The organism is Streptomyces sp. A1277 (assembly GCF_004795015.1).
Classification (GTDB): domain Bacteria; phylum Actinomycetota; class Actinomycetes; order Streptomycetales; family Streptomycetaceae; genus Streptomyces.
Genome location: NZ_SSBI01000049.1, coordinates 1 through 55,843 on the forward strand (window position 1 = coordinate 1; position 55,843 = coordinate 55,843).

The following is a 55,843-nucleotide window of genomic DNA, read 5'->3' on the forward strand; positions in this document are numbered from 1 at the left end:
GATCTCCCGGCCGGGCCTGCGCGGCGCCGCCGTCGCCGCCGCAGCCGGCGAGGCCCAGGCACATCAGGGCCGCCGCGGCGGCGAGCAGGACCGGGCGGCGCGGGGCGGGGGGAAGGCTCTCGTCGTGACGCACCCGGCGATGCTATCCGTCGGACCCGGCGGCGTCCGGGGTGTTCACGGACCGGCCGGGAACACCCCGCAGGGGCCCCTGGACTCAGATCCCCGGCCCCGTGCGCCGCAGGACGCGCAGCGAGTCCGTGACGGAGACCTCCGTGAACGCCCCCGACTCCAGCGCCCGCAGATACACCCGGTACGGGGCCTGACCGCCGTGCGCGGGGTCCGGGAAGACGTCGTGGATCACCAGCAGGCCGCCCTCGGCGACATGCGGCGCCCAGCCCTCGTAGTCGCCGTTCGCGTGCTCGTCGGTGTGGCCGCCGTCGATGAAGACGAGGCCGAGCCCGCCGCCCCACACCGCCGCGACCTGCGGCGAGCGCCCCACGAGCGCCACCACGTGCTCCTCCAGGCCCGCCGCGTGCAGCGTCCTGCGGAACGTGGGCAGCGTGTCCATCCGGCCGACCTCGGGGTCCACCACCGTCGGGTCGTGGTACTCCCAGCCGGGCTGCTGCTCCTCGCTGCCCCGGTGGTGGTCGACGGTGAGCGCGGTGACACCCGCCGCCCGCGCCGCGTCGGCCAGCAGGATCGTGGAACGCCCGCAGTAGGTGCCGACCTCCAGCAGCGGCAGGCCCAGCGCGGCGGCCTCGGAGGCGGCGGCGTACAGCGCCAGCCCCTCGACCACCGGCATGAAGCCCTTGGCGGCCTGGAACGCGGCGAGAATCTCCGGCTTGGGCTCGGCGGCCACGGGGTTCCTCCTGGTGGGGCGGGGACTGCGACGACGGGTGGGCGACGGCGCCATCGTGCCGTACGCCCCCGCCGAAGGTACCGGCGGGGGCGTACGGCGGGTCCGCGAAGGCTCAGCAGCTCTGCCAGAGGCGGGTCATGACGCGGACGCCGAAGCGCAGCCCCTCCAGCGGCACGCGCTCGTCCACCCCGTGGAAGAGCCGGCCGTAGTCCAGGTCGTGCGGCAGCTTCAGGCCCTTGAAACCGAAGCAGCGGATGCCCAGGTGTGTGAACGCCTTCGCGTCCGTGCCGCCCGGATTGCAGTACGGCACCGGGTGGCCGTCCGGGTCCTCGGCGCGCACCGCGTCGCACATGGCGTCCACGAGCGGGCCGTCGAACGCCGTCTCCATCGCGATGTCGTGGTTGACCCACTCACGGCTGACCGAGGGCAGCAGCAGCCGGTCGATGGTGTCGATCAGCTCCTGCTCGTGGCCGGGCAGGAAGCGGCCGTCGACGCGGGCGGTGGCCTTCCCCGGGATGACGTTGGTCTGGTAGCCGGCGTCGAACATGGTGGGGTTCGCCGAGTTGCGGAGCACCACCTGCATGAAGTCCGCGACCGGGCCGAGCTGCGCGAGGCTGCCCTCGATGTCGTCCTCGTCGAACTCGACACCGTAGAGCCGGGCGGCCTCTTCGAGCAGGGCGCGGACCGGTTCGATCAGCCGGACCGGGAAGGTCTCGCGGCCGATCCGGGTCAGCGACTCGGCGAGGTCGGTGACCGCGTTCTCGTCGTTCGGGGACGAGCCGTGGCCGGCCCGGCCGGTGGCGGTCAGCTCCATCCAGGCCATGCCGCGCTGGGCGTTCTCGATCGGGTACAGGCGGCGGGTGCCGTCGAGGGCGAAGGAGAACCCGCCGCCCTCGCCGATCGCCTCGGTGACCCCGGCGAACAGCTCCGGGCGGTGCTCGACCAGCCAGTGGGCGCCGAACTCGCCGCCCGCCTCCTCGTCGGCGAGGAAGGCGAGGACCAGATCGCGCGAGGGTGCCGTACCCGTTCGGGCGAGGTGCCGGGCGGTGGCCAGCATCACGGCCACCGTGTCCTTCATGTCGATCGCGCCCCGACCCCACAGGTAGCCGTCCCGGATCTCGCCGGAGAAGGGCGGCACCTGCCACTCGGAGGCGTCCGCCGGGACCACGTCCAGGTGGCCGTGGACCAGCAGGGCGCCGCGCTCCGGGTCGCGCCCGGCGATCCGCGCGATGACGCCGGCCCGGCCCGGCGCGGACTCGATCAGCTCCGAGGCGATGCCCACCTCCGCGAGGCGGGCCACCACCCACTCGGCGCTCGCGCGCTCGTCGCTCGTGGGGTTGGAGGTGTCGAACCTGATCAGCTCGGCGCAGAGGTCGATGACCTCCGCCTGGGCCTCGTCGGAGGCCGGGACCAGGGCGGGGGATTCGGATGCGGTGCTCATGCTGCTCCCACGGGGGTGCTGGTGCGGGCGGCGGGGGTGGTGCCGCCCTCGTCGCACGGCGTCCACGAGCACGCGGGCCCGGTCGCCGCGCTCGCCGCCGCCGACGCGGTGTTCATCGGCGGCGGCAACTCCTTCCGGCTGCTGAGCGCGCTGTACCGGACCGGGCTGCGGGACGCGGTGCGCGGGGCCGTACGGGCGGGGCTGCCGTACATGGGGGCGAGCGCCGGGACGAACATGGCGGCGCCCACCCTGCGGACGACCAACGACATGCCCATCGTGCAGCCGCCGTCCTTCGAGGCGCTGGGCCTCGTCCCGTTCCAGATCAACCCGCACTACCTCGACCCGGACCCGGACAGCACCCACAAGGGCGAGACCCGCGAGGAGCGGCTCACCGAATTCCTGGAGGAGAACGACGTGCCGGTGCTCGGCCTGCGCGAGGGCTCCTGGCTGCGGCTCGAAGGTGAGGCCGCCCGGGTCGACGGGGCCCGCCCCGCCCGGGAGCTCGCGGTGGGGACGGACGTCTCCTACCTGCTCACGACCGCAGCGCGGTTCGACGCTCCGGCACGCTGACCGTCAGCGCCAGGTCCGTGTCCACCGGGCCGCCGTCCGCCGGGCAGGCCGCCGGCCAGGCGCGCGGCGCGTAACCGGTGGCCGACGCGGCCAGCACGAAGGTGCCGGAGCCCGGGGCCGTCAGCGCCCAGCGGCCCGAGGCGTCGGTGGTGGTGAGCCCGGCCTGCCGGCCCTGCCGGTCGATCAGGGTCACGTTGGCCCCGGCCACCGGCGCCCCGTCCGCCTCCAGCACCCGGCCCCGGAAGCCGCGGGGGCCGGACAGCGGAAGCGGGGCGACTGCCCCGACGCCGGCCCCGGCCCCGACGCCGACACCGGCCCCGGCCCCGCCACGCCGGGCCGCCGCGTCGCCCTCGCTGTTCGCCAGGAGCACGGGAGCGGTGGCGGTGCGCCGTGAGGGCAGGAACGAGGCCAGGACGAGGCCGGCCACCACCGCGCCCGTCGCGATGAGGAACGAGGTGCGGAAGCCCTGCATGGTGGGCACCGCGACCGTCCCCATCCGGATCGAGGTGTGGGCCAGGACCATGCCGATCACCGCGCTCGACACGGAGGTGCCGATCGAGCGCATCAGGGTGTTCAGCCCGTTGGCCGCGCCGGTCTCGGAGGCGTCGACGGCCCCGATGATCAGGGCGGGCAGCGAGGAGTAGGCGAGCCCGATGCCGGCGCCGAGCAGGACCGCGATGACCACGGTCTGCCAGGCGGCGCTCATCAGGCCGAGCCCGGCCCCGTAACCGATCGCGATGACCAGCATGCCGAGAATCAGCGAGACCTTCGGGCCCCGGCGGGCGGAGATCCGGGCGTACAGCGGGGCGACGAACATCATCGTCAGGCCGAGCGGGGCCACGCACAGCCCGGCGACCACCATCGACTGGCCGAGGCCGTAGCCGGTGGACTTCGGCAGCTGGAGCAGCTGGGGCAGGACCAGCGAGACGGCGTAGAAGGCGACGCCGACCATGATCGAGGTCAGGTTGGTCAGCAGCACCTCGCGGCGGGCCGAGGTCCGCAGATCGACCAGCGGGGCGTCGCTGCGCAGCTCGAACAGCCCCCACAGCACCAGCACGACCAGCGACGCGGCGATCAGCCCGAGCGTGGTGGGCGAGGCCCAGCCCCAGTCACCGCCCTTCGTGACGGGCAGCAGCAGGAGGACGAGGCCGAGCGAGAGGCCGAGCGCCCCGACGACGTCGAACCGGCCGGGGGCGCGCAGCGAGGTCTCGGGCACGGCCAGCACGGTCAGCACCATGGCCAGCACGCCGAGTCCGGCGGAGCCGAAGAAGAGGGTGTGCCAGTCGGTGTGCTGGGCGACGAGCGCGGCGGCGGGCAGCGCGAGTCCGCCGCCCACCCCGATCGACGAGCTCATCAGGGCCATGGCCGAACCCAGCTTCTCGCGCGGCAGCTCGTCGCGCATGATGCCGATGCCCAGCGGGATGGCGCCCATGGCGAAGCCCTGGAGCGCGCGGCCCACGATCATGATCACGAGGTCGTCGCTGAAGGCGCATATCAGTGAGCCGACGACCATCACGGCGAGGCTGGCCAGCAGCATCCGGCGCTTGCCGTTCAGGTCCCCGAGCCGCCCCATGATCGGGGTGGAGACGGCTCCGGCGAGCAGGGTGGCGGTCATCACCCAGGTCGCGTCGGCGGGGGAGGTGTGCAGAAGGGCGGGCAGATCCTTGATGACGGGGACGAGCAGGGTCTGCATCACCGCGACGGTGATGCCCGCGAAGGCGAGCACGGGGACGATCCCCCGGCCCGCCCTCGCGCGCGGATCGGGAAGCTCCGCGGTGGGCTGTTCGTGCGTCGTCTGTGGCATGCGTGCGGCCTCCGGGCAGCGGTGCGAGCGGCAAAAGGGCGGGGCGGACGGTCGTGCGTCCCGGTCATGGACAGCGCCGACCGCCAAGTCTGTGCAGGGTGAACCTTCCTCGGCTACGGCGTATTCCGGTGAACGAGGGGCGAACAGGGCGCGCTCACCGGCCGGCGCACACAACCGCAGTGATCCAGCCTGCCCCTGACCTTCCGTCAGATTGCAACGTGTTCTACTCTTGCGCCGTTCCAATGGCTGCGACCGGCGAGGATGCGCATGGGCATCGGGATCACCGAAGAACACAGGGCGCTCGCACAGGCGGTACGAGGTTGGCTGGCCCGAGCCGTACCCCCGGGCGCGGTCCGCGCCCTGCTCGACACGGACACCCCCGCCGGCGCACGCCCCGCGCACTGGGACGGCCTCGCCGGACAGGGCCTGCTCTCCATCCATCTGCCCGAGGCGGACGGGGGCTCGGGCGGCGGCCTCCTCGACCTCGCCGTCGTCCTCGAAGAGGCCGGCCGCGCCGCGCTCCCCGGCCCGTACCTGGCGCACACCCTCACCGCCGCCGTCCTGCACGCCGCCGGCGCCGGCGCACTGCTCCGGGACCTCGCCACCGGCCGCCGCATCGGCGCCGCCGCCCTCGCCCCCGGCAGCCTCACCGCCGCCCCGCACGGCGACGGCCACCTGCTCGACGGCGCGGCGCCCCCCGTCCTGTCCGGGGCCGACGCCGGGCTGCTGCTGCTCCCCACCGCCTGCGAGGGCGCTGTCCGCTGGTTCGCCGTGGACGCCGACGCGCCGGGGCTCACCGTGCGCCCCCACCGCGGCGCCGACCCGACCCGGCCCACCGCCGAGGTCCGGGCCGCCCGCGTCCTCGTCCCCGCCGGGCGGCTGCTGCACCCCGGCCCGGACCTCGTCCACGACCTGGCCGCCGTCCTGTTCGCCGCCGAGGCGTGCGGAACCGCCGCCCGCGCCCTGGACACCGCCACCGAACACGCCAAGGTCCGCGAGCAGTTCGGCCGGCCCATCGGACAGTTCCAGGGCGTCAAGCACCTGTGCGCCGACATGCTGGTACGCCTCGAACAGGCCCGCGCCCTGACCTGGGACGCCGCCCGCGCGGCCGGCGACCCGCAGCAGCCGGACGAGGTACGCGCACTGACCGCCGCCCTCGCCGCGGCCACCGCGCTCGACGCCGCGTACACCTGCGCCAAGGACGCCGTCCAGATCCTCGGCGGCATCGGGTTCACCTGGGAGCACGACGCCCACCTGTACCTGCGCCGGGCCCTGGTCGCCCGGCAGCTGCTCGGGCCCGGCGACACCCACCGCCGGCGGGCCGTGCGGCTCGCCTCCGCCGGGGCCCGCCGCGAACTCGCCCTGGAACTCCCGCCGGAGGCCGAGGCCCACCGCGCCGCGGCCCGCGAGGCCGTCGCCGCCGCCCGGGGCCTCGACCCGAAGGCCGCCCGCCGCGCCCTCGCCCCCACCGGCTACGCCGCCCCGCACCTGCCCGCGCCCTACGGGCTCGACGCCGGACCCGTCCAACAGCTGGTCGTCCAGCAGGAGTTGCGCGCCCAGGGCGTCAAGCTGAGCGACCTCCAGATCGCCACCTGGGTGGTGCCCTCGATCCTCGCCCACGGGACGCCCGAGCAGCAGGAGCGCTACCTCCCGCCCACCCTGCGCGGCGACCTCCTGTGGTGCCAGCTCTTCTCCGAACCCGACGCCGGCTCCGACCTCGCCTCGCTGCGCACCCGCGCCGAACGCACCCCCGAGGGCTGGCGGATCAACGGCCAGAAGGTGTGGACGAGCGGCGCCCAATGGGCCGACCACGGGATTCTGCTCGCCAGGACCGACCCGGACGCGCCCAAGCACCAGGGCCTCGGCTACTTCCTGGTCGACATGAAGCACACCGAGGGCATCGACATCCGCCCGCTGCGGGAGATCACCGGCGACGCCCTCTTCAACGAGGTGTACTTCGACGACGTACTCCTGCCGCCCGACGCACTCGTCGGCGAGGCCGGCGGCGGCTGGCAGGTCGCCCGCAACACCCTGGGCAACGAACGCGTCCACATGGCCGACCAGATGACCTTCGACACCGGCCTGGAGGCGCTGATCGGCCGCGCCGCCGGACTCGACGGCGCCGAACGCGCCCGGATCGGCGCCCTCGCCGCCGAGGCCCACGCCCTGGCCTGCATCGGCCTGCGCACCACGCTCCAGCAGGTCTCCGGGCTCGAACCGGGCGCGGGCGCCTCCGTACGCAAGCTCGTCCAGACCACCCACCAGCAGAAGACCGCCGAACTCGCCCTCGAACTCCTCGGCCCGGACGGGGCGGTGTGCGAAGGGCCGGGGGAGCGGGCGGTGCACGGCTTCCTGATGTCCCGCTGCCTGACCATCGCGGGCGGCACCACGCAGGTACAGCTCAACGTCGTCGCCGAGCGCATCCTCGGCCTCCCCCGGGACTGAAGGGAATCCAAGATGAGGTCCTACATCGTCGGCGTCGGGATGACGAAGTTCGAAAAGCCCGAGACCCGCGACTGGCAGTACTGGGACATGGCGAAGGAAGCCGGAACCGCCGCGCTCGCCGACGCCGGTGTGACGTACGAGGACATCCGGCAGGCCGTCGTCGGCTACTGCTTCCAGCCCTCCACCGCCGGACAGCGCGCCGTGTACGGACTCGGGCTGACCGGGGTGCCCGTCTACAACGTCAACAACAACTGCGCCACCGGCTCGACCGCCCTGATGACGGCCCGGCAGTTCGTGGAGGGCGGCGGCAGCGACTGCGTCCTCGCGCTCGGCTTCGAGAAGATGGCGCGCGGCTCGCTCGGCGGCGGCGGGGCGGACGGTGGCGCGGGCGGTTTCAAGACGTCCCCGGTCGCCCGCCACTACGCGATCATGGCCGCCGCCCACGGCTTCGAGACGACCCCGCCCACCGCCCAGATCTTCGGCAACGCCGCCCGCGAGCACATGGCGCGCTACGGCACGACCGAGGCGCAGCTCGCCGCCGTCGCCGCCAAGAACCACCGCCACTCCGCCGACAACCCGTACGCCCAGTTCCAGGACCCGTACACCGTCGAGGACGTCCTCGCCGCCAAACCCGTCCACCTCCCCCTCACCCGGCTCCAGTGCTCCCCGACCTCCGACGGTGCGGCCGCCGCCGTCGTCGTCTCGGAGCGCTTCGTGGAGCGGCACGGGCTCGGCGCACAGGCCGTCGAGATCGCCGCCCAGACCATGACCACCGACACCGAGGCTTCCTTCGCCTCCGGGACCTGCATCGACGCGGTCGGCCTGCCCATGTCCCGGGAGGCGGCCCGGCAGGTGTACGAGGCGTCCGGTACCGGCCCCGACGACCTCGACGTCATCGAGCTGCACGACTGCTTCTCCATCAACGAACTCCTCACCTACGAGGCGCTCGGGCTGTGCGGCGAGGGCGAGTCCGGCCCGCTCGCCGAGTCCGGGGCCACCACCCACGGCGGGCGCTGGGTGGTCAACCCGTCCGGCGGCCTGATCTCCAAGGGGCACCCGCTCGGCGCAACCGGAATCGCCCAGGCCGCCGAACTCACCTGGCAGCTCAGGGGCGAGGCCGGGGCCCGCCAGGTCCCCGGCGCCCGGACCGCCCTCGCCCACAACATCGGCCTCGGCGGCGCCGCGGTGGTGACCCTGCTGCGCCGCTGAGAAAGGCCCGGGTCCTACGCCGCCGGACCGAGGCCGACCGGACCGGAAACCGATGTACGGGGCGCACGGCGGCTGCGAGTATGACACCCATGGTTGACGTCTCCACGCCCGCGCCGCCCACCGACCGGATCAAGGCCCCCACCTGGGCGGTGGTCCTCGCCGCCTGCGTGGGGCAGTTCCTGGTGGTGCTCGACGTGTCCGTCGTCAACGTCGCCCTCCCCTCCATGCGCACCGACCTGGGGCTCAGCTCCGCCGGGCTGCAATGGGTGCTCAACGCGTACTCGATCGCGTTCGCCGGGTTCATGCTGCTCGGCGGGCGGGCCGCCGACCTCTACGGCCGCAAGCGGATGTTCCTCGTCGGCCTCGGCCTGTTCACCGCCGCCTCACTGGCCGGCGGCCTCGCCCAAGAGGGCTGGCAGCTGCTCGCCGCCCGCGCCGCACAGGGGCTCGGCGCGGCCGTCCTCGCCCCCGCCACCCTCAACCTCCTCACCGCCGCCGTCCCCGAGGGCCCCGCCCGCGCCAAGGCCATCGGCACCTGGATGGCGGTCGGCGCGGGTGGCGGCGCGGCCGGCGGACTGGTCGGCGGGGTGCTCACCGACACCCTGTCCTGGCGGTGGGTCCTCCTGATCAACGTGCCCATCGGGGTGCTCGTCCTGATCGGCGCGGCACTGTGGCTCGCCGAGGGCCGCACGGGCGGCCGCAGCCGCATCGACCTCCTGGGCGCCGTCCTCGTCACGGCGGGCCTGGCCTCCACGGCGTACGGCATCGTGCAGACCGAGGAGTCCGGCTGGAGCGCCGCCGCGACCCTCGTCCCGCTGCTCGGCGGCCCCGTACTGCTCGCCCTGTTCGTCCTCGTGGAGACCCGCACGGCGAGGCCCCTGATGCCGCTGCGGGTCCTCGGGGCGCGGGCGGTGGCCTCCGCGAACGTCGCCATGGTCGTCATCGGCTCGGCCACGTTCTCCATGTGGTACTTCATGACGGTGTACGCGCAGAACGTGCTGGGCTACAGCGCGCTGCAGGCCGGACTCGCCCTGATGCCCTCCTCGTTCGCCGTGGTGCTCGGCTCCAAGGCAGCGCCCCGGCTGATGGCCCGCGTCGGCGCGAAGAACCTCGCGCTCATCGGCACCGCCGTCGCCGCGGCCGGCTTCGGCTGGCAGTCCACGATGAGCGTCCACGGCTCCTACCTCACCGCCGTCTGCCTGCCCGGGGTGCTCATGATGGCGGGCGCCGGACTCGCCTCCACCCCGCTCGCCTCCCTCGCCACCTCCGGCGCGGCCCCCGGTGAGGCCGGACTCGTCTCCGGCCTCGTCAACACCTCCCGCACCATGGGCGGCGCCCTCGGCCTCGCCGTGCTCTCCACGGTCGCCGCCGCCCGCACGGGCGACGGGGCCGACCCGGTCGAGCTGACCGCCGGCTACGCCCTGGCCTTCCGCACGGCGGGCGGGGTCCTGCTCGCCGGGCTCCTCCTGATGGCCCTCTGGCTCCCGCGCCACCGGCCGGCCGTGCGGCTCTGATCCGGTGGCGGAGCCGCGCGTACCCGCGTCACTTCCGCTCGTACCGCGTCACTTCCGCTCGTACCCGCGTCACTTCCGCTCGTACAGCGCCACCCGCCGCCCGCGCACCCGCGCGTCCGCGACCACGGTGAAGTGGTCCCTGAGCACGGCGGCCTTCACCTTCTCCCGCCGTTCCGCTTCCGGCCGGGCCGCCTCCGGCGCGTCCGTGACCAGCAGTATCCGGGGCTGCGCCAGCATCATGTCCCGTATCAGGGCCGGCTCCGCCTCCACCCCGTTCAGCGTCCCGGACTCCAGCGGGCCCCGGGCCAGCGCTATGTCCCGCAGCCCCGTGAACGCGCCGGGGGTGACCAGCTTCGCGTCCCGCCGGGCGCTCGGCAGGAACACCACCGCCGTCCCCGGCTCCTTCAGCCGCCGTATGTCCGCCGTCGTGGCCAGCACATCGTCCACCCGGCTCTCCGGGGACCGCTTGGACAGCGACTGCGGCAGCAGCGCCGCCACCGTTCCTGCGAGCAGCACCGGGACCAGCCACTTCGACGCCGTGGGGAACCGGGGCGCCGCCGCCCGCACCGCCGCCCCGAGCCCGGCCCCCGTCAGCAGCGCCAGGCCCAGCAGGCTGAACAGCACGTACCGGTCCAGGAACAGCGGTTTGACCAGCGAGAGCGCGACCAGGCCCAGCTGGGGGACCGCCAGCAGGGGCAGCCCCACCGAGGCCGGGGACAGCCGCCCCGCGCCCGGCCGGTCCGCCAGCGCCCCGAGGCCGCCGATCGCCAGCAGCACCGCGGGGCCGATCAGCATGTGCCAGGTCAGCGGCGGTATCCAGGACACCTGCTCGGCCTGGCCGGAGGTGAACAGGATCAGCGGCAGCGCACCCGCCAGGGCCGCCGCCGACGCCGCCGCCCACCGCGCCCACACCCCGCGCCCGGCCCCGCTCCACGCCAGCGTCGCCAGATGCGCGGGCAGGATCAGCAGCGAGAACCAGTTCAGCAGCGCGCCGGCCAGGACCGCGCCCGCGTACCCCGCCCAGCGGCCCCACCCGCCGCGCCCCTGGACCAGCGTCACCAGGAGCAGCGTCGAGATCCCCGCCGCCGCCGCGACCAGCGCGTACGGGCGGCCCTCCTGGAAGTAGAACTGCACGGCCGGCAGCAGCCCGAGCACCATCCCGCCGCCCAGGCCCGCCCACGGCCCGGCCAGCCGCCCCCCGATGGCCGTCACGCAGGCCGCCGCCACCGCCATGGCCAGCACGGACGGCAGCCGCAGGGTCGTGGTCGTCGCCCCGAACCAGTCGAACAGGGCGTGCATCAGCAGGTAGTAGACCCCGTGGACCGCGTCGACATGGCTCAGCAGGGCCCGTAAGCCGGAGGTGGAGCGCATGGCCGCCTGCCAGGTGGCTGCCTCGTCCCGCCAGACGCTGTCCTGCCGCGAGAGCCCCCAGAGCCCGAGGCCCAGGGTCCACAGCGCCGGTATCAGCCAGAGCGGAGGGGTGCGCCGGAGCGCGGTGGTGCGAGAAGTCATGAAGTGGCCGGGCCCCAGGGTGGTGGCGGTACGGACGGTCGCGCGCTCAGAGCCAGCCCTGCTGCCGGGCCGCACGGACCGCCTCCATCCGGTTGCGGGTGCCGGTCTTGCCGATCGCCGACGAGAGGTAGTTGCGGACCGTCGACTCCGACAGGTGCAGCTTCGCCGCGATGTCGGCGACCGTCGCCCCGTCCACCGAGGCGACCAGCGCGTCACGTTCCCGCGCGGTCAGCGGGCTCGGTCCGGAACTCAGCGCGGCGGCGGCCAGCGCCGGATCGACCACCGTCTCCCCGGCCAGCACCCGGCGGATCGCCTCCGCCAGCTCCTCGACCGGGCCGTCCTTCACCAGGAAGCCCGACGCCCCGGCCTCCATGGCGCGGCGCAGATAGCCGGGCCGGCCGAAGGTGGTGAGGATCAGCACCCGGCAGTCCGGCACCTCCTCGCGCAGATCGGCCGCCGCGTCCAGACCGCTGCGGCCCGGGAGTTCGATGTCCAGCAGCGCCACGTCGGGCCGGGACGCCAGCGCGGCGGCCACGATCTCGTCGCCCGCCCCGACCTGGGCGACCACCTCGATGTCCGGCTCCAGACCGAGCAGCAGGGCGAGCGCGCCGCGCATCATCCCCTGGTCCTCGGCGAGCAGTACGCGTACGGATGTGGCCGGCGGGTGCTCCTGTGGCATCTCGTTCACCGGCCCAGGGTAGGCGAGTTGCCCGCGCCGTCCCCCGCATCCGGCTCCGCCGCGCCGCCGTCCGTACCGCCGCTCGCGTCGGCCGGGAGTTCGGCGGTGACCACGAAACCGCCGTCCGGGCCCGGGCCGGCCTCCAGGGAGCCGCCGGCCGCGGCGAGCCGTTCGGTCAGCCCCTTCAGGCCGGTGCCGCCGATGCCCGGGGTCGGGGCGGGCCCCTCGGGCCTGCCCCGGCCGTCGTCGGTGACGGTCAGCCGGACCCGCTCCCCGCTGCCGCCGAGCTCGAACACGCAGCGGGCGGCGGTGGAGTGGCGTACGACGTTGGTGACGGCCTCCCGCACCACCCAGCCCAGCAGCGCCTCGGTCTGCGGCGCGAGCGGCGGCCCCGAGCGGCGGACGACCGGCTCGATGCCGGCGGCGGTCAGCGCGGACCTGGCCCGGTCCAGCTCGGTGGCGAGGCTCCCCTCGCGGTAACCGGTGACGGCCTCGCGGATCTCGGTGAGCGCCTGCCGCCCGACGGACTCGATGTCGGCGACCTGGGCCAGGGCCGCGTCCATGTCACGCGGGCCGAGCCTGCGCGCGGCCTCCGACTTCACGACGATGACGGAGAGCGTGTGGCCCAGCAGGTCGTGCAGGTCGCGGGAGAACCGCAGCCGCTCCCGCTCGACGGCGGTGCGGGCCAGCTCCTGCCGGGTGGCGCGCAGCTCCATCACGGTCTCCGACAGTGTGAGGATCGCCGCCGTCACGGCCCCGGAGATGAACGTCCCGTATCCCAGCGTCCACGGCGTCGAGGCGCTGTCCCCGCGCCAGACGGCGATCCAGCACGCGGTGACCGCGAGACCGAGGAGCCCGAGCGCCAGCCGGCGGCGGCGCAGGACCGTACCGCAGGCCAGCGAGAGCAGCGGGAAGAACAGCAGCCAGCTGCCGCCGTAGCCGATGGCCAGGGCGAAGGTGACCGCGGCGAGCGCGCCCAGCAGCACGTACGTCACCGGGCTCTCGCGCCGCTCCTTGACGAAGCCGCGGAACACCACGGAGACGTACAGGGAGTTGAAGGCCAGCAGGCCGGCGCCGCCGATCCACGGGCTGGGGGTCTCGCCCTGGAAGAGGTTGGAGAAGGCGCCCAGCCCCATCAGCAGCCAGGGCAGCAGGGCGTAAGGGCCCGGAGGGCCCGGGCGGCGGCCCTCCTGCCGCAGCCGGCGCCGCTCCTTGCGCGATGGTCTTGCGTTCCGCGGCATGTTCGCTCCCGTCACACGGTCCTGGCGGACCGACGGTACGAGATGCGGGCGTACGCGCCGAACAGCAGGAGCCACGCGGCGAGCACGGCCAGCGTCGTCGCGCCCGGCGCGTGTCCGTCGGTGGTCGCCCAGCCCAGGTCGGCGAACCGGTTGGCGGGCGTGAACCGGCCGACCGAGCGCAGCCACCCGGGCAGCATCTCCAGCGGGAACCACAGTCCGCCGACGACCCCGAAGCCCATCAGGCAGGCGACGTTGACGACGCCGGTGCCCTGCGGGGTGAGCCGGTAGCCGTTGCCCAGGCCGAGCAGGGTGAAGGGCAGCGCGCCGGCCCACAGCACCAGCACCAGCACGGCCCACTGCCAGCCCGCCATCCGCACCCCGTTCACCAGGGCGCCGGCCAGCAGCACGGTCAGGATCACCGGCAGGACGGTCACCGAACCGCTGACGGCCCGGCCCACCACCGCCTCGGTGGGGGAGAGCGGGGTGACCCTCAGCTGCTGGAGCCAGCCCAGCGACTTGTCGGAGGCGACACCCGTACCGATCGACATGGCCGAGCCGAGCGCCCCGTACGCGGCCATGCCGACCATGGAGGCGGTCTTCCAGCCGTCGGCGCCGTCGTCGGAACCGATGTTGGTGAAGATCAGGTACATCAGCACCGGCATTCCCGTACCGAAGACGAGGAAGGAGCCGTCGCGCAGGGTCCGGCGGATCTCCAGCAGGATGTAGCGGAACATCAGACAGTCTCCTTCTCGTCCTTGAGCGGGGTGTCCCCGGGCGCGGTGAGCGCGAGGAAGGCGGTCTCCAGCGTGGCCGGGGAGACCTGGAGGCCGCGGACCAGGCGCAGGCGGGCCAGCTCCATGACCGTGGCGTCGGAGTCGTCGGTGTGCAGCAGGGCGCGGTCCCCGGTCACCTCGACGGCGGTGACCCCGGGCAGCAGCTCCAGGCCCTCGGTGGAGCGGCCCGCGAGGTCGAAGGAGACCTGGTTGCGGCCGGCCGAGCCCTTGATGGTCTCGCCGCTGCCGTCCGCGACGATCCGGCCCCGGTCGATGACGACGATCCGGTCGGCGTTCTCGTCGGCCTCCTCCAGGTAGTGCGTGGAGAAGAGCACGGTGTTGCCGCGCCGGGCGTAGGCCCGCATCGAGTCCCAGAACGCGCGCCGCCCCTCCACGTCGAGGGCGGCGGTCGGCTCGTCGAGCACGATCAGCTCGGGGTTGCCGGCCAGCGCGACGGCGAACCGGACGCGCTGGATCTGGCCCCCGGAGAGCTTGTCGATGCGCCGGTCCGCGTACTGAGCCACCCCGGCCAGGACCAGCGCGTCGGCGACCGGCAGCGGACGCGGGTAGGTGGAGGCGACGAAGGAGACCAGCTCGCGCACGGTCACGCGGGGGATCGGGCGCCCGTCCTGGAGCATGGCGCCGACCAGTCCCGCCCGCACCGCCTGCTCGGGGGAGCGGCCCAGGACCCGCACGGTCCCGGCGTCCGGCTCGTTCAGCCCGAGCAGCAGCGAGATGGCGGTGGACTTGCCCGCCCCGTTGCGCCCGAGGAGGGCCACGGTCTCGCCGCGCCCGATCGTCAGGTCGATCCCGTCGACGGCCCGTACGCTCCGCCCGGCCCGCCCGAAGGTCTTCACCGCCCCGGTGAAGACCACCGCGGCCTCGTCTTCCCTTGTCTGCGTCATGTCTATGAGATTACGGAGCGTGAGCGCACGGCGGCAGATGCACATGTACGCAGTCCGGACTGACAAATGTCACCGCCGCCACGGACGGAACCTTCACCCGCAAGGCAACTGACGGGACGTCAGCGGTCTTCACAACTTCCGGGCGCTGCGTTATACAGGGGGGCAACCGGCTAGAACGCGTTCTAGAACAGGCGCGGTCCCCGGCCCCCGCACGACCTCGGTGCGGCCGACGGTGCGGACGGCCGTGCCGAGGTCTCCCACCGTCGAGGAGCAGTCGAGGAGCAGCTTCCCCATGCCCATTGATGCCGAGAAGGCTCTCGCCGCCGAACCCCGGACCAGCAGGATCGGCTGGGACCACAAGGACGTCCAGCTCTACCACCTCGGCATCGGCGCGGGCGCCCGCCCGGGCCTCGCCGACCCCGCCGTGGACCCCGGCGAACTGCGCTACACGCTGGAGTCCCGGCTCCAGGTGCTGCCCTCCTTCGCCACGGTCGCGGGCGCCGGTACGGGCATGGCGGGGCTCGCCTCGCCCGGCATCGACGTGGACCTCGCCGCCGTCCTGCACGGCGGGCAGAGCGTACGCGTGCACCGGCCGATCCCCGCGAAGGGCGAGGCCGTACAGACCTCGAAGGTCGCCGCCGTGTACGACAAGGGCAAGGCGGCCGTACTGGTGCTGCGGACCGAGGCGGCGGACGACGAAGGACCGCTGTGGACCAACGACTCCGAGATCTTCGTACGCGGCGAGGGCGGTTTCGGCGGCGAGCGCGGCCCGTCCGGGCGCACCGCCCGCCCGGACGCCGCCCCCCGGCAGGTGGTCGAGCGGCCCGTCCGCCCCGACCAGGCGCTGCTGTACCGGCTGTCCGGGGACTGGAACCCGCTGCACGCCGACCCCGGGTTCGCCGCACGGGCCGGCTTCGACCGGCCGATCCTGCACGGGCTGTGCACGTACGGCATCACGCTCAAGGCCGTCACCGACACCCTGCTCGACGGCGACGCGAGCCGCGTCCGCTCCTACCGCGCCCGGTTCGCCGGAGTGGTCTTCCCCGGCGAGACCCTGCGCATCCGGATGTGGACCGCCGAGAACGAGGTGCGGGTGGAGGTGAGTGCCGCGGAGCGCGACGACGCCGTGGTCCTCGGCGACACCTTCGTCGAACACTCCTGAACCCGTGAACTTCTGAGCCCACGACCCGTGAGGGGAACCGCACCATGCGCGCAGCCGTACTGCACGAGATAGGCCAGGACAAGCTCGAAGTCCTCGACGACGTCGAGGCGGTGGGCTTCGGCCCCGGCAAGGTCAGGCTCCGCATCCGGGCCACCGGCCTGTGCCACTCGGACGTGTCCGCGATGAGCGGGGTGCTGCCCCAGCCCGCCCCCTTCATCCCCGGCCACGAGGGCGCCGGCGAGGTCATCGACGTCGGGGACGGGGTGAGCGGACTGAGCGCCGGCGACCGGGTCCTGGTCTGCTGGCTGCCCGCCTGCGGCGCCTGCCCCTCCTGCAAACGCGGCCAGACCCAGCTGTGCCTGGCCGGCTTCCTGAACGCCGGCACGCCCAACTTCAAGCGCCCCGGCGGAGACGTCTTCGGCTTCGCGGGCACCGGCACCTTCACCGAGGAGGTCGTCGTCGGCGCGGGCTGCGCGGTCCCGATCCCCGACGACGTGCCGTTCGAGATCGCCGCGCTGATCGGCTGCGGGGTCACCACCGGCCTCGGCGCCGCCATCAACACCGCTCAGGTGGAGGCCGGTTCGTCGGTCGCCGTGATCGGCTGCGGCGGCGTCGGCATCTCCACCGTCCAGGGTGCCCGGGTGCAGGGCGCCGCCCAGATCGTCGCCGTGGACCCGGTCGCCTCCCGGCGCGAGGCCGCGCTGCGCTTCGGCGCGACCGAGGCCGTCTCCCCGGAGGAGTTCGCGGACGCCAAGCAGCGGATCACCGGGGGCGAGGGCTTCGACTACGTCTTCGAGGTCGTCGGCAAGTCCGCCACCGCCCGCACCGCCTACGAGAACACCCGGCGCGGCGGCACCCTCTGCATCGTCGGCGCGGGCGCCCTGGACGACCACTTCCAGGTCAACATGTTCGAGCTGTTCTTCGACGAGAAGCGCATCCTGCCCTCCATGTACGGCGGAGGGGACGTGCTGCGCTCCTACGAGCGGGCCATCGCGCTCTGGCGGGCCGGCCGCATCGACCTCGCGTCGATGATCACCCACCGGGTGCCGCTCGAAGGCATCAACGACGCCCTCGAACAGATGCGGACCGGTGCGTCGCTGCGCACCTGTGTCGAGCTCTGAACCCCGCCCGCCCCGCCGTCCGTTGTCTCCCGAGAGGAACCCGAGAACCGATGTCACTTCCCCTGGACGGACTGACCGCGATCGTCACCGGCGCCGGGCGCGGCCTCGGACGCGCCGAGGCGCTGGAACTCGCGCGGCTCGGCGCAGCCGTCGTCGTCAACGACTACGGGCAGCCGGGCCGCGACGGCTCGGGCGAGGCGTCGGCCGCCCCGGCCGAGGAGGTCGCCGATGAGATCCGGGCGTCCGGCGGCCGGGCCGTCGCCCACCTCGGCGATGTCTCCGACCACGAGCAGGCCCGCGCCCTGGTGGAGCTGGCCGTCCGGACGTACGGGCGGCTCGACGTCCTCGTCAACAACGCCGGCATCCTGCGCGACCGGATGATCTTCTCGATGACCGAGGACGAGTGGGACTCGGTGATCCGGGTCCACCTCAAGGGCCACTACAACACCACGCACTTCGCCGCCGCGCACTGGCGCGCCCGCTCCAAAGCGGTGGGCGGCCCGGTCTACGGCCGGATCGTCAACACCTCGTCCGAGGCGTTCCTCGCCGGGTCGGCGGGCCAGCCCAACTACGCGGCGGCCAAGGGCGGCATCGTCGGCCTGACCACCTCCACCGCCCTCGCCCTGGCCAAGTACGGCGTCACCGCGAACGCGATCTGCCCGCGCGCCCGGACCCGGATGACCGAGGACGTCTTCGCGGGCTTCGCAGAGCCGGAGGACGGCCGGCTCGACGCCCTGGCGCCCGAGCACGTCTCGCCGCTCGTCGGCTACCTGGCCTCACCGGCGGCCGCCCGCGTCAACGGCCAGCTGCTCGTCGTGCACGGCGGGATGGTCGCGGTCGTGGAACGCCCCCGGGTGGCCGCGAAGTTCGACGCGACGAAGGAGGCGTTCTCCTTCGAGGAGCTGGACGAGCTGCTGACCCCGTACTACGCGGACCGCCCGCCGAACGAGACCTTCGCGGCGGCCGAGGTGCTGGGCCTGAAACGCGACTGACCCCGCCCGGTGCGAACAGAGGAGCGCCCCCGCAACCGGAACCGCGTGGCCGACTGCGGGGGCACCCCTTTCCCCTCCGTTGTTCTCCCGGCGGGCGGGTCAGGCCGCCGCGCTGCCTTCCTCCGCGGGACGGCGGTGACGGCCGGCCGGCCGGGCCGCCGAGTCGTCCATCGCCACACCCCCTCGGTGCTTTCCGGAGCCGCCGGCTTCGGCCCGTTGCGCGTCCGCCCCCGGCGGGCGCGTCTGGGTCGTGTCGGTGCGGGCTTCAGACATGTGGGAAGTCACCCCGTTGTGATCGCTTACGTGTGTGTCAACCGGAGCGCCACGCCACCGCCATCCGGGAAAGGCCACGGTCGGTGACCGAGACGCACGGTTGCGTGAGCCCGGCCCAAGCTTAGTCAGGAGCCGTACGCCCCATGAGAGGCGCCTGCCCCAACGGAACCGGCGTACACACAGGAGGAGGCGCCAGAGCCGCGGAAGGTTGCGTACCGCTTTCGCCGCAGCCGGGACCGCCCGCCGGCTCCACCTCCTCCGGCATCTCCAGCAGCGCCACCGCGCAGGCCGTATCCCCGTCCGCGTAGGGCAGCTTGAGCACGCCGTCACGGGACCAGACCCCGCGGCCCGCCAGCCAGCCGCCGGGCGCGGCGAGCTGGTGCAGCCTGCGGCCCGCCGGACGCCACACCCCGACCCAGCCGCCCGCAGCGCCGTCGATGCGCAGGGCCACCGCGCAGCTCTCCGGCATCAGCATCTGACCCGGCTGCACGGCGAACGGCTCCACCGCGCAGTCCGGCAGGCGCAGGCACTCCGGAAAGCGCACCGGCAGGCAGCTGCCGAGTACGCCCCAGCCGAGCCTGTCGTGTCCGGGCGCGTCCGAGCGGATCAGCAGCAGCCCGCTGTCGGGATCGGCGAGCAGCAGCCGGTCGTTGCTGCCGGGCGCGATCTGGAGCAGCGGCGTCATCTCCGCGCCCCGCCCCAGGTCCACCGCGACCGCCTTCACCGGGCCGCCGCCGGCCGGTTCCCGGTCCAGGGCCAGCAGCCGGCCGGCCCGGTCCAGCCAGACCCCGCCGGAGCAGCGGCCCGGCAGATCCGCGACCTGCTCGGGCCCGGACACCCCGCCGGCCACCCGCCACAGAGCGGTGGAGTACGCACCGACCGACATGGCGTACGCGCTGACGCCGTCCGGCGAGGGCGGCAGCAGCGTCAGCTCGTCGCACTCGACGGCCCCCAGCATCAGCTCACCGGTGCCGGGCCCGGTCGGGTAGAGCAGCGAGAAGGTGTGCCGCTGCGCGACCCGCCGCCGGATCAGCACCCGCCCGTCGGCGAGCGGCAGCACCTGCGACTCGGCGTCCTCCGGCTGGTTCGTGGGCAACGGCACGGCGTACGGCTCGGGCCCGTCGAGCGTCCAGCGCTCGGCGAACCAGGCGGTGTCGGCGCTCGCGCCCGCTTCCACGGACTCGGGTGCGGCCGTCAGCCGGGCGCCGTACGCACCGTCGGCGGTGAGCGTGAAGGCGGGCAGGACCGTTTCGGCAGGGGCGGCCCGCATGCGGCCGGCCTCCGCACGGCCGGCCCCCTCCGCGCCGCCCGCCCCGCCGGCCGCTCCGGGATCGCTCGACTCCGGCTCCGGCTCGGGCTCCGGTTCCGCCGGCCCGCCGCTCCCGGTCGCCTCGGCGGAGCCGCCCCCCTCGGCGGGCCCCTCCGCGAGTGCGGTCCCGTCCTCGATGGCACAGGCAGTCATCGACTCATCACCTCCGGCAACCGAAGCTAGTTTTCGCACTTCCAGCCGAACAACACGAGACCCCCCACTTCACACATAAGGGTGGTGATGGCCGGATTCCGCTGTGGGGTCGCGGGCGGGTGTGCTTCGCGAGGGGCCGCTCCCGGGCCGCGGGCGGGCGGTCCGTTCCCGGGGCCCCCGGGGACGCGGCGGGCAGGTAGCCTTTCCTCCGTGCCCCGTCTGTCTGATGTCATCTCCGAGCTCGACGCCCTCTGGCCGCCCGAGCGGGCCGAAGGATGGGACGCGGTCGGCACCGTCTGCGGTGATCCGGACGCCGAGGTCCACCGGGTGCTCTTCGCCGTCGACCCCGTCCAGGAGATCGCCGACGAGGCGATCGAGCTGGGCGCGCACCTGATCGTGACGCACCACCCGCTCTACCTGCGCGGTACGACGACGGTCGCGGCGGACACGTTCAAGGGCCGGGTCGTGCACACCCTCATCCAGCAGGGCGTCGCGCTGCACGTCGCCCACACCAACGCCGACACCGCCGACCCCGGTGTCTCCGACGCCCTGGCCGCCGCCCTCGACCTGCGCGTCGAGCGTCCCCTCGTACCGGACCCGGCCGACCCGGCGGGCCGCCGGGGGCTCGGCCGGATCTGCGTGCTGGACCACCCCGAGACCCTGGGCGCGTTCGCGGCCCGCGCCGCCGCCCGGCTGCCCGCCACCGCGCAGGGCATCCGCCTCGCCGGCGACCCGGACGCGCCCGTGCGCACCGTCGCGGTGAGCGGCGGATCGGGCGACAGCCTCTTCGACGCGGTGCGCGCCGCCGGCGTGGACGCCTTCCTCACCGCCGACCTGCGCCACCACCCGGCCTCCGAGGCCACCCAGCACTCGCCGCTCGGCCTGGTCGACGCGGCACACTGGGCCACCGAGTGGCCCTGGTGCGAGCAGGCCGCCGCACAGCTCGACGCGATTTCCGACCGCCTCGGATGGGACCTGCGGGTCCACGTCTCGAAGCAGGTCACCGACCCCTGGACCGCCCACCACTCTTCTGGAGCCCCCAACTGAACGCCGCGCCCGCCGACCAGATCCGACTTCTCGACGTCCAGGCGCTCGACCAGCGCCTCTCCCAGCTCGCGCACCGGCGCAAGTCCCTGCCCGAGCACGCCGAGATCGAGTCGCTCACGGCCGACCTCTCCCAGCTCCGCGACCTGCTCGTCGCCTCGACGACCGAGGAGAGCGACACCGCCCGCGAGCAGACCAAGGCGGAGCAGGACGTCGACCAGGTGCGCCAGCGCGCCGCCCGCGACCAGCAGCGCCTGGACTCCGGCGCGGTCACCTCGCCGAAGGACCTGGAGAGCCTCCAGCGCGAGATCACCTCGCTCGCCAAGCGCCAGGGCGACCTGGAGGACGTCGTCCTGGAGGTCATGGAGCGCCGCGAGTCCGCGCAGGAGCGGGTCACCGAGCTGACCGACCGCGTCGCCGCCGTGCAGGCCAAGGCGGACGACGCCACCGCCCGCCGGGACGCCGCGACCCAGGAACTCGACGCGGAGGCCGCCACGGTCACCAAGGAGCGCGAGGTCGTCGCCGGTTCGGTCCCCGCCGACCTGCTGAAGCTGTACGACAAGCTCCGCGCCCAGCAGGGCGGGGTGGGCGCCGCCCGCCTCTACCAGCGCCGCTGCGAGGGCTGCCGCCTGGAGCTCAACATCACCGAGATCAACGACGTGAAGGCCGCGTCCCCCGACACGGTGCTGCGCTGCGAGAACTGCCGCCGCATCCTGGTCCGCACCGCGGACTCGGGCCTGTAGTGAACCGGCCGCGCCAGTTCGTCGTCGAGGCCGACGGCGGCTCCCGGGGCAACCCGGGACCCGCCGGCTACGGCGCGGTCGTCATCGACCCGGAGACCGGCGAGACGCTGGCCGAGGCCGCCGAGTACATCGGGGTCGCGACGAACAACGTCGCCGAGTACAAGGGCCTCATCGCCGGCCTCCGCGCCGTGAAGGCGCTGCTGCCGGACGGTCCGGGGGACGCCGGGGCCCGGGTCCACGTCCGGATGGACTCCAAGCTGGTCGTGGAGCAGATGTCGGGCCGCTGGAAGATCAAGCACCCGGGCATGAAGCCGCTCGCGGCCGAGGCGGCGAGCGTCCTGCCGGGCCTCGCCCTCAGCTACGAGTGGATTCCGCGCGAGCAGAACAAGCACGCCGACCGCCTGGCCAACGAGGCGATGGACGCGGGCCGGCGCGGCGCGCAGTGGGACCCGTCGGCGTCCACGGCCGCCCTCGACGCCCCCCGTTCCTCGGTGGCCGCGGCCCTGCCCCCGGTCGAGGGCCCGCCCGGCGACGCGACGGCCGGCGCGGCGAGGGCCCGAGCGGCGCTGAACCGCCCGGGCACCGCGTCCCGGGGCCCGGCGGGGACGGACGCATCGAGCGACACGACGCAGGACCCGTCCGCGACGGTCCCGGCCGCCGCCGTGTCGTCGGGCCCGACGCCCTCCGACCCCGTCACCCCGCAGGTGGGCTGGGGCGCGGCCCCCGACCTGGGCGCGCCCGCCACGCTCGTACTGCTGCGGCACGGCGAGACCGCCCTCACCCCGCAGAAGCGGTTCTCCGGCAGCGGCGGTACCGACCCCGAGCTCTCCGCCGCCGGCCGCGAACAGGCCGGACGGGCGGCCGAGGCGTTCGCCGCCCGGGGCACCGTGCAGGAGATCGTCAGCTCACCGCTGCGCCGCTGCCGCGAGACGGCCGGCGCGGTAGCGGCCCGGCTCGGCCTGGAGGTCCGGGTCGAGGACGGGCTGCGCGAGACGGACTTCGGCGCCTGGGAAGGGCTCACGTTCGGCGAGGTCAAGGAGCGGTACGGCACCGACCTGGAAGCCTGGCTCGACTCCCCGGACGCGGCGCCCACCGGCGGCGGCGAGAGCTTCACCCAGGTCGCCCGCCGCGTGGCGGACGCCCGCGACCGCCTCGTCACGCGGTACGCCGGCCGCACGGTCCTCGTCGTCACGCACGTCACACCCATCAAGACCCTGGTCCGCCTCGCCCTGGGCGCGCCCCCGGAGTCGCTGTTCCGGATGGAGCTGTCGGCGGCGTCGGTCTCGGCCGTGGCGTACTACGCGGACGGCAACGCCTCGCTGCGGCTGCTGAACGACACGTCCCACCTGCGGTAGCGCGTACGTACCTCCGGGCAGCACAAGGCCCCACCGGCCGGGGGGTGGGCCGGTGGGGCCGAGGCGGTTCCAGCGGGCTGGGGGATGGCCTGCCGGAACCCGGGTCACCCGGCATGCGGGTCACGTCCCCTACAAGGTTTCGTGCCCCGGATACCGGGGAGCATGCATGCCGATGTGCGACGGGTTCCGCGCCGTCGCGCTCAGGCCCCCAGAGCGGCGGCCTCGGCTGCCAGCCGCTCCACCCGCCCCCAGTCCCGGGCCGCCACCGCATCGCCCGGCACCATCCAACTGCCGCCCACGCAGCCCACGTTGGGCAGGGCCAGATACGAGGGCGCGGAGGCGAGCGAGATGCCGCCGGTCGGGCAGAACCGGGCCTGCGGGAGCGGGGCGGAGAGGGCCTTGAGGTAGGCCGTGCCGCCCGCCGCCTCGGCCGGGAAGAACTTCATCCCGGTGATCCCGCGCTCCAGCAGCGCGACCACCTCGGAGGTGGTCGAAACGCCCGGCAGGAACGGCAGCCCGGAGCCCTTCATGGCGTCCAGCAACGAGTCCGTCCAGCCGGGACTGACCAGGAACCGGGCCCCCGCCGCCACGGTGTCGGAGACGTTGCCCGCCGAGATCACCGTGCCGGCCCCGACGACCGCGTCCGGCACCTCGGCCGCGATGGCCCGGATCGCGTCCAGGGCGGCGGCGGTGCGCAGGGTGACCTCGATCGCCGGAAGCCCGCCCGCGACCAGCGCACGGGCGAGCGGCACCGCGTCGGCCGCGTCCTCCAGGACGACGACGGGCACGACGGGGGCGAGGTCCAGCACGGAGGAGGAGGTCATGCGCCCATCCTGCCTCGCGCAAGGCGCGATACGCAACGAGCGTTGCGCAGGATGCAACGCGCTCTCAGTGGATCTCCGTGACGACCACATCGAGCTGCCACGGGCGCCCCGGCCGGGCGGGGGCCTCGCCCTCGACGACGTATCCGAGGTCCCGCAGGACGGTCACCAGCTCGGCGGGCCCGGACGGCCGGGCCCCCGCGACGAGGAGATCGCGCACCATCCGGCCCTTGGTGGCCTTGTTGAAGTGGCTGACCACGGACCGCCTCTCCACTCCGTCCACGACCCGCGCGTGCAGCACCCGCACGCTCGCCGTGCGCTCCGCGACCGCACCCTTGGGCCTCCAGGCCGCCGCGTACGCGGACGAGCGCAGGTCCAGCACCAGACCTCCACCCGCCGCCTCGGGCATCACCTCGGCCATCGGCGTACGCCAGAACGCCCCGAGCGCGCCAAGGCCCGGCAGCTTCACCCCCATCGAGCAGCGGTACGGAGGAATCCGGTCGCCCACCCGTACCGCCCCCCACAGCCCGGAGAACACCAGCAACGACGTCCCGGCCCGGCGCCGGGCGGCAGGGTCGAGGGAGGCGAGGCCGAGCGCGTCGTACAGCACACCGGTGTACAGCTCCCCGGCCGGCCGCGTACCCGCCGTCCGCAGCCCGGCGTTCTTCGCGACCTCACCGCGCAGCCCCTCGCTCAGCCCGAGCACCTCCCGGGCCTTCTCCTCGTCGCCCGCACACAGCTCCACGAGCCCGTCCAGCACGGCGGCCCGCGCCTCGGCCAGCCCGGGCAACGAGAGCGACTCGGGCTTCAGGGGTGCCCCGCGCCCCGAGGCGGCCTTTCCTTCGGAGGGCGGCAACAGCACGAGCACGGCGGTTCTCCTTCATACGTACGGATAAGGGGCGCCGACCACGGCGTACGGACCGTGCGGACGCCCCGGAGCCAGCGTACGGGGGCGGAGCACACGGGCCCTCGCCGGTCGGGACGGCCGGCGGCAGCCACGGACCGCGGTCCGGATGAGCCGTCGCGGCGGTCGCGGGAGCCGAGCCACCCGGGACACCGAAATGCCAGGACGCCGGGATGCCCCGCACTCCACCCCGCCCTACGCTCGATCCATGCCCCGCCGCCACCTGCACATGACCGGCGCAGCCGACACCCCGCTGCGGGCGGCCCTGCGCGGCCTGCGCACCGGGCTCGCGCTCCCCGACGACTTCCCGCCCGCCGTGCTCGCCGAAGCGGCGGACGCGGCGCGGAGCCCGGAACTGGCCGGGCACGAGGACGCGACGGACATCCCGTTCCTCACGATCGACCCGCCCACGTCCACGGACCTCGACCAGGCGATGCACCTGGAACGGCGCGCCCACGGCTACCGCGTGCACTACGCCATCGCGGACGTCGCCGCGTTCGTCCGCCCGGGCGGCGCGCTCGACGCCGAGGCCCACCGCCGGGTGACGACCCTGTACTTCCCCGACGGCAAGGTGCCGCTGCACCCCGAGGTGCTCTCCGAGGACGCCGCCAGCCTGCTGCCCGGCCGGGTCCGCCCCGCGGCGCTGTGGGAGATCGACCTCGACGCGGAGGGCCGCGCGGTGACGACCCGGGTGCGCAGGGCCCTCGTACGCAGCCGGGCCAAGCTCGACTACGCGGGCGTGCAGCGGCAGATCGACGCGGGCACGGCCGAGGAACCGCTCGCGCTGCTCAGGGACATCGGCACACTGCGAGAGGAGCAGGAGGTCGCCCGGGGCGGCATCTCCCTCAACGTGCCCGAGCAGGAGATCACCGAGCACGACGGCACGTACGGCCTCACCTACCGCGCCCCGCTGCCCGCGGACGGCTGGAACGCCCAGATCTCCCTGCTCACCGGCATGGCGGCGGCCCGCCTGATGACGGAGAGCGGCACCGGCATCCTGCGCACGCTCCCGGTCGCCCCCGACGGCGCGGTGGCCCGGCTGCGCCGCTCCGCCGAAGCCCTGCACATCGACTGGCCGCACCACGTCCCGTACGCCGAGGTCGTCCGCTCGCTCGACCCGAAGCGGACCAACCACGCGGCGTTCCTCCAGGAGTGCACGACCCTGCTGCGCGGCGCCGGCTACACGGTCTTCGACCACGGCGACCTCCCCACCCCCGCCGTGCACGCCGCGGTCGCCGACCTCTACACCCACTGCACCGCACCCCTGCGCCGCCTCGTGGACCGCTACGCCTGCGAGCTGTGCCTCGCCGCCTGCGAGGACCGCGACCCGCCCGAATGGGTCCTGGCCGCCCTGCCCTCCCTGCCGAAGGAGATGGCGGAGGGCACGAGGCGCGCCAACACGGTGGAGCGCGAGAGCGTGGACCTGGTCGAGGCGGCGCTCCTCAAGGACCAGGTGGGCGCGGTCTTCGACGCGTACGTGGTGGACGTGAAGGACAACGAACCCACCACGGGCACCATCCACATCGACACCCCGGCCGTCGTCGCCCGCGTCGAGGGCGGCCCCGCCCGCCTCCCCCTGGGCGGACGCCTCCGGGTCCGCCTCACCCAGGCCGACCCGGGCACGGCGAAGGCCCTGTTCACCCCGGCCTGAGGGCGACCGCCGCCCTCCATCTCGTACGATCGCGAGTTCGGCCCCGCGCCCCCGCGCACCGCGCCCGTACGACGGAAGGACCGGCGTGACCGACCGCGCCCGCCAGATCCAGATCCTGGCCGCCGCCCGCACCCTCCTGGAGCAGGAGGGCCCCGAAGCGCTGACCATGCGCCGGCTCGCCGGCCGGGTGGGCATCACGGCGCCGTCCCTCTACAAGCACTTCCCGGACAAGTCGTCCGTGGTGAACGCCCTGGCCGACGCGATGCTGCGGGAGACCGCCCAGGCACTGGAAGCAGCGGAGTCCGCCTCCCCGGGCTCCTTCCCGGCCCTGGCCGCCGCCTACCGCGCCCACGCCCTGGCCCACCCCCACCTCTACCGCCTCACCACCGCCCGCCCCCACCCCCAGGAACTGGAAGAACGCGCCGCGGCCCCGCTCTTCCGCGCCCTGTCCCACGACGAGGCCCGCGCCCGAGCGGCCTGGGCCTTCGCCCACGGCATGGTCGTCATGGAACTGAACGGCCGCTTCCCCACCCCCGCCGATGTCACCGCGGCCTGGACGGCGGGGATCACCGCCTTCGCCGCGAGCGGCCTCTGACCTCCGGCACCGTTCCCGCCGGACCGGTGCCCCCGGCCGGGCGGGTAGCATGGTCGGCACGGCAGACGAGCCGGGCGGACGGCCGCGTGAGGATCTTCGGACCCTCCCGAGGAACGTCCGGGCTCCACAGGGCAGGGTGATGGCTAACGGCCACCCGGGGTGACCCGCGGGACAGTGCCACAGAAAACAGACCGCCCGGGACTTCGGTCCCGGGTAAGGGTGAAACGGTGGTGTAAGAGACCACCAGCGCCTGGGGTGACCCAGGCGGCTAGGTAAACCCCACCCGGAGCAAGGTCAAGAGGGAGCACCCCGGTGCTCCTGCGCGAACGCTTGAGGGCTGCCCGCCCGAGTTCGCGGGTAGACCGCACGAGGCCGGCAGCAATGCCGGTCCTAGATGGATGGCCGTCTCCCCGGCCGCCGCGAGGCGCCCGGGCGACAGAACCCGGCGTACAGCCCGACTCGTCTGCCGCCACCTGCGGTTTCGTCTTGGAAAATGGGATGGATACAGCGGTGCTCCTGAAGCCGCGCAGCCTGGGCGCCCGCTCCGCCGGCGAGCGTCGGGGGCCGCGCGGCCTGTGAATCGGCCTCGGGACTGGTAGGCGCGCATGTTGAGGTGCCACGTATTCGTCAGCCGAGACGTGTTCATGACCCGACGGGGTAACGGACGGTGATGCTCTGGAGCCTCGCCCTCCACCGTTGACCTTTTTGTGACTGCGAGCTTCCGTCTGGCCGTCGGCGGCCTGGAGGAGTTCGCGTGTGACGCGGGTCGCGGGGGTCGAACGCAGGGTGGCGAGTTCGTCGTCGATGTCAGCGGCCGTGGCTCGGTATCGGACCTTCGGGAATTGCGACGGGGTACGCCAAGCGCCCGGGGCGGCCGGAGGCCCCGGGCACGGCAGGGGTCAGGAGCCCTCACGGAGGCCGGTGTAAAGGTAACGGCCGGCCTGGTCGACGGCCGCCTTGGCGGCGTTGGTCTCGCTGAGGGCGTCGAGCAGGGCGAAGTCGTGGATGGTGCCCGAGTAACGGACGGTGGTGATGTCGTTGCCGGCCGCGCGCAGCTTGGCGGCGTATGCCTCGCCCTCATCGCGCAGGACGTCGGCCTCGTCGGTGATGACCAGGGCCGGAGGAAGGTCCTTCAGCTGGTTCAGGCTGGCCCGCAGCGGTGAGGCGAGGATCTCCTTGCGGTCCTTCTTGTCGGGGGCGTAGGCGTCCCAGAACCACTGCATGGCCTTGCGGGTCAGCCAGGGACCGTCGGCGAACTGGCGATAGGAAGCGGTGTTGAAGTTGGCGTCGGTGACGGGGTAGAGCAGCACCTGCTCACGCAGTGCGGGTCCGCGGCGCTGCTTGGCCATGAGGGTGACGGCGGCGGTCATGTTGCCGCCGACGCTGTCACCGGCCACTGCCATGCGCGAACCGTCGACGTTGATCTCGTCGCCGTGCTCGGCGACCCACTTGGTGGCCGCGTACGCCTGCTCGATGGCGATGGGATAGCGGGCTTCGGGGGAGGGCGTGTAGTCGACGAAGATGACCGCGGCCTTGGCCTTGTCGGCGATCTGCCGCACCAGCCGGTCGTGGGTGTCCTCATTGCCCAGGACCCAGCCGCCGCCGTGGAAGTACATGACGGCGGGGAGCTTGTCGCTCACGCCGGCCGGGCGGACGATCCGGATCTTCACCTCGCCGGTGGGACCGACCTTGAGGGTGCGGTGGCTGATGTCGGCGGGCAGTTTGCCGACCGGCCCGGCCTGGGCGTCGTCGAGCGCCTTGCGGGCATCGGCGTAGGAGAGCGTGTAGATCGGCGGGTTCTTGGCGGCCGCGTCGGCGAACGCCTGAGCGTCCTTTTCCAGCACCACATCCGAGCTCTTGGCGGACGAGGCCGCGGACGGTCTGGAGGTGGAAGGGGACGCGGAGGCGTGGACCGCGATCCCGCCGGCGACGACGAGGGCGGCCGCCGCCGCTACGGCGATGGTGCGGTTGATACGGGTACGGCTTGCGGACATCGGTGACTCCTGTATGGCGATTTCGGATATCCGCACCGGCCGCCGAGCGAACGGCGTGAGCCTGGCGGCCGGTGCGGCGAACTGAAGCTGATTCGGGAACTGATCGGGGACTTACGCGGTCGCTGATCGCGTGGTGTGGGTTCAGTGGGTGTGAAGGTGCGGTGTCGTCACGGGCGCCCCGCCTCTTGGGGCGTGGTGCGGATGGTGGGCGTGGTCCGCCGTTCAGTCCGTGTGGGAGGCGCCCTCGGCCGCGAACATCCAGCGCTGCTTCTCGAGTTCGGCGGTGATCGAGACCAGGAGGTCCTGGGTGACCGGGTCGGCCCCCTCGGTGGCGTCGATGCGCTCGCGCAGCCGTGTGGCGGCGGCCCCCAAGGTCTCGACCATCATCTCGACGGCGTCGTCGTCGCGTATCCAGCCGTCCTTCGGGCCGGGCAGCGCGAACGCCGAGGCGATCGTCTCCGGCCGGCCGTCCGGCGGCAGACCGAGCGTCGCGGCCCGTTCGGCGACCGTGTCGGCGGCCTCGCGGATCACCGTCACCAGTTCGTCGAGCTGCAGGTGGACGGAGCGGAAGCGAGGCCCCACGATGTTCCAGTGCGCCTGCTTCCCGATCAGCGAGATCCCGAGGAGATCCACGAGGGTGCTCTGCAGCGCGCTCCCGGCGACCTGACGGGCCGCATCGGGGATCGTGCTCTTCATGACAGTCATACGGCGGTTCTCCTTGTGTAATCGGCTCCGGCGATACGGAGCAGTGCGACACGTTCCGGCGGCGGGGTGAGCGGTGGGCCCGCTCCCCGGGCGTGGTCGTGGCGTGGGTTCAGGCGGTGTGGAGGGTGATGGCGGCCTGGGCGGCGTCGGTGTCGCGCAGGGCGTTGAGCTGAAGAAGTCGTGGATGATGCCCGGGTAGCGGGTAGCGGGTAGCGGGTAGCGGGTAGCCCGTCGACCACGAGGTGGATCCGGTGGCCGACGTCCCTGCTTCGTGTTCCACCAACTCGGTGGTTCCCACTGTCCGCGACGGCCGAGTACGAGCCGACCGACCGGAGTGGGCACGACCTCCACGCCGGTGAAGCCGCCGGCCCGCAGCTCCGCGGCCAGGTCCTCCGCGCTCACAACAGGCGGGACCCCGCGGCAGTCGGCGACGAGCGCGTCGAGGGATGCGCCCAGGCGGGCGGACGTCGAGTCGTCGGCCGGCGCGGCGAGTTCCTGTGCGAGAAGCAGACCGCCCGGGGCGAGTGCGCGCCGGATGGCGGCCAGGGTGGACTCGCGGGTGTGGCTCGGGAAGAATGCCTGGGCCCAGGAGCAAACACCGTAGACCGCATCGTCATCGCGCTCCCGGGCATCGGAGTGCCGGATGTCCAGGCGTGCGGCCACACCGGCGGCCCGGGCGCGTTGCCGCAGTTCCTCGACGACGTCGGAAGCACGCTCGACCGTGACAGCACGCAGGGCGGGGTACTCCACCAGCGCACTCAGCACGGCTCCGCCGACCCCGCTGCCGACGTCCAGCAGGGGACCGCCGGCGGCCAGCCGGTCACGGTGCGCCGGGAGCGCGTCGTAGGCCATCACGAACATGCTGCGCGCGGCCGCGGTGGACCGGATGACAAAGTGGTCTCAGGGGCTTGGCGACTGAGTCCTGATTCCCTCGGTGCGGGCCCGTCGGCCCTGACCGGTGCGCCGGGTGGGGTGTGGTTGCCAGGACTGTCGCGGGGTCGGGCCTGCCGCCGTCACCAGGGGAGTGCGCCGGCGCGGTCGGTCACCGTGCCGGTGGGCGTGTCGGGCCCCAGGGTGGCGATACGCACCGCCGCCTCCGCGCCCTCCTCGACGCTCTGCCCGATGTGGCCGGTGAACTCGGTCGCGGTCTGGCCGGGGTCCACCGCGTTGAAGCGGACGTCGGGGATCGTCCTGGCGTACTGCATGGTCAGCATGGTGACCGCGCTCTTCGACGAGCCGTAGGCGGCGAGCGGATACTGCGACTCGACCCGCTCCGGGTCGTGGGTCAGCGTGAACGACCCCAGACCACTGGTGACGTTGACGACGGACGGGGCGGCCGCCTTCCGCAGCAGGGGCAGGAACGCGTGCGTGACGCGCACCAGTCCGAAGACGTTGGTTTCGTAGACGTGGCGGACCTGGTCGGCCGTCATGTCCTCAGGTGCGGTCACTTCGCCGAGGATTCCGGCGTTGTTGACGAGAACGTCCAGGTGGCCGGCCCGGGCGCGCAGCGTCTCGACCGCCGCGTCGACCGACGCGTCGTCGGTCACGTCCAGCTGGACGAAGCCGGCGCCGAGCCGGTCGGCGGCCTTGCGTCCGTTCCCGGCGTCCCGGGCTCCGATCCAGACCGTCTGGCCCGCCTGGACCAGTCGGCGCGCGATCTCGTGGCCGAGGCCCCTGTTGCCGCCGGTGATCAATGTGGTGGTCACGTCGTGTCACTCCTGTGCGTGTCTTCGGAGCGGGTGCTCCCGGAAAGCGGTCACCGGGAGCACCCGCGGGATCGGTTCGCGGCGGTGTGGCCCGCCGGCGTCGGTGCCGGCGGGCGTCCGGCGCTAGTGGGCGGGGCGGAACGGGCGCAGCAGGCGGATGCCGTCCTCGATGGATCCGTCGATCAGTTCGAGCATCTGCGGGACGAGTTCCCGCATCCGGGGCGCGGCGAGGTGGGCGTCGAGGTGGGCGCGGGTCTCCCAGCGTTCGTAGATGACGAATTCGCCGGGTCGGCCCTCGACTTCGTGGGCCTCGTAGTCGATGTTGCCGGGGTCGTTGCGCGAGGGGGTGACGGCGGCGGTGATGAACGCCTTGAGGTCGGCCTCCCTGCCCGCCTGCGCCTTCGCGTCCCAGATGACGGTCACGTAGCCGGTGGGGGTTGCGGTCATGGTCATTTCTCTTCTGTTCCGTGCTGGCGGGTTGTGTGTCGGTACCGGGCCGGTGTCAGCTCTCGATGAAGTCGAGGAGGTCGGCGTTGACGGTGTCGGCGTTGACGGTGCACATGCCGTGCGACAGTCCCGGGTAGACCTTCAGGCGCGCGTTCTTGACCAACGTGATCGCCATTTCGGCGGAGTTGGCGATCGGGACGATCTGGTCGTCGTCGCCGTGCATGATGAGCGTGGGCACGTCGATCGCCCGGAGGTCGTCGGTGAAGTCGGTCTCCGAGAACGCCTTGATCCCCTCGTAGTGCGCCTGCGCACTGCCGGTCATCCCCTGACGCCACCAGTTCTGGATGACGCCCTGGGACACGTCCGCGCCCGGGCGGTTGAACCCGTAGAACGGCCCGGAGGCGAGGTCGAGGTAGAACTGGGAGCGGTTGGTGGCCACGGCCTCGCGGAAGCCGTCGAAGACCTCGACCGGCAGCCCTCCCGGGTTCGATTCGGTCTGGACCATGAGCGGCGGGACCGCTCCGATGAGGACGGCCTTGGCGACCCGCCCGGCACCGTGCCTGGCGACGTACCGGGCGACCTCTCCGCCACCGGTGGAGTGGCCGACGTGGACGACGTCGCGCAGGCCGAGGTGCGCCACCACGGCGGCGGCGTCCGCCGCGTAGTGGTCCATGTCGTGCCCGTGGCCGACCTGGGCGGAGCGCCCGTGCCCGCGGCGGTCGTGGGCGATGACACGGTAGCCGTGCTGGACGAGGAACAGCAGTTGGGCGTCCCAGTCGTCCGAGCTCAGCGGCCAGCCGTGGTGGAACATGACCGGCCGGCCCGAGCCCCAGTCCTTGTAGAAGATTTCGGTTCCGTCGCTGGCGGTGACGAACGGCATGGTCTGCTCCTCGTGGTCTCGCCCGGGTGCCGGGCGGATTCGCTGTCTCCACGAGAATGGCTCGGCCACCGTACCGACAGCCTCCGTCAGCTGACTGACATCCGGCCGACGGCTCGCTTACGTCAGTACCGGGGCGGTGCTGAGACCCGACCGGTAGCTCTCACAGCCGGGTGGCCGGAAGTTCGGGAGGCAGCGCCTCCAGCGCGTCGCGGAGCTCGGCCCGCGATGTGATCCCCAGCTTCGGGAACACATGGTAGAGATGCGACGACACGGTCCGCGGCGAAAGGAACAGATGCGACGCGATCTGCGGGTTCGACAGCCCCGTCGCCGCCAGCCTGGCGACCTCCAGCTCCTGCGGGGTGAGGGCCTCACCGGCCTTGCCCCGGCCGGTCCGCGTCATGCCGGTGGCGCGGAGCTCCGCCGCGGCCCGGGCCTCCCACGAACGGGCCCCGAGTTCCTCGAAGCGGTCGCGGGCGGCGGCCAGCTGCACCCGGGCGTCACGGTTGAGTCCTTGCCGGCGAAGCGCTTCGCCGTACGCCAGACGAGCATGGCCGACCTCGAAGGGCCACTGCTCGACACCCGGCAGCGCGAGTGCCTCCTCGAAACACCGGACCATGTCCTCGGCAGCCGATGTCATCGCCGTGACCGTGGCCGTGCTCAGCGCGAGCCGCGACGAGAGGTGACCGACACCGGCGTCGCGTAGCGCGTCCGCGTGCCGTCGCGCCTCCGCGTGCCGCCCGGTGCGCACGGCGGCCTCGACGAGGTCCGGCGCGGACCACACGGCCTCGGGGTTGAACGGCGGCAGCACACCCGGGGCGCAGATCGCCGTGGCGTGCCGGAACGCCGTCTCGAAGTCGGCGGCGCCGAGGGCCGCCCGGGCCGCCGCCTGGTGGGCGCAGTTCTCCAGCCGCCGCAGTCCCCTGGGCCCCGACCACTCCCAGACGGCCTCGCAGTGGCGGCGGCACGCGTCGAGGTCGCCGCGCTGGGCCGCGGCCATTGCAGCGACGTAGTGCCCCACCTGGGCGAACAGGTGGTACCCCGTCTCCTCGGACAGTGCGATGAGCTCGTCCGAGGCGTCGGCCGAGGACTGCCACCGGCCGGCGTACAGGTCGTCCAGCGCGATGAACATCAGGGCCGGCATGCTCGACCCCACCGCGCCGCCGTCGCGTACGACCCGGGACACGGCCTCGCGACAGCCCGGAAGCCGGTCGAGGTACGAGGCGGTCAGGGCGGTGCGGATGACCACGTCGGCGTCACTCTGGTCCCTCAGCCGCGCGATCTCCTCGTCCAGGCGGCGCAGCATGCCGTCGGTGACGGAGCCGAGGTCGTGGTGGACGCGCCCCAGCGACGCCGCGGCGGCGGGCGCCGCCTCGGGGAACCGGGCGAGCACATCGACCAGGGGCTGCCAGTGCTCGGGCCGGCCCGAGTACTGGCTGGCGAGCGTGAGGGTGAAGAGCGCGGTCTCCAGCTCGCCGGACGGCGGACCGGGCGACATCTGCGCCTGCTCGATCGCCTCCATCAGCAGCGCGTGGGCGGTGTCGGCGTCCCCTTCCGTGACGAGCACGAGGAAGCCGGCCGTCGCGGCCGCCGAGAGCGACCGGGCCGCCGGATCGCCCTCGACCTCACGCATGATCTCGTGGCTGACCTCCAGATGACCCGCGACCCAGGCGGCGACGTAGGCGGCCTGCGACAGGCGGCGTCTGCGGACCGTCCGGTCGGGGCTCAGCTCGGCCGCGCGCCGCAGCCTCGCGATCGCGCCGTCGGCGTCACCGCGTCGCAGGCTGCTCCGGGCCGCCGACTCCACGACGGCGGCGACCGCCTCGTCGGGCGCCGTCGTGGCTCTCGCGAGGTGATCACCGCGCCGCTCGGGCTGGTCGGCCAGCGCGTCGGCCAGCCGGCGGTGGGCGCTGCGCCGCTGTTCGCCGGTGGAACCGTCGACCACCGCGGACCTGACCAGCGGGTGCCTGAAGCGCACCGCGCGGCCGTTCTCCGCGACCATGACCAGGTGGTCTCGCTCCGCGGGAGCGAGCTCGTCGAGCCCGCCCGGCCCGCCGGCCGCCTCGAGAATGCCGATGTCGCCGGAGCCCTCGAGAGCCGCGAGCAGCAGTACCTCGCGCGTTCTCTGCGGCAGTCGTCCGACGCGGGCGCCGTATAGAGCGCGCACGTCCCGCCCCTGGCCGCTCGCCCACCCCGCCCCTTGGCCGTGTTGGTCGCCGGATGCCCCGGTGGATCCGGCGAACTCGAGCAGAGCCAGGGGGTTGCCCTGCGCCTCGTGCGCCACGGTCGAAAGGACCCGACGGGGGAGGTGGGCGAAGCGCCGGGACAGCAGTCGCAGGGCGTCCGAGTCACCCAGCGGCGCGATCTCGAGCTCCGGCAGACCGGTGGACCGGAAGGATTCGTCGGACTCCGTCCGCCCTGCTCCGAGCAGCCCGATGCGGCGATCGCCCAGTCTTCTGGCGACGAAACCCACCGCAGCCCGGCTCGCCTGGTCGACGGCATGAAGGTCATCGACCACGAGGAGCAACGGCCGCTCCTTCGCGGCCTCGTCGAACAGGGACAGTGCCGCGTTCAGGACGGCGATCCGGCTCGGCGCGGGACCGGCGCCGAGACCGAGGGCGACCTCGAGGGCCTCCCGCGTGGAACGCGGCAGGCGACCGAGCTCGTCCGGCAGCGAGCCGACGAGCTGATGGAGCCCCGCGAAGCTGATGTCCGTCTCGTACTCGTCGCCGCTCCCGCGGACCACCCGCATTCCCTTCGCGGCCGCCAGTTCGGCGGTCGCGTCCAGGAGTGCCGTCTTCCCCACGCCCGGATCACCGGTGAGCAGCAGGACGGCTCCGTCCATCCCGGCCATGTCCAGGAACGCCGCAAGCTCGGCGAGCTCGCCCTCCCGGCCGACCAGCCCAGTCGGGCCGACACCCATGCCTGTACTTGACTTCGCCCACATCCGCCGCGTCCCTCGCCGTACCTCGCGAAGCAGTCGAACCACCAGCCACGCACCTGACCAGCAATTATCGCACCCCCGGGCAAACGGAGCGTGAAACCATCTGCTTCGCCGACACCCGCAGCTCCCAGACGAAGATCATGCAGAACACCAGCCGGGCGACCATCTCGGCCATACTGCGCACCCGGGTCTACCGACCCGGATCCCTGATCTGGCCGCAGGGCTGACAAGCCCTGCGGCGCTGGCGAGCCGAGAACGAGATCACCGGCCTCTACGCCGTCCCGTACGGCACGGGACCGGGGTTGGCACGACGAAGGCTTCTCCGCTCGGGAGGTGGCTTCACCAGAGCCCTTGCGGGAGATCAGTGCCTGGATACAGCGGCGTCGCAGCTCACCCCGCACAGAGCCATTCGAGTCGTACGCCTTGTCGCGGGTCGTCGGCGGTGCGCGTCCCGAAGGCGCGATGTCCTTCGGGACGCGCGGCAGGGGTCCGGGTTCAGGCGTTGTAGCCGCCGTGGGCGTCCAGCACCGCACCCGTGATGTATGACGCGGCGGGGCTCGCCAGGAAGGCGATCGCCGCGGCGATTTCGTCGGGGTGTCCCATGCGTTGCAGGGACAGCGAGCTGACCAGGGCCTTGAGGGTCTCGGAGTCCGGCGGTTGCATGCCGCCCTCCATCAGTCCGGCCTCCACGACGTTGGCCGTGATGTTCCGGGGCCCGAGGTCGCGTGCGACGCCCATGGTGTACCTCTCGATCCCGGACTTGGTCGCCGAGTAGTCGGCAAGGCCGGGGGCCCCGACCCGGGAGCCCAGTCCGGAACTCACCGTGATGATGCGACCGCCCGTGCGCAGCACTCGGGAGGCGGCCCGGATGACGGCAATCACGCCGAGGTAGTTGGTGGCGTGCATCCGGTCCAGGGCGGCGGTGTCGGCGTCCGAGTCGTCCACCGTGCCAGCCACGGAGATCGCCGCGTTGTTGACGAGGATGTCCAGGCCGCCGAAGTGCGCGACCACGTCGTCGATCAGCGCCGGCGCCCGGCTCGTGTCTGCCTGGTCGGACTGGAAAGCGACGGCCTTGGCTCCCTTGCCGTGCACCTCGTCGACGACGGCCTGCGCCTGCTTCTCGGAGCTGACGTAGGTGAAGGCGACGTCGGCGCCCTGCTCGGCCAGCAGCCGTACGGTCGCGGCTCCCAGTCCGCGCGACCCCCCGGTGACCAGGGCGACCTTGCCCATGAGTGGCTTGCTCATTCTTCTCACCTCGTTGATTGACTCTTCCTGGCAGTCGCAACGCTAATTGTTACGACTTGCTTTTGCAACCTTTACTGTTACGACTGCGTTGTCGTAACATAAAGCGTTGCGGCCGAGAGGAGGGGTTCATGAGTGCCAACAGCAGGTTGACCATTGCCGCCCACGCGCTGGCCTGGATCGGTCTCTACCAGCGCCAAGGCCATGAGGTCGCCACCTCCGAGCAGATCGCGACCAGCGCGAACACCAACCCCGTGGTGATCAGGCGGCTGCTCGGCGAGCTGCGCAGGGCCGGGCTCGTGGACTCCCGGCGGGGCGTGGGCGCGGGCTGGTCGCTGGCGCGGGAGCTGGAGTCGATGACCCTGCTCGACGTGTACGAGGCAGTGGAACCCGGCCCGCTGTTCGCGATGCACCGCACCCCCCCGGACCAGGGATGCGTGGTGGGTTACGGCATCCAGCCGGCCATGCAGGGCATCTACGAGGGCATCGAGGACACCCTGAGACACGAACTGGCCCGCGTCACGCTCGAGAACGTACTTCGGGACGTACTCGCGGCACCTCGCTAGCCTCCCCGTTACGCCCTGATATCGCCCAGATCGCCACCGATGCCCAGGCCAGTGAGGTGCCGAGCGGGTGCGTCCCCGTCGTCGGCGTGAACAATGTGCCGCCGTCGTTGAGCAGGTGCACCGGGCGCACGGCACGGGCGCCCTCGTACGCCGTGCCGGCCGGGTTCCCGCGGCGGCGAGGGTTCCCTCACGGAACTGGCACCGCGACGCCTTCCTCGCCCCTCCCGCGCTCCGGGCTCGCCCCGAGCGCCGTCAGCGTCACCCCGGCTGCCACCGCCAGCGCCGCCACCAGCCCCGCCGCGAGCACCGCCCAGTGACCCAGGAACGTACAGACGACCACCAGCAGCGCCGTGGCCGGCAGCACCGACTGCTGGGCGATCCCCACCTTGTAGAAGCGCGAGTGCAGCGCCCACACCGTGAGCAGGAACAGCGCTGTCGGCAGCGTCACCGCCGCCGACGCCGACAGCGCCGAAAGGTGCGCCTTGCCCACCGCATGCTCCACCGCCACCTCCAGGCCGGCCCCGATCGCGGCACCCGAGACGAAGATCAGGTAATGGCCGTAGCCCCAGAGGAAGGACTGCCGGTTGGACCGGAGGTGCCCGTGGATGGGGACCGCGAAGTACACCCACCAGGCGGCGAAGATGATCAGCAGTCCGCCGGCGGCGATGGGCAGCAACTCACCCAGGGCCTCGTGCTCGTCGATCCCCGACTTCACGGCGACGGTGGCCGCCGCGATGGTCTCGCCGAGCACGATGAGCGTGAGCAGCCCGTACCGTTCGGCGATGTGGTGGGGGTGCCACGGCGTGGGGTGGGCCCGCTCCGCATACAGCGGTACGGCCATCTCCAGCAGCGCCATCACCAGGAAGACCCACGGGCGGCCGGCCTCCGGCAGGGCCAGTAGCCCCAGCCAGCCGATCTGGCACAGCCCGACGGCGTACCGCAGCGCCATCGTCCGCTCGGGGCCCTGGCTCGACAGCGCCACGCGCAGCCACTGCGCCGTCATGGCGAGCCGCATGATCGCATAGCCCAGGATGACGACCAGGTACGCGTGTTCCTCGAACGCCCGGGAGACGCCTGCCGTCAGGACGAGCACGCCGGCTATCTGGATCAGCGTGACGATCCGGTACAGCACGTCGTCGTTGTCGTAAGCCGAGGCGAACCACGTGAAGTTCATCCACGCCCACCAGATGGCGAAGAAGATCATCAAGTAGTTGAGGATCCCCTCGCCCGTGTGTCCCTCGACTATGGCGTGCACCAACTGGGCGCCTGCCTGGGCTATGGCCACGATGAAGCACAGGTCGAAGAAGAGCTCCAGTGAGGAGACGCCGCGGTGGGTCTCGTCGCGGCCTCGCGCCGTGAGCCTGCGCAGTGGTCTGTGGTGTGCGGGCGCCGCGGAGCACACCGGCGGCGGAGCCGGGCTGCTTGTCATCTGGTGAGCCAAGCTCCGAAATGCCGCTGCAGTCGGGGATTGATCTGCCAGACCATCGCTGCTGCCGCCGCCGGGACGAGTACAGCGAGTCGCACCGGCAGGTACAGATCCTCCAGAACAGGGTTCGTGGCCAGGCCCAGCAGGACGATGGTGGGGTAGATACCGCACACGGTGAGGAGCCACAGCTTCCAACGCCGGACGGCGGGCGGAACGGTGGGGCCGAGCCGGGGTTCGGCGTTCGCGGACGCGTTGCGGCTCTGCTCCCGGAGCGTGTGCCGGATGTCTGTCACTGCCGGTGGGCTTGGCAGTCCAGGATCGTCGGCACCGTAGGCATGGGAAACAATTCTCTCGTTCATGGACCACTCCAAATCGAAATGCCGCGTATCGTTTTGATTCCATCGGTTCCTGCGCGACCGAGGCGCTGTCGGCGCTGCGTGATGGGCTGCCCGCACGCAACAGCGGCAGCAGTTGCCGGGTGAGCAGCACAGGGCTCCGTTCGTCGCTCCGGTGACCAGAATCGACGCCTGGCGCAACCTTCCCGCGCAGGGGTCAAGGCCCGACGGCCCGGCGCCCAGGTGGGCGCCGGGCCAGGTCATGATCTGATCACTGAGCGGACTGGGTGTGGTCCTGCTCCACGTACACCTTGAGGGCCTGGAACTCCTCGATCGCGCGCGGGCCGCACAGGTAGCCGTAACCGCTTCCCTTGACGCCGCCCTCCTCGAAGTCCTCGCTGATGGCTCCCCAGGTGTTGATCCATACCGTGCCGGTGCGGATGCGCCGGGCGATCCGGCGGGCCTTCATCGAGTCCGAGCTGAACACCGAGGCGGCCAGGCCGTAGATGGTGGCGTTCGCCTTGGCCACGGCGTCGTCCTCGTCGTCGAAGACCTCGAACGTCTGGACCGGACCGAAGACCTCTTCCTGCACGATCCGGACGTCGGTGCGGTCCACCTCGATCAGGCTCGGCCGGTAGAACGCGCCGGCGGCCAGCGGGCCGTCGGTGACCACACCGCCGCGCAGCAGCACCGTGCCGTACGAGGCGGCTTCCTCGACGATCGCGTCCACCCGCTGGGCGGACGCCCGGTCGATCACCGGGCCGAGCTGGGCCTTCTCGTCGTCGCCCGACCCGAGCCGCACCTGCGCGAGCGCGCCGGTAAGCCGAGTGCGCACCTGGTCGGCGATGTCCCGGTGAACCAGTACACGGGAGCCGGTGCAGCAGAACTGCCCGTTCATCAGCACCAGCGACTGCACCACGGTGGGGATCACCATGTCCAGATCGGCGTCGGGAAAGATCACCATGGGCGCCTTGCCGCCCAGTTCCAGACCGAGCCGCTTGAGTGTGGTGGAGGCCGCGGCCGCGATATGGCGCCCGACCGGCGTACTGCCGGTGTAGTTGATCACGTCGACCTTGTCCGAGGAGACCAGGAACGGGGCCCCGGTGTTGCCGGACTCGGTGAACACGCTGACCACGCCCGCCGGGATCTCCGGGACCGAGGCCAGGACCTGCGCGAAAAGCTCATTGGTCAGTGCCGTCTGAGCCGGAAGTTTGACCACGACGGTGCAGCCGGCGGCCAGCGCCGGGCCCAGTGCCCGCACGGTCAGCATGATGGGGGAGTTCCAGGGAGAAATGATCCCGGCGACACCGAGCGGCTCGGGCACCGAGTGGGTGTACTGGCCGGGTGCCGTCTCGGCGGCGCGCCCGGCGGTCTGGGTGCGCACAGAGGCCGCCGCGTACCGCAGCCACCCGGCCGCACCGCTGACCTCCCACGTGGTCTCACCCAGCAGCTTGCCGTTCTCCCGGGACAACATGGCCGCAACCTCGGGTACCCGGGCCTCGAGGGCGTCGGCCAGCCGGCTGAGTGCTGTCGCCCGGAGCGAGGGAGTGCGCGCCCATTCGGTGGTCGCGAACGCGGCGGCGGCGGCGTCCACGGCGGCCGATGCCTCTGCCTCGCCACCGTCGTAGAACGAGCCGACGACGGTGCCGTCGGCCGGGTTGATCGATTCCAGAACCGAGCCGGAGCCGGTCCACTGTCCGTTGATCCAGTGCTGGGCGATGGTGTTCACGGTCTGCTCCTCGTGGTCTCGCCCGGGTACCGGGCGGATTCGCTGTCTCCACGAGAATGGCTCGGCCGCCGTGCCGACAGCCTCCGTCAGCTGACTGACATCCGGCCGACGGCTCCCTTACGTCAGTACCGGGGCAGTGCTGAGACCCGACCGGTAGCTCTCACAGGGCGGTTCGTGAAGTGATGTCCGTTTCTCGGTGAGGTTGGTGCAGGGCTGCTGGTCGTGGGGCTTCGGGTGGCTACTGCTTCCTGGGCACCCTGTTCCGCTACTGGAGCCCGGTCCAGGAGAACGAACCGTGCCGGGCGTTCAACCTGGCGAAGGACAAGGCACGGGCCAAGAGCGTCATGGTCCCGGAGGCTGCCACCTTCCAAGACCTGCGCGACTGCATGGACGCGGTGCTGATCGCTGCCGGTGTGCCGCCGCGCAGCGTGCAAGGCTGGATGCGGCACGGCACCCTGGCCGAGACGATGGACACGTACGGCTGCGCTCTCGAAGTGGACTGGGAGAACGCGCCCCCTCGTTCGAGGAGTTGTACGGCTTCCCGGCGCAGTCCGGTCTTCCGGAGGCCGCCGCCCTGCCGCCCCAGGCGGAGCGGGAGCAGGCTCGTGCCGGCCTCCTGCTCCGGGCTCCGGCGGGGGCGTTGCGCTCACCGCCGCGCAGCGATGACCAGGTGAGCCACCCACCGTACGGAGTGAGGTCTCCGCCATGACCACGGTTGATCAGCGCCCCGCCCGCCTCGGCGCGCGCAGGTACACACGGCTCCGGCCGCTGTGCACCCGTTGCGCACCGGGCAGGGTGGCGCGGCGCTGCTTCCCAAGTCGTCGCCGGTGGTGCGCAGATCCAGGATCTCCCGCCTGTCGGCGAGCAGCCGGCGGCGCCGACACCGTCGTTCTCGACCCGTACCACGGAGACCCGCAGGACACCCTTCGCCCCCGTGAGGCATGGCGGGCACTGACCGCCGTGGCCACGCACTGGAGGGCACCATCGTGATCAGCACCGCCGGCGAAGCGCTCCTGCGGCGGGCCGCCGCCCTCGCGGCCCGCGCCGTCGCGCTCGGCGACGCGCCCTACGGCTCCGTGCTGGCCAGCCCGGACGGCGAGGCGCGCGCACCCATCGTGGACTACTACCGGTTCTGATACCGGCCCCGACGAAGGGGCGAGGGGCCCCGCTCACCCATCGCCCCACCCCCACGCGTCGAAGTAGGCGGCCGTGCCCGTCCGCCTGGCCGTCATCACCGCTTCGAGGCGGGCGAAGTCCTGCGGGGGCATCAGGGGGTGCCAGTCGGCCAGGGACAGGGCCCGGACGTCGTCGTGCTCGTCCGGGTCCAGGACGATGGCGCGGATCTGCTCGTCCGTGAGCCGGCCGCCGTCGAAGACGCAGCCCGAGGTGCTGAACGGCCAGTCGGGCCCGGGTGGGCCGAAGACCGAGGCCAGCAGGCGGGGCGGGCCCGGGACCTCGATGCCCGTCTCCTCCCGGCACTCCCGCCGCGCCGTCTCCCAGGGGCGTTCGCCGTGGTCCATCGTGCCGCCGGGGAACTGCCACGGGTGCGTCCGGGAGTACGTGGCCCGCAGCTGCACCGGGCGGTCGTGCCCGTCGGTGAAGAACACGCAGGCGAAGCCGGTCGACTTGGGCACCGAGCGGGCGTACTCCTCCGGCGGGAGCATGACCCGCCCGGGCGCCTCACGGGGGCCGGGGAACGCGCCGGCCTCGTTCATGCCGCCCGCCCTTCGCGGTCGATGACGGCGGCGCCGCACGTGACGTGTCCCGGCAGGGGCGTCCGGGCGGCGGGGTCGTCCGCCGCGTCGCGGGCCGGGTACGCGGTCACCACCGTGTGGATGGGGGAGCGGGTGAGGGGCGGTCGGGGCATGAGCCGTGCGCCTTTCGTCGGCGGGGGAGGAGAAAGGAGGGGTCAGGGGGTGGTCGGGTTCTCGCCCGTGCGTTGTTGCAGGTCCCACAGGGTCCTGAACAGGCCCGGTTCCCGCGTCAGTTGCTCGTACGTGCCCTCCTGCACGATCCGGCCGCCGTCCAGGACCACGATCCGGTCGGCGATGCTGACGTTGGTGAGGCGGTGGGTGATCAGCAGGACCGCGCGGTCCTTGGCCAGGTCCCGCAGGCCGGTGAAGATGCGGTACTCGGCCCGGGCGTCCAGCGCCGCCGTGGGTTCGTCCATCACCAGCAGGGACGCCTGGCGGTGGAAGGCCCGGGTCAGGACCGTGCGCTGCCACTGCCCGCCGGACAGCTGCTGGCCGCCGAACCACTCCGCCGTGAGCAGCGTGTCGAGGCCGGAGCGCAGGGTGGGCAGCATGTCGATCGCCCCGGACGCCTCGCAGGCGGCGAGGACGGCCGCGTCGCCGGTGTCGCCCTGGCCGAAGGTGATGTTGTCGCGCATGGTCAGCGGCAGGTACGTGTACTTCTGCGGGACCAGTGCGACGTTCCGCCACGCCTCCCACGGGTCCAGCTCGGCGGTCGTGGTGTGGTCCCAGGCGACCGCGCCGGTGGTCGGCAGCAGCAGCCCGCACAGCAGACGGGACAGGGTGGTCTTGCCCGAGCCGTTCTCGCCGACCAGGGCCACGATCTCGCCGCGCTTCACGTGCAGGCAGACCCCGGCGAGGCTGTCGGCGGGCGCGCCGTCGTAGCGGTAGGTGAGGTCGCGGGCCTCGAACCGCTCCGGCGCGGCCGGCAGGGTCCGGGTGCCCCGGGAGACCGCCATCGACTGGCCGTGGGCGTTGTCGAGGAACCGCTGCCAGTCCTGGACGTACCAGCCGGTGCGCACCAGCCGCGCCCCGCCGTTGATGATGCCGCGCACGGACGTGGTGGCCGTCTGGAGCGCGAAGACGGCGCCGCCGCCCGCCGCGAGGTCCATGCGGCCGGTGGCCAGGAGGTACAGCAGCGCCGCCCATACGCCGGCCGAGGCGACCCCGCCGACTGCGGCGCCGGCCAGCCCCATCCACGCTCCGGTGTCGGCGGCCCTGCGTTCGGCGGTGTTCACGGACGCGGCGAGGCGGCGGTAGCGCCCGACGAGGAACGGGCCGGCCAGGCAGGCCCGCATCTCCTCGCTGGACTCCGTGTACGCCATGTGCCAGCGCAGCTTGGACAGCATGCGGCGGCGCCCCGAGGTCTCCAGGTTCGCCAGGTACAGGACGCGGGCCGCCCGTACGTACGCGGCGGCCTGCGGCAGGCACGCCACCAGGAGCAGCGGCAGGAGCGCCGGGTGCAGGACCGCGAGCACGGTCGCCCCGGCGGTGAGCGTGGCGGTGGCGGCCAGCACGTCCTGGGACTCGGCCACGAGGTCGGGGGTGACCTGGGCGCCCCGGTCCGCGATGTCGTAGAAGTCGTTGTAGCCGGGCATGTTGTTCGCGGCGAGCTCCGCACCGAGCGCGGCCTCGATCATCGTCAGCTCCGCCTCCCGGGCCAGCACCGGGCGCAGCCTGCCGGTCAGCCACGTCACCACGATGCCCAGCAGCGCGCGCACCCCGGCGGCCGCCGCGATGACCGCCAGCTGCGGAGCGGCCTGCCACAGCCGGTCCGTGATGTCGCCGGAGGAGACCAGCGCGGTGATCGTGCTCGTGACCGCGAGCAGCCCCAGCGCGGCCAGCACCCCGCCGCCCACCTGACAGGCCAGCAGGCCCGCCGTCGCCGCCCGGTCCACCCGCCAGGCCATCCGCAGCGACCGCAGCACCAGCGCGGGCAGCCGCCGCGCCATCGTGCCGCTCGTCAGCTGCGCACCGGCCTGGAGCCGGGACTCGTCCCGGTACAGGAACTCCTCCCGCTGCGCCGCGCTCCCGCTGTCCGGTGGTGGTTCCGTCCGCGCGCTCACTCTGTCCGCACTCAGCTGTCCGGGCGTGCTGGCCGAGGTCAACGTGGCCCCCTCTGTGGTCGGTCGCGGCTGGGTCACCCGGCTTAACGACCGCCCCCGGAACTCGAACACCTGTGTTTCGGTCGGCCTCCGGGCCCCGCCGTGCCGGGCCGTACGGGCGTGCGGGATACATCCACCCGTGCCCCGCACGGGGTCCGGCGCGGCGCCGAGTTGGCCGAAACGCCGAGAGCAGCGCGCGCGGGCACCCAAGCCTCCCGCTCGCGCGCCGGTGCACGCGGGCGTCGGCCGAGCGGCGCAAGAGCGCGGCACCGTTGCGACGAACCCGGCCCGCGCGCCGTGACATCGGGAGATCCGGGGGTACCCCTTCCGTCGAGCGCGGAACAAGCGGAACAACCGGCCGACGGAGAGGCGACTCGTGCTGCTGTCGAAGAAGAGGGCGCGCCCGGAGGGCAAGGCACGGCGGACGGGGGAGAGGGCGGCGGACGCCGTCGACGCGCGGCTCCCGCTCGCCGGGGCGGCCAGGGCACTGCTGCGCAAGGCGTTCCCGGACCACTGGTCCTTCCTCCTGGGCGAACTCGCCCTCTACAGCTTCCTCGTCCTCCTGATCACCGGCGTGTACCTGACGCTGTTCTTCCAGCCGTCGATGACCGAGTCGGTGTACGCCGGCTCGTACGCGCCCCTCCACGGGGTCCGTATGTCGGAGGCGTACGCCAGCACTCTGCGCATCAGCTTCGACGTGCGCGGCGGCCTGCTGGTCCGGCAGATCCACCACTGGGCGGCGCTCGTCTTCGTCGCCTCGATCGGCGTGCACATGCTGCGGGTCTTCTTCACCGGCGCGTTCCGCAGGCCGCGCGAGGTCAACTGGACGGTGGGGCTGACGATGTTCCTCCTCGCCCTCCTGGAGGGCTTCGCCGGCTACTCGCTCCCCGACGACCTGCTCTCCGGCACGGGGCTGCGCACCGCGCAGGGCATCATGCTGTCGCTCCCGGTCGTCGGCACCTATGTGAGCTTCTTCGTCTTCGGCGGCCAGTACCCGGGCGACGACATCGTCTCGCGGCTCTACCCCGTGCACATCCTGCTCGTCCCCGGACTCCTCCTCGCCCTGGTCAGCCTCCATCTGCTCCTCGTCGTGCACCTCAAGCACACCCAGTGGGCGGGGCCGGGGCGGACCGGCCGCAATGTGGTCGGTCCGCCGTTCTTCCCGCAGTACGCGGCGAAGTCGGCCGGGCTCTTCTTCATGGTCTTCGGCGTGCTCGCCCTGCTGGGCGCCGTCGCGCAGATCAACCCGGTGTGGGACTACGGGCCGTACCGCACCGACCAGGTCTCCACCGGCGCCCAGCCCGACTGGTACGTCGGCTTCCTGGAAGGCGCGCTGCGGCTCATGCCCGGCGTCGAGACCCGGCTGTGGGGCCACACCCTGATGTGGAACCCGCTGGTGCCCGGCGTGCTGCTGCCCGGCGCCCTCTTCCTCGTGCTGTACGCGTATCCGTTCTTCGAGCGCTGGATCACCGGGGGCTCCGGCGAGCGCCACGTCTGCGACCGCCCGCGCGACCGGCCGGTCCGCACCGGGCTCGGGACCGGCGCCCTGACGGCCTACGCGGTACTCCTGCTCGCCGGTGCGCAGGACGTGATCGCCGACGTCTTCGACGTACCGGTGCACGCGCTGACCTGGGCGTTCCGCATCGCTCTGTTCGTCCTGCCGCCGGTGGCGTTCGTGGTGACCGACCGGCTCTGCCTGGCCCTCCAGGCGCGGGACCGGGAGCTGCTGGAGGACGGCGAGGAGACCGGGGGCGTACGCCAGTCGGTCGAGGGCGGCTACCGGCCGGAGCACCAGCGGCTGCCCGACGACAAGCGGTACGTCCTGCTGGCCAGGGACCTGCCCCGGCCGCTCGACCTGCCCGCACCCCGGCGCGCCCCCGCCCGCACCCGCCTCGTCCTGCGGCTGCGGTCCGCGCTCAGCCACTGGTACTACCGCGACCAGGTGCGGCCCGCGATGACGCGGGAGCAGGAGAAGGAGGCCCGGGCGCTGCTGGCCGGGCCGCGCCGGCCGGGGCGTCAGCGCGCGGGGTCGGGGTTCTGGAAGACGAAGCCGTAGACGCCCGGGATCAGCACGCCGACCCCGATGAGGAACAGCCACAGACCCTGGACCGTGCCCAGCCCGAGCAGCGCCGTACCGGCCGCGCTGATGGCCGGGTAGTAGCTGCGCGCCGGGAAGTAGCCGCGCCGGCCGCTCACCTCTTGGACGCGCACGTCCTTGCGGTCCTCGGGGCGCGGCCCCGTCCGGTACGCCTGCCGCCACAGGAAGGCGGCGATCAGCGCCCCCATGAGCCCGGACACGGTGAGCGCCGCGATGCCCGCAGGGTCGGGCGCGTACACCGCGTACACCGAGCAGGTCACCGCGAAGAACAGCGCAACCCCGGTGAAGAGCCATGCCTCGCCCCTCATCGCTCCGCCCTCCCCGCACCGTCGGCGACGGATTGCCGGGGCAGCGGGGCGCCCGCCTCCGGGTGGTGCAGGTCGAAGGCGGGCGACTCGGAGCGGATGCGGGGCAGCGCGTGGAAGTTGTGCCGGGGCGGCGGGCAGCTGGTCGCCCATTCCAGCGAGCGGCCCCAGCCCCACGGGTCGTCACTGGTGACCTTGACGCCGTAGCGCCAGGTCTTCCAGACGTTGTAGAGGAACGGCAGCGTGGACAGGCCCAGCAGGAACGCCCCGATGGTGGACAGGGTGTTGAGCGTGGTGAACCCGTCCGAGGCCAGGTAGTCCGCGTACCGGCGGGGCATGCCCTGCTCGCCCAGCCAGTGCTGGACGAGGAAGGTGAGCTGGAAGCCGACGAACAGCGTCCAGAAGTGGATCTTGCCGAGGCGTTCGTCGAGCATGCGGCCGGTGAACTTCGGCCACCAGAAGTAGAACCCGGCGAACGTGGCGAAGACGATCGTCCCGAACAGCACGTAGTGCAGGTGCGCGACGACGAAGTACGAGTCCGTCAGGTGGAAGTCCATCGGCGGCGACGCCACGAGCACCCCCGTGAGCCCGCCGAGCAGGAAGGTGACGAGGAAGCCCATGGACCACAGCATCGGCGTCTCGAACGACAGCGAGCCGTGCCACATCGTGCCGATCCAGTTGAAGAACTTCACGCCCGTCGGCACCGCGATCAGGAACGACATCAGCGAGAAGAACGGCAGCAGCACCCCGCCCGTCGCGAACATGTGGTGCGCCCAGACCGTCGCCGAGAGCCCGGTGATGGCGACGGTGGCACCGACCAGGCCGATGTAGCCGAAGGCCGGTTTGCGGCTGAAGACCGGCAGGATCTCGGTGACCACACCGAAGAACGGCAGCGCCACGATGTACACCTCGGGGTGGCCGAAGAACCAGAACAGGTGCTGCCACAGCAGCGCCCCGCCGTTGGCCGCGTCGAAGACGTGCGCCCCGAACTTCCGGTCCGCCTCCAGGGCGAGCAGCGCCGCCGTCAGCACCGGGAAGGCGAGCAGCGCCAGGATCGACGTGAAGAGCACGTTCCAGGTGAAGATCGGCATCCGGAACAGCGTCATCCCCGGGGCCCGCAGGCAGACGATCGTGGTGATGAAGTTGACCGAGCCGAGGATCGTGCTCAGCCCGGAGACGACGAGCCCCATCACCCACAGGTCCCCGCCGGTCCCGGGCGAGAACACCGGCCCGTTCAGCGGCGCGTACGCGAACCAGCCGAAGGCGGCGGCGCCGTTGGCCGTCAGGAACCCCGAGACGACCATCAGCCCGCCGAAGAGGTACACCCAGTACGTGTACGCGTTCAGCCGGGGGAAGGCCACGTCCGGCGCCCCGATCTGCAGGGGCATGACCGCGTTGGCGAAGCCGGTGAAGGTGGGGGTGGCGAACAGCAGCATCATGATCGTGCCGTGCACGGTGAACAGCTGGTTGTACTGCTCCGGCGAGACGATCTGCATCCCGGGCCGGGCGAGTTCGGCGCGCATGACCATGGCCAGCGCGCCGGCGAACAGGAAGAACGCGAACGAGGTGACCAGGTACATGTTGCCGATGACCTTGTGGTCGGTCGTCGACAGCAGCCTCAGCAGTCTCGCGCCTCCGCCGACCCGCCGCTCGGTCCGCGCCCGCTCCTCCCGCCCCCGCCCCGTCGCCGTTTCCCGTTGTTCGTCCAGCGACGCCATACACCCTCCCGATCGGACCCGGTCCGCAGACGGCACGGCGGCGGCCACCGGCCATCTTGCGCCCGGTGGGCCGTCGAGCCCGTCATCAGCGGCGTGTACCCGGGTTACGGCTACCCGAACGGACCACGCCGAGGAGGGTGCGCGGACTTCGCACCACGGGTCTCAGGGCTCCGTTGCGGTTACGGCGGGCGGGCAATCGGGTCACGGGCGCCCCGACGGCGCGATCCCGCACCCCGGCGCGGGTACCTCGTTCCCATGAACGCGAACCCGATCGAACTGCAGAAGTGCCTCAGCGGCGTCGGCTACCCCGCCGGCAAGGACGCGATCGTGGAGCAGGCACGCCAGAACGGTGCCGGCGACGAGGTCATGGCAGCGCTGAAGAGCCTGCCGGAGAAGGAGTACGAATCGCCCGCCGAGGTGAACAAGGAGGTCGCCCAGCAGGACTGAACCGGACCGTCAGCGGGCGTGCGCAGGGACGTCGGGGCCGGGGCCGGGCCGCCGGTGGGGAATCGGCCCCGGGTCCTGCGGCTCAGCGGTGCGTCAGCACATTGATCACGCGCCCGTTCGGGTCGCGTACGAAGAAGCGGCGCACGCCCCACTCCTCGTCGTGCGGGCCGTACACGATCTCGGCGCCGGCGCCGGTCAGCGCGGCGTGCACCGCGTCCACGTCGTCCACCTCCACGCTCAGGTCCGGGGTGACCGGCCCCGTCCTGTCGGCGGTCATGACGCTGATCTGGGCCGCGGGCCGGGAGGGCGACGCCAGGGTCATGATCCAGCCGTGGTTCATGACCTCCTCGAAGCCCAGCAGGCCGTAGAACGCGGCGTTCTCCCGCAGCGCGGCCGCGCCGGCCTCCGTGTCGTCGCTCGCACCGACCGGGATGTTGGGAACCACGCGGCGGATGGACATGAGGCACTCCTGTCGCATTGATGACGGGCAGTCACTCCTCCCACCCTAGGCGCGAGGACCCGGCCTGGCCCCGTTCAGGCCGGCTCGGGCAGGCGGGCACCCGAGCCGCTCACCCGCACCCGCGCGTCGCCCGCCCGCAGCGTCACCGTGAGCGTGCCGGGGCGGCCCATGTCCTCACCCTGGTGCAGGGTCAACTCGACGGTCTCCGGTACGAGGGACAGCTCCTCGATGTGCGGTTCCACGCCGGCCAGGGTGGCCCGCAGCTCGCCGTCCTCGCGGACCACGGAGACCGGCACCGCACCGGCGCGGGTGGTGAACTCCGGCTCCCCGGGGCCGCCCCGCTCGGCGAGGGCCAGGGCCGTCGCGACGGTGGCGTGGCCGCAGAACGGCACCTCGGCCTTCGGGCTGAAGTAGCGGATCACGTACCCGCGCGCGCCGGGCACGCCGCCTCGGTCCGCCCGGTCAGGAAGGCCGACTCGCTGTAGCCGAGCTCCGCCGCCACGGCCAGCATGGCCGCGTCGTCCAGACCGGCGGCGTCGAGCACGACCCCGGCGGGGTCGCCGCCCTCGGGGTCGGCGGAGAACGCCGTGTAGCGCAGCACCTCGGGGGGTCCGGCCGCGGGAAGATCGCTCATGTGCCGCACAGCCCCGGGCCCGGCGACGGCAATCCCGGGGGCCCGCACCCTTCTCGGGCGGGCCCCCGGGGCGGGCCGTGTGACTCAGTGGCAGTTCTTGGTGCCGGTGCCGGACTTCGTCCAGGAGCAGGAGTCCAGCAGCGCGCCGCTCGGCTTGATCAGCCGCGCCTTGTCACCGGTGTTGTTCCAGACGTACGAGCCGCGGTTCCAGTACACATGGCCGGGACTGGTCGTGCCCTTGCCGGTGTGGACCTTGACGGTCTTGCCGGGGCTGACGTTGTAGCTGCCGAAGGTGTACGTGTAGCCGGTGTTGTCCTTGAGCTTGTAGCCCTTGAGCTGCACCTTCGACTTGGTGTTGTTGTGTATCTCGACCCATTCGGCCTTCAGCGAGGCGTTGGACCGGGTGTCCTTGCCGGGGCTGTCGTACTGGATCTTGCCGAGATGCACTCCGCCCTGGTGCTTCGCGGCCGAGGCCGGCGTCGCGAGGAGCAGCGAACCGGCGAGTGCGGTCGTGGCGGCCAGAGCGAGGGGCGCCGCGGTGCGTATGCGCATGCTGTGTTCCTTGTGTGGAGTTCCGGTGAAGGACTGTGAGCATAAGGGCAGGACGCGGACGCCGGGACGGATACGGCACAATCCGCGTCAGCCGCGCCCCACGTACGGCATCGCCGTCGCCATGACCGTCGCGAACTGGACGTTCGCCTCCAGCGGCAGCTCCGCCATGTGGAGCACCGTCCGGGCCACGTCGGCGGCCGCCATCACCGGCTCCACGGCCAGTTCGCCGTTGGCCTGGAGCGTGCCCGTCCGCATCCGCTCGGTCATGTCGGTCGCCGCGTTCCCGATGTCGATCTGGCCGCAGGCGATCCGGTGGGGGCGCCCGTCCAGCGAAAGCGACTTCGTCAGGCCGGTGATGGCGTGCTTGGTCGCGGTGTACGCCACCGAGTGCGGGCGGGGCGTGTGCGCGGAGACCGAGCCGTTGTTGATGATCCGGCCGCCCTGCGGGTCCTGCTCCTTCATCTGCCGGTACGCCGCCTGCGCGCACAGGAAGGCGCCCGTCAGGTTCACGTCGACGACGCCGTGCCAGTCCTCGTACGCGAGGTCCTCCACCGGTACCGCGCCCGGCCCGAAGCTGCCCGCGTTGTTGAAGAGCAGATCGAGGCGGCCGAAGCACTCCCGTACGGAGGAGAACAGCGCGTCCACGTCCTGCGGGCGGGTGACGTCGGCGGGGACGGTGATCACCCGGGCCCGTTCGCCGGCCAGCGCGGCGGTCTCGGCGAGCGGGTCCGGGCGCCGGCCCGCCAGCGCGACCGCCCAGCCGGCACCGGTCAGGGCGAGCGCCACCGCCCGCCCGATCCCGGAGCCCGCACCCGTGACCACTGCCGTCCTCGTCGTGGAATTCAACAGTCCGTTGCTCATGCAGCCGCAGCGTACGCGCGGCGGTGTCCGCCGGGGGTGTCCGGGGCGGGGCCGAGGAGCGCGGCCTCCTGCGCGCGGGCCCGACCGCCGGGGCGCTGCCGATTCCCGTCCCCCCAGGGGTGATTCCGGGGACCGGTCCGGCGATTCCCGCCCCCTCGCGGCCCCACGCGATGATCATGGTTTGGCCGCGTACGCGGAGTTTGCCCCCGGGGGCACCATCCTGCCGCACTCCTCATCCAGGCGACGCCCGCGCGACGCGAGCACGACAACCGGAGGATGCGCCGGACCGGTGGACTTCCCCCACATCACCAGTCAGGGGAGGGACAGATGACGCACTCATCGCCACAGCAGGAGCTGCGCGACGCCGCCCGGCACACCGATCGCCGCCGCTTCCTCACCGTCACCGGAGCCGCCGCCGCGCTCGCCTTCTCGGTCGGCCTGCCCGCCGCCGGGACCGCCAGTGCGCGCGAGATGCAGGCCCGACGGATCGCCGAGGACCCGTTCACCCTCGGCGTCGCGTCGGGCGACCCGCTGCCCGCCTCCGTCCTCCTGTGGACACGGCTCGCGCCCCGCCCGTTCGAACCCGGCAGCGGGCTGCCCGACGCCCGCGTCGAGGTCCGCTGGGAGCTGGCCCACGACGAGCGCTTCACCCGCGTCGTCCGGCGCGGCACCACCTACGCGCACCCGGAGTTCCACCACAGCGTGCACGTCGAGGTCCAGGGCCTCGCCCCGGACCGCGTCCTCTACTACCGCTTCCGCGCCGGACAGTGGACCAGCCCCGTCGGCCGCACCCGCACCGCGCCCGCGCCCGGCGCCCGCAAGCGCGAACTGAGCCTCGCCGCCGTCTCCTGCCAGGCGTACCACGACGGCTACTTCACCGCGTACAAGCACCTCGCCCAGGAGGACGTGGACGTCGTCTTCCACCTCGGCGACTACCTCTACGAGTACGCCGTCACCGCGACCGGCGGCGCCCGCGACTACACCGACCGCACCCTGCCCGCCCTCTTCAACCGGGAGACGGCCACGCTGGAGGACTACCGCCTGCGGTACGCCCTCTACAAGTCCGACCCCGACCTGCGCGCCGCCCACGCGGCGCACCCCTTCGTCGTCACCTGGGACGACCACGAGACCGAGAACAACTACGCGGGCGACATCTCCGAGGACGACGCACCGCGCGAGGAGTTCCTGATCCGCCGGGCCGCCGCGTACCGCGCGTACTGGGAGAACCAGCCGCTGCGCGCGCCCCAGCGGCCGACCGGACCCGACATGCGGCTCTACCGCCGGCTGAACTTCGGCCGGCTCGCCCAGTTCGACGTCCTCGACACCCGCCAGTACCGCAGCGACCAGGCGTACGGCGACGGCTGGCAGACCCCCGGGCCCGAGTCCGAGGACCCGAAGCGCACCCTGACCGGTGCCACCCAGGAGCGCTGGCTCATCGACGGCTGGCGCCACTCGCACGCCACCTGGAACGTCGTGCCGCAGCAGGTCACCTTCGCCCAGCGGCGCGACGTGCCGACCGACGCCTTCAAGCTGTCCATGGACTCCTGGGACGGCTACCCGGCCTCCCGCGACCGCATCCTGAAGGGCGCCGAGCGCGCCGGCGTGGACAACCTCATGGTGCTCACCGGCGATGTGCACGTGAGCTACGCCTTCGACCTCAAGCGGGACTTCGACGACCCGGCGTCGCGCACCGTCGGCACCGAGATCGTCACCACGTCCGTCACCAGCGGCAAGGACGGCTCCGAGAAGCCGTCCAACTACACCAACCTCACGCGGGCCAACCCGCACCTGAAGTTCTACAACGGGCGCCGCGGCTACGCCGTCGTCACCCTCCAGGAGCGCCGGGCGCGCGCCGACTTCCGTACGGTCTCCGCCGTCACCAAGCCGGGCGCCCCCGTCACCACCGCCGGCTCCTACGTCACCGAGGCCGGCGACCCGGGCCTGAAGCCTGCCTGATCCCTACGGGCCGGCGCCTACGCGTCCACCGGGTAGCGGACGCCGACGCGGTCACGCACCGCGTCGAGCGTCCGCATCACCGCGAGCGAACCCTCCAGCGGCACCAGCGGGGACTCCGTCTCGCCCGCCCGGACCGCGCGCATCACCTCGGCCGCCTCGTACTGCATCCCCGACAGACCCCGCGGACCCGGGCCCGAGGTGATCTCCTCGGGCTCGCCGCCCGCCCGGTGCAGCGTGAAGCCCTGCGGGTGGAAGAAGCTGTGCGGGATGTCGATCCGCCCGCCCGTCCCGATCACCGTGGCGGCGGTCGGGTGGTGCCCGACGATCGAGCAGGACAGCAGCGCGGTGGCACCCGAGTCCCAGCCCAGCAGCATCCCGGTGTTCAGGTCCACGCCCTCCGGCGACAGCAGCGCGTCCGCCTGCACCCGGTCCGGCTCGCCCAGCAGCAGCTGCGCGAACGCCACCGGATACACGCCCAGGTCCAGCAGCGCGCCGCCGCCCAGCCGCGGGTCGCGCAGCCGGTGCCCCGGCCCCAGGTCGCCCGCGAAGCCGAAGTCGGCCTGCACGGTGCGGATCTCGCCGATCGCCCCGTCCCGCACCAGCTCGGTCAGCCGCCGCACGACCGGGTTGCAGTACGTCCACATCGCTTCCATCAGGAAGACCCCGCGGTCCCGGGCGAGCTTCACCAGCTCCCGGGCCTCGCGCTCGTTGAGCGTGAACGCCTTCTCGCACAGCACGTGCTTCCCGGCCTCCAGTGCGAGCGCGGCGGCCTCCCGGTGCGCGGAGTGCGGCGTGGCCACGTACACCACGTCGACCTCGTCGTCCGCGACCAGACCGGCCCAGCTGCCGTACGCCCTCGGTATCCCGAACCGCTCCGCGAACGCCTGCGCCGAGGCATCCGTACGGGAGGCCACGGCCACCACCTCCGCATCGGGCATGGCCCGCAGATCAGCGGTGAACGTCGTCGCGATCCCACCAGTCGCCAGCACGCCCCAACGGACAGTCCTGCTCATGCACGCTCCCAAAAAGGTGTCGACCATCCCCGCTGAGCTGAGAGCATAGAGCCGGATTCAACAACTATGGAGATGAGAATGCCGGAGAGCGGCGTCAGCCGGGCCCAGCAGATACGTACCACCGACACCACCGGAACCGCCGCCGCTCCTCACGGCGGGGCCCCACTTCCCGGCGGAGCCACCGCCGCCGCCCGGCGCACCGGCCTCCTCGTCACCCTGGTCCTCGGCGGCCTGACCGCGCTCCCGCCGCTGTCCATGGACATGTACCTCCCGGCGCTCCCCGCGGTCACCGACTCGCTGCACGCCCCCGCCGCCACCGTTCAGCTCACCCTCACCGCCTGCCTCACCGGCATGGCGCTCGGCCAGGTCGTAGTCGGACCGATGAGCGACCGCTGGGGCAGGCGCCGCCCGCTGCTCCTCGGCATGGTGGTCTACGTCCTCGCCACCGCGCTCTGCATCTTCGCCCCGTCCGCCGGGCTCCTGATCGCCTTCCGCCTGATCCAGGGCCTCGCGGGCGCGGCCGGCATCGTCATCGCCCGGGCCGTGGTGCGCGACATGTACGACGGCGTCGCGATGGCGCGGTTCTTCTCGACCCTGATGCTGATCTCCGGCGTCGCCCCCGTCATCGCGCCGGTCATCGGCGGCCAGGTCCTGCGGCTCACCGACTGGCGCGGCATCTTCGCCGTCCTCACCGTGGTCGGCGTCCTGTTCACCCTCGTCGTCTGGAAGTGGCTCGGCGAGACCCTGCCGCCCGCCGAGCGCCACACCGGCGGCATCGGCGACGCGCTGCGCACGATGCGCGCCCTGCTCGCCGACCGCGTCTTCACCGGCTACATGATCGCGGGCAGCCTCGCCTTCGCAGCCCTCTTCGCCTACGTGAGCGCCTCGCCCTTCGTC

Annotated in this window: 47 protein-coding genes, 1 other RNA gene and 5 pseudogenes (1 of these 53 cut by a window edge); 21 read left to right on the top strand and 32 right to left on the bottom strand. The window is 72.8% G+C overall.

What is annotated here, in order from left to right:
- Nucleotides 1-214: 214 nt before the first annotated feature.
- Together E6R18_RS27330 and E6R18_RS27335 are read right to left on the bottom strand one after the other, a co-directional pair.
- Entirely contained in the window at nt 215-859 is a 645-nt protein-coding gene (locus E6R18_RS27330; RefSeq protein ID WP_136319562.1) for a class I SAM-dependent methyltransferase, read from the bottom strand.
- Between the two features lie 112 nt (nt 860-971).
- A complete protein-coding gene (locus E6R18_RS27335) occupies nt 972-2,300 on the bottom strand; it encodes a M20/M25/M40 family metallo-hydrolase (RefSeq protein ID WP_136319563.1) in 1,329 nt (442 codons plus the stop codon).
- A gap of 54 nt (nt 2,301-2,354) precedes the next feature.
- Between E6R18_RS27335 and pepE the strand changes: the two are divergent.
- Nucleotides 2,355-2,870 (top strand): annotated as a pseudogene (gene pepE / locus E6R18_RS27340) (dipeptidase PepE); the annotation flags it as partial.
- Here the strand turns inward: pepE and E6R18_RS27345 are convergent.
- The gene (locus tag E6R18_RS27345; RefSeq protein ID WP_136319564.1) at nt 2,833-4,674 is read right to left on the bottom strand and encodes an MFS transporter; all 1,842 of its coding nucleotides are present in this window, start codon (nt 4,672-4,674) and stop codon (nt 2,833-2,835) included. The pseudogene pepE and the gene E6R18_RS27345 overlap by 38 nt on opposite strands.
- Before the next feature lie 267 nt (nt 4,675-4,941).
- Between E6R18_RS27345 and E6R18_RS27350 the strand changes: the two genes are divergently transcribed.
- The 3 genes from E6R18_RS27350 (at nt 4,942) to E6R18_RS27360 (ending at nt 9,842) form a co-directional block, all read left to right on the top strand.
- Nucleotides 4,942-7,119, top strand: a complete 2,178-nt coding sequence (locus E6R18_RS27350; RefSeq protein WP_136319565.1) for an acyl-CoA dehydrogenase family protein — start codon at nt 4,942-4,944, stop codon at nt 7,117-7,119.
- A gap of 12 nt (nt 7,120-7,131) precedes the next feature.
- A complete protein-coding gene (locus E6R18_RS27355) occupies nt 7,132-8,328 on the top strand; it encodes a lipid-transfer protein (protein WP_136319566.1) in 1,197 nt (398 codons plus the stop codon).
- An 80-nt stretch (nt 8,329-8,408) separates the two neighbouring features.
- Nucleotides 8,409-9,842, top strand: coding sequence for an MFS transporter (locus tag E6R18_RS27360; RefSeq protein ID WP_168712450.1), 1,434 nt, complete (start codon nt 8,409-8,411; stop codon nt 9,840-9,842).
- 69 nt (nt 9,843-9,911) lie between these two features.
- Here the strand turns inward: E6R18_RS27360 and E6R18_RS27365 are convergent, their stop codons facing one another.
- The 5 genes from E6R18_RS27365 to E6R18_RS27385 are packed head-to-tail and all read right to left on the bottom strand — an operon-like array spanning nt 9,912 to nt 14,922.
- The gene (locus E6R18_RS27365) at nt 9,912-11,354 is read right to left on the bottom strand and encodes a glycosyltransferase family 39 protein (RefSeq protein WP_136319568.1); all 1,443 of its coding nucleotides are present in this window, start codon (nt 11,352-11,354) and stop codon (nt 9,912-9,914) included.
- Nucleotides 11,355-11,400: 46 nt separating this feature from the next.
- Complete coding sequence (locus tag E6R18_RS27370) at nt 11,401-12,033, bottom strand: response regulator transcription factor (RefSeq protein ID WP_136319607.1); 633 nt, start codon at nt 12,031-12,033, stop codon at nt 11,401-11,403.
- 5 nt (nt 12,034-12,038) lie between these two features.
- On the bottom strand, nt 12,039-13,274 hold the full coding sequence (locus E6R18_RS27375; protein WP_136319569.1) for a sensor histidine kinase: 1,236 nt from the start codon (nt 13,272-13,274) through the stop codon (nt 12,039-12,041).
- An 11-nt stretch (nt 13,275-13,285) separates the two neighbouring features.
- Nucleotides 13,286-14,008 (bottom strand): ABC transporter permease, encoded by a 723-nt coding sequence (locus E6R18_RS27380; RefSeq protein ID WP_136319570.1) that lies wholly within the window; start codon nt 14,006-14,008, stop codon nt 13,286-13,288.
- Nucleotides 14,008-14,922, bottom strand: a complete 915-nt coding sequence (locus E6R18_RS27385; protein WP_136319608.1) for an ABC transporter ATP-binding protein — start codon at nt 14,920-14,922, stop codon at nt 14,008-14,010. The genes E6R18_RS27380 and E6R18_RS27385 overlap by 1 nt, the downstream gene beginning before the upstream one ends.
- Nucleotides 14,923-15,244: 322 nt before the next feature.
- Between E6R18_RS27385 and E6R18_RS27390 the strand changes: the two genes are divergently transcribed.
- Genes E6R18_RS27390 through E6R18_RS27400 form a run of 3 tightly spaced genes read left to right on the top strand, consistent with a single transcriptional unit; the run spans nt 15,245 to nt 18,227 of the window.
- The gene (locus tag E6R18_RS27390; protein ID WP_136319571.1) at nt 15,245-16,114 is read left to right on the top strand and encodes a MaoC/PaaZ C-terminal domain-containing protein; all 870 of its coding nucleotides are present in this window, start codon (nt 15,245-15,247) and stop codon (nt 16,112-16,114) included.
- Nucleotides 16,115-16,158: 44 nt separating this feature from the next.
- Nucleotides 16,159-17,235, top strand: coding sequence for a Zn-dependent alcohol dehydrogenase (locus E6R18_RS27395; RefSeq protein ID WP_136319572.1), 1,077 nt, complete (start codon nt 16,159-16,161; stop codon nt 17,233-17,235).
- A gap of 50 nt (nt 17,236-17,285) precedes the next feature.
- On the top strand, nt 17,286-18,227 hold the full coding sequence (locus E6R18_RS27400; RefSeq protein WP_136319573.1) for a 3-oxoacyl-ACP reductase: 942 nt from the start codon (nt 17,286-17,288) through the stop codon (nt 18,225-18,227).
- Nucleotides 18,228-18,621: 394 nt separating this feature from the next.
- Here the strand turns inward: E6R18_RS27400 and E6R18_RS27405 are convergent, their stop codons facing one another.
- Nucleotides 18,622-19,962, bottom strand: coding sequence for a hypothetical protein (locus E6R18_RS27405; protein ID WP_206308439.1), 1,341 nt, complete (start codon nt 19,960-19,962; stop codon nt 18,622-18,624).
- Nucleotides 19,963-20,172: 210 nt separating this feature from the next.
- Between E6R18_RS27405 and E6R18_RS27410 the strand changes: the two genes are divergently transcribed.
- From E6R18_RS27410 to E6R18_RS27420, 3 genes are read left to right on the top strand one after another with little or no spacing between them, the layout of a single operon-like run.
- A complete protein-coding gene (locus E6R18_RS27410; RefSeq protein ID WP_136319574.1) occupies nt 20,173-21,009 on the top strand; it encodes a Nif3-like dinuclear metal center hexameric protein in 837 nt (278 codons plus the stop codon).
- Nucleotides 21,006-21,749, top strand: coding sequence for a C4-type zinc ribbon domain-containing protein (locus tag E6R18_RS27415; RefSeq protein WP_206308443.1), 744 nt, complete (start codon nt 21,006-21,008; stop codon nt 21,747-21,749). Before E6R18_RS27410 ends, E6R18_RS27415 begins: the two co-directional genes overlap by 4 nt.
- Nucleotides 21,749-23,104, top strand: coding sequence for a bifunctional RNase H/acid phosphatase (locus E6R18_RS27420; RefSeq protein ID WP_136319576.1), 1,356 nt, complete (start codon nt 21,749-21,751; stop codon nt 23,102-23,104). Before E6R18_RS27415 ends, E6R18_RS27420 begins: the two co-directional genes overlap by 1 nt.
- Before the next feature lie 200 nt (nt 23,105-23,304).
- On the opposite strand, the gene eda is transcribed toward E6R18_RS27420, so the two are convergent.
- Entirely contained in the window at nt 23,305-23,928 is a 624-nt protein-coding gene (eda, locus tag E6R18_RS27425; protein ID WP_136319577.1) for a bifunctional 4-hydroxy-2-oxoglutarate aldolase/2-dehydro-3-deoxy-phosphogluconate aldolase, read from the bottom strand.
- 64 nt (nt 23,929-23,992) lie between these two features.
- On the bottom strand, nt 23,993-24,793 hold the full coding sequence (gene yaaA / locus E6R18_RS27430; protein ID WP_136319578.1) for a peroxide stress protein YaaA: 801 nt from the start codon (nt 24,791-24,793) through the stop codon (nt 23,993-23,995).
- Between the two features lie 265 nt (nt 24,794-25,058).
- Here yaaA and E6R18_RS27435 point away from each other — a divergent pair, with 265 nt between their 5' ends.
- The 3 genes from E6R18_RS27435 to rnpB all read left to right on the top strand — a co-directional run bounded on the left by E6R18_RS27435 (nt 25,059) and on the right by rnpB (nt 27,541).
- Nucleotides 25,059-26,480, top strand: a complete 1,422-nt coding sequence (locus tag E6R18_RS27435; RefSeq protein WP_136319610.1) for an RNB domain-containing ribonuclease — start codon at nt 25,059-25,061, stop codon at nt 26,478-26,480.
- 85 nt (nt 26,481-26,565) lie between these two features.
- Complete coding sequence (locus tag E6R18_RS27440) at nt 26,566-27,075, top strand: TetR/AcrR family transcriptional regulator (RefSeq protein ID WP_136319579.1); 510 nt, start codon at nt 26,566-26,568, stop codon at nt 27,073-27,075.
- A 66-nt stretch (nt 27,076-27,141) separates the two neighbouring features.
- Nucleotides 27,142-27,541: RNase P RNA component class A (gene rnpB / locus E6R18_RS27445), an RNA gene on the top strand.
- Nucleotides 27,542-27,974: 433 nt separating this feature from the next.
- On the opposite strand, the gene E6R18_RS27450 is transcribed toward rnpB, so the two are convergent.
- From E6R18_RS27450 to E6R18_RS27475, 7 genes are all read right to left on the bottom strand, one after another.
- Nucleotides 27,975-29,069, bottom strand: coding sequence for an alpha/beta hydrolase (locus tag E6R18_RS27450; protein WP_136319580.1), 1,095 nt, complete (start codon nt 29,067-29,069; stop codon nt 27,975-27,977).
- A 222-nt stretch (nt 29,070-29,291) separates the two neighbouring features.
- Entirely contained in the window at nt 29,292-29,774 is a 483-nt protein-coding gene (locus E6R18_RS35055) for a DNA starvation/stationary phase protection protein (protein WP_240799869.1), read from the bottom strand.
- A gap of 109 nt (nt 29,775-29,883) precedes the next feature.
- Nucleotides 29,884-30,054, bottom strand: coding sequence for a hypothetical protein (locus E6R18_RS35060; protein ID WP_240799870.1), 171 nt, complete (start codon nt 30,052-30,054; stop codon nt 29,884-29,886).
- 733 nt (nt 30,055-30,787) lie between these two features.
- A complete protein-coding gene (locus E6R18_RS27460) occupies nt 30,788-31,480 on the bottom strand; it encodes an SDR family NAD(P)-dependent oxidoreductase (RefSeq protein ID WP_136319582.1) in 693 nt (230 codons plus the stop codon).
- Between the two features lie 123 nt (nt 31,481-31,603).
- On the bottom strand, nt 31,604-31,927 hold the full coding sequence (locus tag E6R18_RS27465) for a putative quinol monooxygenase (RefSeq protein ID WP_136319583.1): 324 nt from the start codon (nt 31,925-31,927) through the stop codon (nt 31,604-31,606).
- 55 nt (nt 31,928-31,982) lie between these two features.
- Nucleotides 31,983-32,807, bottom strand: coding sequence for an alpha/beta hydrolase (locus tag E6R18_RS27470; RefSeq protein ID WP_136319584.1), 825 nt, complete (start codon nt 32,805-32,807; stop codon nt 31,983-31,985).
- A 160-nt stretch (nt 32,808-32,967) separates the two neighbouring features.
- Nucleotides 32,968-35,727 (bottom strand): LuxR family transcriptional regulator, encoded by a 2,760-nt coding sequence (locus E6R18_RS27475; protein ID WP_240799871.1) that lies wholly within the window; start codon nt 35,725-35,727, stop codon nt 32,968-32,970.
- Between the two features lie 179 nt (nt 35,728-35,906).
- Here E6R18_RS27475 and E6R18_RS35065 point away from each other — a divergent pair.
- Nucleotides 35,907-36,094: pseudogene (locus tag E6R18_RS35065) on the top strand (helicase); the annotation flags it as partial.
- Between the two features lie 149 nt (nt 36,095-36,243).
- Here the strand turns inward: E6R18_RS35065 and E6R18_RS27485 are convergent.
- Complete coding sequence (locus tag E6R18_RS27485) at nt 36,244-36,993, bottom strand: SDR family oxidoreductase (protein WP_136319586.1); 750 nt, start codon at nt 36,991-36,993, stop codon at nt 36,244-36,246.
- A gap of 128 nt (nt 36,994-37,121) precedes the next feature.
- Between E6R18_RS27485 and E6R18_RS27490 the strand changes: the two genes are divergently transcribed.
- A complete protein-coding gene (locus E6R18_RS27490; RefSeq protein WP_136319587.1) occupies nt 37,122-37,556 on the top strand; it encodes an Rrf2 family transcriptional regulator in 435 nt (144 codons plus the stop codon).
- 187 nt (nt 37,557-37,743) lie between these two features.
- Here E6R18_RS27490 and E6R18_RS27495 read toward each other — a convergent pair whose 3' ends face one another.
- The 3 genes from E6R18_RS27495 to E6R18_RS27505 all read right to left on the bottom strand — a co-directional run bounded on the left by E6R18_RS27495 (nt 37,744) and on the right by E6R18_RS27505 (nt 41,046).
- Nucleotides 37,744-38,985, bottom strand: coding sequence for a low temperature requirement protein A (locus E6R18_RS27495; protein ID WP_136319588.1), 1,242 nt, complete (start codon nt 38,983-38,985; stop codon nt 37,744-37,746).
- On the bottom strand, nt 38,982-39,341 hold the full coding sequence (locus E6R18_RS27500) for a hypothetical protein (RefSeq protein ID WP_136319589.1): 360 nt from the start codon (nt 39,339-39,341) through the stop codon (nt 38,982-38,984). Before E6R18_RS27500 ends, E6R18_RS27495 begins: the two co-directional genes overlap by 4 nt.
- Nucleotides 39,342-39,588: 247 nt before the next feature.
- Entirely contained in the window at nt 39,589-41,046 is a 1,458-nt protein-coding gene (locus tag E6R18_RS27505; RefSeq protein WP_206308440.1) for an aldehyde dehydrogenase family protein, read from the bottom strand.
- 873 nt (nt 41,047-41,919) lie between these two features.
- On the opposite strand from E6R18_RS27505, the pseudogene E6R18_RS35070 reads away from it, so the two are divergent.
- Both E6R18_RS35070 and E6R18_RS27515 read left to right on the top strand, forming a co-directional pair.
- Nucleotides 41,920-42,036: pseudogene (locus E6R18_RS35070) on the top strand (LLM class F420-dependent oxidoreductase); the annotation flags it as partial.
- A pseudogene (locus E6R18_RS27515) lies at nt 42,033-42,143 on the top strand (nucleoside deaminase); the annotation flags it as partial. The pseudogenes E6R18_RS35070 and E6R18_RS27515, both read left to right, overlap by 4 nt.
- Before the next feature lie 72 nt (nt 42,144-42,215).
- On the opposite strand, the gene E6R18_RS27520 reads toward E6R18_RS27515, so the two are convergent.
- From E6R18_RS27520 to E6R18_RS27530, 3 genes are read right to left on the bottom strand one after another with little or no spacing between them, the layout of a single operon-like run.
- Nucleotides 42,216-42,761, bottom strand: a complete 546-nt coding sequence (locus E6R18_RS27520; protein ID WP_136319591.1) for an NUDIX hydrolase — start codon at nt 42,759-42,761, stop codon at nt 42,216-42,218.
- Complete coding sequence (locus E6R18_RS27525) at nt 42,758-42,913, bottom strand: hypothetical protein (RefSeq protein ID WP_206308441.1); 156 nt, start codon at nt 42,911-42,913, stop codon at nt 42,758-42,760. Before E6R18_RS27525 ends, E6R18_RS27520 begins: the two co-directional genes overlap by 4 nt.
- Nucleotides 42,914-42,955: 42 nt before the next feature.
- Nucleotides 42,956-44,863, bottom strand: coding sequence for an ABC transporter ATP-binding protein (locus tag E6R18_RS27530; RefSeq protein WP_240799872.1), 1,908 nt, complete (start codon nt 44,861-44,863; stop codon nt 42,956-42,958).
- Nucleotides 44,864-45,278: 415 nt separating this feature from the next.
- Between E6R18_RS27530 and E6R18_RS34480 the strand changes: the two genes are divergently transcribed.
- The gene (locus E6R18_RS34480; RefSeq protein ID WP_136319593.1) at nt 45,279-46,958 is read left to right on the top strand and encodes a cytochrome bc complex cytochrome b subunit; all 1,680 of its coding nucleotides are present in this window, start codon (nt 45,279-45,281) and stop codon (nt 46,956-46,958) included.
- On the opposite strand, the gene E6R18_RS27540 is transcribed toward E6R18_RS34480, so the two are convergent.
- Nucleotides 46,919-47,308: a cytochrome c oxidase subunit 4 gene (locus tag E6R18_RS27540; RefSeq protein WP_136319594.1), complete on the bottom strand. Its 390-nt coding sequence runs from the start codon at nt 47,306-47,308 to the stop codon at nt 46,919-46,921. The genes E6R18_RS34480 and E6R18_RS27540 overlap by 40 nt on opposite strands.
- Complete coding sequence (gene ctaD / locus E6R18_RS27545; RefSeq protein WP_136319595.1) at nt 47,305-49,023, bottom strand: cytochrome c oxidase subunit I; 1,719 nt, start codon at nt 49,021-49,023, stop codon at nt 47,305-47,307. Before ctaD ends, E6R18_RS27540 begins: the two co-directional genes overlap by 4 nt.
- 255 nt (nt 49,024-49,278) lie before the next feature.
- Between ctaD and E6R18_RS27550 the strand changes: the two genes are divergently transcribed.
- Complete coding sequence (locus tag E6R18_RS27550; protein ID WP_136319596.1) at nt 49,279-49,470, top strand: DUF2795 domain-containing protein; 192 nt, start codon at nt 49,279-49,281, stop codon at nt 49,468-49,470.
- An 82-nt stretch (nt 49,471-49,552) separates the two neighbouring features.
- On the opposite strand, the gene E6R18_RS27555 is transcribed toward E6R18_RS27550, so the two are convergent.
- From E6R18_RS27555 to E6R18_RS27570, 4 genes and pseudogenes are all read right to left on the bottom strand, one after another.
- Nucleotides 49,553-49,930 (bottom strand): VOC family protein, encoded by a 378-nt coding sequence (locus E6R18_RS27555; protein ID WP_136319597.1) that lies wholly within the window; start codon nt 49,928-49,930, stop codon nt 49,553-49,555.
- A gap of 74 nt (nt 49,931-50,004) precedes the next feature.
- Nucleotides 50,005-50,564: pseudogene (locus E6R18_RS27560) on the bottom strand (PhzF family phenazine biosynthesis isomerase).
- 84 nt (nt 50,565-50,648) lie between these two features.
- Nucleotides 50,649-51,116, bottom strand: coding sequence for a lamin tail domain-containing protein (locus E6R18_RS27565; RefSeq protein ID WP_136319598.1), 468 nt, complete (start codon nt 51,114-51,116; stop codon nt 50,649-50,651).
- 87 nt (nt 51,117-51,203) lie between these two features.
- Nucleotides 51,204-51,977, bottom strand: a complete 774-nt coding sequence (locus E6R18_RS27570; RefSeq protein WP_136319599.1) for an SDR family oxidoreductase — start codon at nt 51,975-51,977, stop codon at nt 51,204-51,206.
- A 327-nt stretch (nt 51,978-52,304) separates the two neighbouring features.
- On the opposite strand from E6R18_RS27570, the gene E6R18_RS27575 reads away from it, so the two are divergent.
- Nucleotides 52,305-53,933, top strand: coding sequence for an alkaline phosphatase D family protein (locus tag E6R18_RS27575; protein WP_136319600.1), 1,629 nt, complete (start codon nt 52,305-52,307; stop codon nt 53,931-53,933).
- Between the two features lie 17 nt (nt 53,934-53,950).
- Here E6R18_RS27575 and E6R18_RS27580 read toward each other — a convergent pair whose 3' ends face one another.
- Nucleotides 53,951-54,946: a Gfo/Idh/MocA family oxidoreductase gene (locus E6R18_RS27580; RefSeq protein ID WP_206308442.1), complete on the bottom strand. Its 996-nt coding sequence runs from the start codon at nt 54,944-54,946 to the stop codon at nt 53,951-53,953.
- Between the two features lie 78 nt (nt 54,947-55,024).
- On the opposite strand from E6R18_RS27580, the gene E6R18_RS27585 reads away from it, so the two are divergent.
- Nucleotides 55,025-55,843, top strand: the 5' portion of a protein-coding gene (locus E6R18_RS27585; protein WP_136319601.1) for a multidrug effflux MFS transporter. It continues 498 nt past the right edge of the window; the window shows 819 of its 1,317 coding nt (coding positions 1-819); its start codon is at nt 55,025-55,027; its stop codon lies beyond the right edge, outside the window.

Excerpts from the sequence above, each read along its gene's own strand:
- E6R18_RS27335 (WP_136319563.1), bottom strand. The coding sequence starts at position 2,300 with ATGAGCACCGCATCCGAATCCCCCGCCCTGGTCCCGGCCTCCGACGAG.
- E6R18_RS27345 (WP_136319564.1), bottom strand. The coding sequence starts at position 4,674 with ATGCCACAGACGACGCACGAACAGCCCACCGCGGAGCTTCCCGATCCG.
- E6R18_RS27350 (WP_136319565.1), top strand. The coding sequence starts at position 4,942 with ATGGGCATCGGGATCACCGAAGAACACAGGGCGCTCGCACAGGCGGTA.
- E6R18_RS27355 (WP_136319566.1), top strand. The coding sequence starts at position 7,132 with ATGAGGTCCTACATCGTCGGCGTCGGGATGACGAAGTTCGAAAAGCCC.
- E6R18_RS27360 (WP_168712450.1), top strand. The coding sequence starts at position 8,409 with ATGACACCCATGGTTGACGTCTCCACGCCCGCGCCGCCCACCGACCGG.
- E6R18_RS27365 (WP_136319568.1), bottom strand. The coding sequence starts at position 11,354 with ATGACTTCTCGCACCACCGCGCTCCGGCGCACCCCTCCGCTCTGGCTG.
- E6R18_RS27370 (WP_136319607.1), bottom strand. The coding sequence starts at position 12,033 with ATGCCACAGGAGCACCCGCCGGCCACATCCGTACGCGTACTGCTCGCC.
- E6R18_RS27375 (WP_136319569.1), bottom strand. The coding sequence starts at position 13,274 with ATGCCGCGGAACGCAAGACCATCGCGCAAGGAGCGGCGCCGGCTGCGG.
- E6R18_RS27380 (WP_136319570.1), bottom strand. The coding sequence starts at position 14,008 with ATGTTCCGCTACATCCTGCTGGAGATCCGCCGGACCCTGCGCGACGGC.
- E6R18_RS27390 (WP_136319571.1), top strand. The coding sequence starts at position 15,245 with ATGCCCATTGATGCCGAGAAGGCTCTCGCCGCCGAACCCCGGACCAGC.
- E6R18_RS27395 (WP_136319572.1), top strand. The coding sequence starts at position 16,159 with ATGCGCGCAGCCGTACTGCACGAGATAGGCCAGGACAAGCTCGAAGTC.
- E6R18_RS27400 (WP_136319573.1), top strand. The coding sequence starts at position 17,286 with ATGTCACTTCCCCTGGACGGACTGACCGCGATCGTCACCGGCGCCGGG.
- E6R18_RS27405 (WP_206308439.1), bottom strand. The coding sequence starts at position 19,962 with ATGACTGCCTGTGCCATCGAGGACGGGACCGCACTCGCGGAGGGGCCC.
- eda (WP_136319577.1), bottom strand. The coding sequence starts at position 23,928 with ATGACCTCCTCCTCCGTGCTGGACCTCGCCCCCGTCGTGCCCGTCGTC.
- E6R18_RS27435 (WP_136319610.1), top strand. The coding sequence starts at position 25,059 with ATGACCGGCGCAGCCGACACCCCGCTGCGGGCGGCCCTGCGCGGCCTG.
- E6R18_RS27450 (WP_136319580.1), bottom strand. The coding sequence starts at position 29,069 with ATGTCCGCAAGCCGTACCCGTATCAACCGCACCATCGCCGTAGCGGCG.
- E6R18_RS35055 (WP_240799869.1), bottom strand. The coding sequence starts at position 29,774 with ATGACTGTCATGAAGAGCACGATCCCCGATGCGGCCCGTCAGGTCGCC.
- E6R18_RS27465 (WP_136319583.1), bottom strand. The coding sequence starts at position 31,927 with ATGACCGCAACCCCCACCGGCTACGTGACCGTCATCTGGGACGCGAAG.
- E6R18_RS27470 (WP_136319584.1), bottom strand. The coding sequence starts at position 32,807 with ATGCCGTTCGTCACCGCCAGCGACGGAACCGAAATCTTCTACAAGGAC.
- E6R18_RS27475 (WP_240799871.1), bottom strand. The coding sequence starts at position 35,727 with ATGGGTGTCGGCCCGACTGGGCTGGTCGGCCGGGAGGGCGAGCTCGCC.
- E6R18_RS27485 (WP_136319586.1), bottom strand. The coding sequence starts at position 36,993 with ATGAGCAAGCCACTCATGGGCAAGGTCGCCCTGGTCACCGGGGGGTCG.
- E6R18_RS27490 (WP_136319587.1), top strand. The coding sequence starts at position 37,122 with ATGAGTGCCAACAGCAGGTTGACCATTGCCGCCCACGCGCTGGCCTGG.
- E6R18_RS27495 (WP_136319588.1), bottom strand. The coding sequence starts at position 38,985 with ATGACAAGCAGCCCGGCTCCGCCGCCGGTGTGCTCCGCGGCGCCCGCA.
- E6R18_RS27500 (WP_136319589.1), bottom strand. The coding sequence starts at position 39,341 with ATGAACGAGAGAATTGTTTCCCATGCCTACGGTGCCGACGATCCTGGA.
- E6R18_RS27520 (WP_136319591.1), bottom strand. The coding sequence starts at position 42,761 with ATGAACGAGGCCGGCGCGTTCCCCGGCCCCCGTGAGGCGCCCGGGCGG.
- E6R18_RS27525 (WP_206308441.1), bottom strand. The coding sequence starts at position 42,913 with ATGCCCCGACCGCCCCTCACCCGCTCCCCCATCCACACGGTGGTGACC.
- E6R18_RS27540 (WP_136319594.1), bottom strand. The coding sequence starts at position 47,308 with ATGAGGGGCGAGGCATGGCTCTTCACCGGGGTTGCGCTGTTCTTCGCG.
- ctaD (WP_136319595.1), bottom strand. The coding sequence starts at position 49,023 with ATGGCGTCGCTGGACGAACAACGGGAAACGGCGACGGGGCGGGGGCGG.
- E6R18_RS27550 (WP_136319596.1), top strand. The coding sequence starts at position 49,279 with ATGAACGCGAACCCGATCGAACTGCAGAAGTGCCTCAGCGGCGTCGGC.
- E6R18_RS27555 (WP_136319597.1), bottom strand. The coding sequence starts at position 49,930 with ATGTCCATCCGCCGCGTGGTTCCCAACATCCCGGTCGGTGCGAGCGAC.
- E6R18_RS27565 (WP_136319598.1), bottom strand. The coding sequence starts at position 51,116 with ATGCGCATACGCACCGCGGCGCCCCTCGCTCTGGCCGCCACGACCGCA.
- E6R18_RS27570 (WP_136319599.1), bottom strand. The coding sequence starts at position 51,977 with ATGAGCAACGGACTGTTGAATTCCACGACGAGGACGGCAGTGGTCACG.
- E6R18_RS27575 (WP_136319600.1), top strand. The coding sequence starts at position 52,305 with ATGACGCACTCATCGCCACAGCAGGAGCTGCGCGACGCCGCCCGGCAC.
- E6R18_RS27580 (WP_206308442.1), bottom strand. The coding sequence starts at position 54,946 with ATGAGCAGGACTGTCCGTTGGGGCGTGCTGGCGACTGGTGGGATCGCG.